The 55,373-nt window shown below is 71.6% G+C and carries 50 protein-coding genes (1 of these 50 running past the window's edge); 25 read left to right on the forward strand and 25 right to left on the reverse strand.

Annotated elements, in window-relative coordinates:
- Nucleotides 1-58: 58 nt before the first annotated feature.
- Nucleotides 59-1,417 (reverse strand): FAD-dependent monooxygenase, encoded by a 1,359-nt coding sequence (locus tag ACFVS8_RS07620; RefSeq protein ID WP_387059794.1) that lies wholly within the window; start codon nt 1,415-1,417, stop codon nt 59-61.
- A gap of 119 nt (nt 1,418-1,536) precedes the next feature.
- Here ACFVS8_RS07620 and ACFVS8_RS07625 point away from each other — a divergent pair, with 119 nt between their 5' ends.
- A complete protein-coding gene (locus ACFVS8_RS07625; RefSeq protein WP_387059797.1) occupies nt 1,537-2,100 on the forward strand; it encodes a TetR/AcrR family transcriptional regulator in 564 nt (187 codons plus the stop codon).
- Between the two features lie 39 nt (nt 2,101-2,139).
- Here the strand turns inward: ACFVS8_RS07625 and ACFVS8_RS07630 are convergent, their stop codons facing one another.
- The 3 genes from ACFVS8_RS07630 to ACFVS8_RS07640 all read right to left on the reverse strand — a co-directional run bounded on the left by ACFVS8_RS07630 (nt 2,140) and on the right by ACFVS8_RS07640 (nt 4,880).
- A complete protein-coding gene (locus ACFVS8_RS07630; RefSeq protein ID WP_387059800.1) occupies nt 2,140-3,051 on the reverse strand; it encodes a rhodanese-related sulfurtransferase in 912 nt (303 codons plus the stop codon).
- Between the two features lie 577 nt (nt 3,052-3,628).
- Nucleotides 3,629-4,132: an ArsR/SmtB family transcription factor gene (locus ACFVS8_RS07635; RefSeq protein ID WP_387059803.1), complete on the reverse strand. Its 504-nt coding sequence runs from the start codon at nt 4,130-4,132 to the stop codon at nt 3,629-3,631.
- A 109-nt stretch (nt 4,133-4,241) separates the two neighbouring features.
- Entirely contained in the window at nt 4,242-4,880 is a 639-nt protein-coding gene (locus ACFVS8_RS07640) for a LysE family translocator (protein ID WP_387059806.1), read from the reverse strand.
- A 53-nt stretch (nt 4,881-4,933) separates the two neighbouring features.
- On the opposite strand from ACFVS8_RS07640, the gene ACFVS8_RS07645 reads away from it, so the two are divergent.
- The 5 genes from ACFVS8_RS07645 (at nt 4,934) to ACFVS8_RS07665 (ending at nt 10,299) form a co-directional block, all read left to right on the forward strand.
- Nucleotides 4,934-6,025 carry an enoyl-CoA hydratase/isomerase family protein gene (locus tag ACFVS8_RS07645; RefSeq protein ID WP_387059809.1) on the forward strand — a complete coding sequence of 364 codons (1,092 nt, stop codon included), beginning with the start codon at nt 4,934-4,936 and terminating at the stop codon, nt 6,023-6,025.
- Nucleotides 6,026-6,139: 114 nt separating this feature from the next.
- Entirely contained in the window at nt 6,140-6,790 is a 651-nt protein-coding gene (locus tag ACFVS8_RS07650; RefSeq protein WP_387059812.1) for a GntR family transcriptional regulator, read from the forward strand.
- Between the two features lie 31 nt (nt 6,791-6,821).
- Complete coding sequence (locus ACFVS8_RS07655; protein WP_387059815.1) at nt 6,822-8,360, forward strand: MmgE/PrpD family protein; 1,539 nt, start codon at nt 6,822-6,824, stop codon at nt 8,358-8,360.
- Nucleotides 8,361-8,465: 105 nt separating this feature from the next.
- Entirely contained in the window at nt 8,466-9,611 is a 1,146-nt protein-coding gene (locus tag ACFVS8_RS07660) for a bifunctional 2-methylcitrate synthase/citrate synthase (protein ID WP_387059818.1), read from the forward strand.
- A gap of 124 nt (nt 9,612-9,735) precedes the next feature.
- On the forward strand, nt 9,736-10,299 hold the full coding sequence (locus ACFVS8_RS07665; RefSeq protein WP_387059820.1) for an acyl-CoA thioesterase: 564 nt from the start codon (nt 9,736-9,738) through the stop codon (nt 10,297-10,299).
- 50 nt (nt 10,300-10,349) lie between these two features.
- On the opposite strand, the gene ACFVS8_RS07670 is transcribed toward ACFVS8_RS07665, so the two are convergent.
- Nucleotides 10,350-11,444, reverse strand: a complete 1,095-nt coding sequence (locus ACFVS8_RS07670; RefSeq protein WP_387059823.1) for an AI-2E family transporter — start codon at nt 11,442-11,444, stop codon at nt 10,350-10,352.
- A 59-nt stretch (nt 11,445-11,503) separates the two neighbouring features.
- On the reverse strand, nt 11,504-12,124 hold the full coding sequence (locus ACFVS8_RS07675; RefSeq protein ID WP_387059826.1) for an SRPBCC domain-containing protein: 621 nt from the start codon (nt 12,122-12,124) through the stop codon (nt 11,504-11,506).
- A gap of 69 nt (nt 12,125-12,193) precedes the next feature.
- Between ACFVS8_RS07675 and ACFVS8_RS07680 the strand changes: the two genes are divergently transcribed.
- Nucleotides 12,194-12,556, forward strand: a complete 363-nt coding sequence (locus tag ACFVS8_RS07680; protein WP_387059829.1) for a hypothetical protein — start codon at nt 12,194-12,196, stop codon at nt 12,554-12,556.
- A 134-nt stretch (nt 12,557-12,690) separates the two neighbouring features.
- On the opposite strand, the gene ACFVS8_RS07685 is transcribed toward ACFVS8_RS07680, so the two are convergent.
- The gene (locus tag ACFVS8_RS07685; RefSeq protein WP_387059832.1) at nt 12,691-13,176 is read right to left on the reverse strand and encodes a winged helix-turn-helix transcriptional regulator; all 486 of its coding nucleotides are present in this window, start codon (nt 13,174-13,176) and stop codon (nt 12,691-12,693) included.
- Nucleotides 13,177-13,295: 119 nt separating this feature from the next.
- On the opposite strand from ACFVS8_RS07685, the gene ACFVS8_RS07690 reads away from it, so the two are divergent.
- Nucleotides 13,296-13,655 carry a DoxX family protein gene (locus ACFVS8_RS07690; protein ID WP_387059835.1) on the forward strand — a complete coding sequence of 120 codons (360 nt, stop codon included), beginning with the start codon at nt 13,296-13,298 and terminating at the stop codon, nt 13,653-13,655.
- Nucleotides 13,656-13,672: 17 nt separating this feature from the next.
- Here ACFVS8_RS07690 and ACFVS8_RS07695 read toward each other — a convergent pair whose 3' ends face one another.
- Nucleotides 13,673-15,394 (reverse strand): phytoene desaturase family protein, encoded by a 1,722-nt coding sequence (locus ACFVS8_RS07695; RefSeq protein ID WP_387059838.1) that lies wholly within the window; start codon nt 15,392-15,394, stop codon nt 13,673-13,675.
- Between the two features lie 188 nt (nt 15,395-15,582).
- Between ACFVS8_RS07695 and ACFVS8_RS07700 the strand changes: the two genes are divergently transcribed.
- Nucleotides 15,583-17,982 carry an adenylyl cyclase gene (locus ACFVS8_RS07700; RefSeq protein WP_387059840.1) on the forward strand — a complete coding sequence of 800 codons (2,400 nt, stop codon included), beginning with the start codon at nt 15,583-15,585 and terminating at the stop codon, nt 17,980-17,982.
- 126 nt (nt 17,983-18,108) lie between these two features.
- Nucleotides 18,109-19,326 carry a DUF916 domain-containing protein gene (locus ACFVS8_RS07705; protein WP_387059843.1) on the forward strand — a complete coding sequence of 406 codons (1,218 nt, stop codon included), beginning with the start codon at nt 18,109-18,111 and terminating at the stop codon, nt 19,324-19,326.
- Between the two features lie 66 nt (nt 19,327-19,392).
- Here ACFVS8_RS07705 and ACFVS8_RS07710 read toward each other — a convergent pair whose 3' ends face one another.
- Nucleotides 19,393-19,989, reverse strand: coding sequence for a TetR/AcrR family transcriptional regulator (locus ACFVS8_RS07710; protein ID WP_387059845.1), 597 nt, complete (start codon nt 19,987-19,989; stop codon nt 19,393-19,395).
- A gap of 156 nt (nt 19,990-20,145) precedes the next feature.
- Between ACFVS8_RS07710 and ACFVS8_RS07715 the strand changes: the two genes are divergently transcribed.
- On the forward strand, nt 20,146-21,726 hold the full coding sequence (locus ACFVS8_RS07715; RefSeq protein WP_387059847.1) for an APC family permease: 1,581 nt from the start codon (nt 20,146-20,148) through the stop codon (nt 21,724-21,726).
- Nucleotides 21,727-21,728: 2 nt separating this feature from the next.
- Entirely contained in the window at nt 21,729-22,604 is an 876-nt protein-coding gene (locus ACFVS8_RS07720) for a carbon-nitrogen hydrolase family protein (protein ID WP_387059850.1), read from the forward strand.
- Nucleotides 22,605-22,696: 92 nt separating this feature from the next.
- Here the strand turns inward: ACFVS8_RS07720 and ACFVS8_RS07725 are convergent, their stop codons facing one another.
- The gene (locus tag ACFVS8_RS07725) at nt 22,697-23,479 is read right to left on the reverse strand and encodes an ABC transporter permease (RefSeq protein ID WP_387059853.1); all 783 of its coding nucleotides are present in this window, start codon (nt 23,477-23,479) and stop codon (nt 22,697-22,699) included.
- Nucleotides 23,480-23,510: 31 nt separating this feature from the next.
- Entirely contained in the window at nt 23,511-24,563 is a 1,053-nt protein-coding gene (locus ACFVS8_RS07730; protein ID WP_387059856.1) for an ABC transporter ATP-binding protein, read from the reverse strand.
- Nucleotides 24,564-24,624: 61 nt separating this feature from the next.
- On the opposite strand from ACFVS8_RS07730, the gene ACFVS8_RS07735 reads away from it, so the two are divergent.
- Both ACFVS8_RS07735 and ACFVS8_RS07740 read left to right on the forward strand, forming a co-directional pair.
- A complete protein-coding gene (locus tag ACFVS8_RS07735; protein ID WP_387059859.1) occupies nt 24,625-25,650 on the forward strand; it encodes a helix-turn-helix transcriptional regulator in 1,026 nt (341 codons plus the stop codon).
- A gap of 64 nt (nt 25,651-25,714) precedes the next feature.
- Nucleotides 25,715-26,134 carry a glyoxalase gene (locus tag ACFVS8_RS07740; RefSeq protein ID WP_387059862.1) on the forward strand — a complete coding sequence of 140 codons (420 nt, stop codon included), beginning with the start codon at nt 25,715-25,717 and terminating at the stop codon, nt 26,132-26,134.
- A gap of 81 nt (nt 26,135-26,215) precedes the next feature.
- On the opposite strand, the gene ACFVS8_RS07745 is transcribed toward ACFVS8_RS07740, so the two are convergent.
- Both ACFVS8_RS07745 and ACFVS8_RS07750 read right to left on the reverse strand, forming a co-directional pair.
- The gene (locus tag ACFVS8_RS07745) at nt 26,216-26,608 is read right to left on the reverse strand and encodes an META domain-containing protein (RefSeq protein WP_387059865.1); all 393 of its coding nucleotides are present in this window, start codon (nt 26,606-26,608) and stop codon (nt 26,216-26,218) included.
- 57 nt (nt 26,609-26,665) lie between these two features.
- A complete protein-coding gene (locus tag ACFVS8_RS07750) occupies nt 26,666-27,607 on the reverse strand; it encodes a LysR family transcriptional regulator (RefSeq protein WP_387059868.1) in 942 nt (313 codons plus the stop codon).
- Between the two features lie 168 nt (nt 27,608-27,775).
- On the opposite strand from ACFVS8_RS07750, the gene ACFVS8_RS07755 reads away from it, so the two are divergent.
- The gene (locus tag ACFVS8_RS07755; RefSeq protein ID WP_387059870.1) at nt 27,776-31,426 is read left to right on the forward strand and encodes a proline dehydrogenase family protein; all 3,651 of its coding nucleotides are present in this window, start codon (nt 27,776-27,778) and stop codon (nt 31,424-31,426) included.
- Between the two features lie 70 nt (nt 31,427-31,496).
- On the opposite strand, the gene ACFVS8_RS07760 is transcribed toward ACFVS8_RS07755, so the two are convergent.
- Nucleotides 31,497-31,994, reverse strand: coding sequence for an ATP-dependent zinc protease (locus ACFVS8_RS07760; protein WP_387059873.1), 498 nt, complete (start codon nt 31,992-31,994; stop codon nt 31,497-31,499).
- Nucleotides 31,995-32,021: 27 nt separating this feature from the next.
- On the opposite strand from ACFVS8_RS07760, the gene rimK reads away from it, so the two are divergent.
- The gene (rimK, locus tag ACFVS8_RS07765) at nt 32,022-33,212 is read left to right on the forward strand and encodes a 30S ribosomal protein S6--L-glutamate ligase (RefSeq protein ID WP_387059876.1); all 1,191 of its coding nucleotides are present in this window, start codon (nt 32,022-32,024) and stop codon (nt 33,210-33,212) included.
- A gap of 30 nt (nt 33,213-33,242) precedes the next feature.
- On the opposite strand, the gene ACFVS8_RS07770 is transcribed toward rimK, so the two are convergent.
- Nucleotides 33,243-34,793, reverse strand: coding sequence for an APC family permease (locus ACFVS8_RS07770; protein WP_387059879.1), 1,551 nt, complete (start codon nt 34,791-34,793; stop codon nt 33,243-33,245).
- A gap of 79 nt (nt 34,794-34,872) precedes the next feature.
- Between ACFVS8_RS07770 and ACFVS8_RS07775 the strand changes: the two genes are divergently transcribed.
- On the forward strand, nt 34,873-36,027 hold the full coding sequence (locus ACFVS8_RS07775) for an SLC13 family permease (protein ID WP_387059882.1): 1,155 nt from the start codon (nt 34,873-34,875) through the stop codon (nt 36,025-36,027).
- Between the two features lie 91 nt (nt 36,028-36,118).
- On the opposite strand, the gene ACFVS8_RS07780 is transcribed toward ACFVS8_RS07775, so the two are convergent.
- A complete protein-coding gene (locus ACFVS8_RS07780; RefSeq protein WP_387059885.1) occupies nt 36,119-36,499 on the reverse strand; it encodes a GntR family transcriptional regulator in 381 nt (126 codons plus the stop codon).
- A gap of 3 nt (nt 36,500-36,502) precedes the next feature.
- Entirely contained in the window at nt 36,503-36,940 is a 438-nt protein-coding gene (locus ACFVS8_RS07785) for an Lrp/AsnC family transcriptional regulator (protein ID WP_055854559.1), read from the reverse strand.
- 159 nt (nt 36,941-37,099) lie between these two features.
- Between ACFVS8_RS07785 and ACFVS8_RS07790 the strand changes: the two genes are divergently transcribed.
- Nucleotides 37,100-37,912 carry an LLM class F420-dependent oxidoreductase gene (locus tag ACFVS8_RS07790; RefSeq protein WP_387059889.1) on the forward strand — a complete coding sequence of 271 codons (813 nt, stop codon included), beginning with the start codon at nt 37,100-37,102 and terminating at the stop codon, nt 37,910-37,912.
- A 10-nt stretch (nt 37,913-37,922) separates the two neighbouring features.
- On the opposite strand, the gene ACFVS8_RS07795 is transcribed toward ACFVS8_RS07790, so the two are convergent.
- The 3 genes from ACFVS8_RS07795 to ACFVS8_RS07805 form a co-directional block, all read right to left on the reverse strand.
- Nucleotides 37,923-38,711 carry a hypothetical protein gene (locus ACFVS8_RS07795; protein ID WP_387059892.1) on the reverse strand — a complete coding sequence of 263 codons (789 nt, stop codon included), beginning with the start codon at nt 38,709-38,711 and terminating at the stop codon, nt 37,923-37,925.
- Between the two features lie 127 nt (nt 38,712-38,838).
- Nucleotides 38,839-39,576, reverse strand: coding sequence for a hypothetical protein (locus ACFVS8_RS07800; RefSeq protein ID WP_387059895.1), 738 nt, complete (start codon nt 39,574-39,576; stop codon nt 38,839-38,841).
- A 149-nt stretch (nt 39,577-39,725) separates the two neighbouring features.
- Entirely contained in the window at nt 39,726-40,466 is a 741-nt protein-coding gene (locus ACFVS8_RS07805) for a DUF4097 domain-containing protein (RefSeq protein WP_387059898.1), read from the reverse strand.
- Nucleotides 40,467-40,612: 146 nt separating this feature from the next.
- Between ACFVS8_RS07805 and ACFVS8_RS07810 the strand changes: the two genes are divergently transcribed.
- The 3 genes from ACFVS8_RS07810 (at nt 40,613) to ACFVS8_RS07820 (ending at nt 44,417) form a co-directional block, all read left to right on the forward strand.
- A complete protein-coding gene (locus tag ACFVS8_RS07810) occupies nt 40,613-42,160 on the forward strand; it encodes a peptide MFS transporter (protein ID WP_387059901.1) in 1,548 nt (515 codons plus the stop codon).
- Between the two features lie 109 nt (nt 42,161-42,269).
- Nucleotides 42,270-43,037 (forward strand): polyprenol monophosphomannose synthase, encoded by a 768-nt coding sequence (locus ACFVS8_RS07815; protein WP_387059904.1) that lies wholly within the window; start codon nt 42,270-42,272, stop codon nt 43,035-43,037.
- 108 nt (nt 43,038-43,145) lie between these two features.
- Complete coding sequence (locus ACFVS8_RS07820; RefSeq protein ID WP_387059907.1) at nt 43,146-44,417, forward strand: MFS transporter; 1,272 nt, start codon at nt 43,146-43,148, stop codon at nt 44,415-44,417.
- Between the two features lie 23 nt (nt 44,418-44,440).
- Here the strand turns inward: ACFVS8_RS07820 and ACFVS8_RS07825 are convergent, their stop codons facing one another.
- From ACFVS8_RS07825 to ACFVS8_RS07840, 4 genes are all read right to left on the reverse strand, one after another.
- Nucleotides 44,441-45,319, reverse strand: a complete 879-nt coding sequence (locus ACFVS8_RS07825; protein ID WP_387059910.1) for an AraC family transcriptional regulator — start codon at nt 45,317-45,319, stop codon at nt 44,441-44,443.
- A gap of 54 nt (nt 45,320-45,373) precedes the next feature.
- On the reverse strand, nt 45,374-46,684 hold the full coding sequence (locus ACFVS8_RS07830) for an ROK family protein (RefSeq protein WP_387059913.1): 1,311 nt from the start codon (nt 46,682-46,684) through the stop codon (nt 45,374-45,376).
- A gap of 51 nt (nt 46,685-46,735) precedes the next feature.
- Nucleotides 46,736-48,334 carry a carboxylesterase/lipase family protein gene (locus ACFVS8_RS07835; RefSeq protein WP_387059916.1) on the reverse strand — a complete coding sequence of 533 codons (1,599 nt, stop codon included), beginning with the start codon at nt 48,332-48,334 and terminating at the stop codon, nt 46,736-46,738.
- 147 nt (nt 48,335-48,481) lie between these two features.
- Nucleotides 48,482-49,150 (reverse strand): TetR/AcrR family transcriptional regulator, encoded by a 669-nt coding sequence (locus ACFVS8_RS07840; protein ID WP_387059919.1) that lies wholly within the window; start codon nt 49,148-49,150, stop codon nt 48,482-48,484.
- A 106-nt stretch (nt 49,151-49,256) separates the two neighbouring features.
- Between ACFVS8_RS07840 and ACFVS8_RS07845 the strand changes: the two genes are divergently transcribed.
- The 4 genes from ACFVS8_RS07845 (at nt 49,257) to ACFVS8_RS07860 (ending at nt 54,423) form a co-directional block, all read left to right on the forward strand.
- Entirely contained in the window at nt 49,257-50,573 is a 1,317-nt protein-coding gene (locus ACFVS8_RS07845) for an MFS transporter (RefSeq protein WP_387059922.1), read from the forward strand.
- Nucleotides 50,573-51,379, forward strand: a complete 807-nt coding sequence (locus ACFVS8_RS07850; RefSeq protein WP_387059926.1) for a phosphatase PAP2 family protein — start codon at nt 50,573-50,575, stop codon at nt 51,377-51,379. Before ACFVS8_RS07845 ends, ACFVS8_RS07850 begins: the two co-directional genes overlap by 1 nt.
- 45 nt (nt 51,380-51,424) lie before the next feature.
- Nucleotides 51,425-53,704, forward strand: coding sequence for a glycoside hydrolase family 3 C-terminal domain-containing protein (locus ACFVS8_RS07855; protein WP_387059929.1), 2,280 nt, complete (start codon nt 51,425-51,427; stop codon nt 53,702-53,704).
- Nucleotides 53,705-53,970: 266 nt separating this feature from the next.
- Nucleotides 53,971-54,423, forward strand: coding sequence for a hypothetical protein (locus ACFVS8_RS07860; RefSeq protein ID WP_387059932.1), 453 nt, complete (start codon nt 53,971-53,973; stop codon nt 54,421-54,423).
- A gap of 57 nt (nt 54,424-54,480) precedes the next feature.
- On the opposite strand, the gene ACFVS8_RS07865 is transcribed toward ACFVS8_RS07860, so the two are convergent.
- Nucleotides 54,481-55,373, reverse strand: partial view of an alpha-hydroxy-acid oxidizing protein gene (locus tag ACFVS8_RS07865; protein WP_387059935.1) — the 3' portion only. The gene runs 541 nt beyond the window's last position; the window shows 893 of its 1,434 coding nt (coding positions 542-1,434); its start codon lies beyond the right edge, outside the window; it ends in the stop codon at nt 54,481-54,483.

Below are 55,373 nucleotides of genomic sequence, written 5' to 3' on the forward strand. Positions count from 1 at the left end.
GAGCGGAGGGCGGTTCACACGGAAACGCCCTCCGCTCGCGCGAATCTCCTCCCGCGCGTCACTCGGCTGCCGGCACCGCGACGACGACCTGCCGCTCGCGCTCGGCCGGCAGCGACGGCCCCTCGCCGCCGTCGACGAAGAGGCGCTTCGCCAACGGACGCATCGGGCGCGAGAGCATGAGCCGCACGTTCACCTTGGCGAACGCGGACATGAGGCGGGTGCGCGGCAGCATGACGGCGAGGCTGCCTCCGGGGATCTGGCGCGACTTCTCCGTGTGCGGCGCGAGCTCGGCCTCGAACCGGGCGAGGGCCGCCGCGACGGCTGCCGAGTCGCCGAGGCCGCCGGTGCCGGCGAGGAGGCGCGAGCCGACCGACGGCGACCCCGCGGCATGCGCGAGCCCGACGATCTCGCGACCGAGCAGGTACGCGCCGACGATCGCCATCGCCGTGCCCATGCCCGTGAGCGGTGAGCCGCAGGTCGCGGCGTCGCCGAGCAGCACGACCCGGCCGTTCGCGAGGCTCGGCAGGTCGACGCGCGCGAGGTCGTCGAAGTAGAAGTCGTCGGCGCGCTCCATGGCGTCGAGGATGCGGTCGGCGTGCCATCCGCCGCCCGCGATCGCCCGGCGGATGAGCGCCTGCTGCGCTGCGCGGTCGCCGCGGAGCGCGGGATCGGTCGCCGTCCGCACGTTGATGATGGCCTTCGACGTGGTCGGATCGCCGTCGGGGCGGATGCCGAACATCGCGCCGGGCACGAGCCGCATCGCGAACCAGCCGGGCTCGACGTCGTCGGGGGTCGACATCGTGAAGAAGGCCGCGTAGCCGCCGAGGTTCGTGACGTAGTCCGATTCGGGCCCGAACGCGAGCCGTCGCGTCGCGGAGTGCACGCCATCGGCCCCGACCACGAGGTCGTACCGTTCGCGGCGGCCGGAGGCGAAGGTCACGTCGACTCCGTCGGCATCCTGCTCGACCGCGGTGAGGTGGTCGCCGTAGCGCTGGTCGAGCAGGTCTGCGCCGTCGACTCGGGCACCGTCGGCCCGGGTGGCTTCGGTTCCGGATGCCGCGGCCTCGCGCAGCGCGTCGAGCAGCACGCCGTTCAGGTCGCCGCGCGTGATCTCGACCTCGGCGACCGCGCCCTTGCCGTCGAAGTCCTCCATCGCCATGCGGCCGTAGACGCGACCGTCGCCGTCGACGTAGCTCATGCCGCGCTCGTCGAGCCGGTGGCGCCGGATGCCGGGCATGAGGCCCATGCGCTCGGCGGCCTCGCGGCTGGCGCCGCGAAGGTCGACGGCCTGGCCGCCGGGCCGGGGCGTGGTCGCGCGTTCGACGATCGTGGTCGGGATGCCCGCCCGCACGAGCTGCAGGGCGAGCGCGTTGCCGGCGATGCCGCCGCCGGAGATCAGGATGCGGGGAGTGCTCATGTCGTCGTCCTTCTTCGCGTGTCCGTCTGGAATTGCACATATGTCTTACACGAATGTCTAACACCGCAAACCTGCTTTGTCTAGGACATATGTCTGAGACGTTCGAGTAACGTGGGCTCATGGGCAATCGAGAAGACCTCCTGGCCGGCGCTCGCAAGGTCATCGTGGAGCAGGGGGTCGCCAAGGCGACCGCGCGCGACATCGCCGGTGCTGCAGGTGTCAGCCTCGCCGCGATCGGCTACCACTTCGGGTCGAAGGAGCAGTTGATCACCGAGGCGCTGCTCGACGCGCTCGGCACGGCGATCGGCGACGGCATGGGGGAGCTCATCCTCGCAGGTCGCGACGACGCACCGATCGACGGGTTCGCGCGACTCTGGAACGGCATGCCGGCCGTCTTCGCCGAGAACCGCGAGGCCCTGCTCGCGAGCCTCGAGAACACCCTGCGCATCGTGCGCAACCCCGTCGGCCGCGAGCAGATGCAGGCCGCCGTCGAGGGGGCCTACGAGGGCATCGCCGAGGAGTTCTCCGCGGCGCACCCCGACCTCGACGCCGACCGCGCTCGGGCCCTCTCGGAGTTCAGCTTCGCGCTCGTGCAGGGCCTCGCCATCCTGTGGCTGCTGAACCCCGAGGGCACGCCGAGCGGCGACCGCCTCGCCGACGCGGTCCGCACCCTGACCGAATAGTCGAGCGCCTGCCGGCCTGGCGCGCGATCGTTCGGACGGCTACTCGACGCGCGACGGCGAGGCCGCCGCGTGCACCGCGCACTCGGCGGTGTCGCACGACGCGCACACGACGAGCTGCGTGCGGCACGAGGCATCCGTGCAGTTGACGGTGCGCTTGGTCGCCTCGCCGCAGACCCCGCACTCGCCGATGACGGCGGCGTGGTCGCTGAAGTCGATGGAGCCGCGCCCGTCGAACACGTAGAGCGAGCCCTTCCAGAGGCCGTCGTCGCCGAAGCGCTCGCCGTAGCGCACGATGCCGCCCTCGAGCTGGTAGACCTCGCCGAACCCGCGGCTGGTCATGAGGCTCGAGAGCACCTCGCAGCGGATGCCGCCGGTGCAGTACGTGACGACGGGCTTGCCCTTGAGGTCGTCGTACTCGCCCGAGTCGAGGAGCTCGACGAAGTCGCGCGTGGTCTCGACGTCGGGCACGACCGCTCCCGCGAACCGGCCGATCGCGGCCTCGAGCGCGTTGCGTCCGTCGAAGAAGACGACGTCGTCGCCGCGCTCCGCCACGAGCTCGTGCAGGGCGTCGGGCGTCAGCCTGGTGCCGCCGCCGACCACGCCCCCATCGTCGACGCGCAGCTCGCCGGGCGCGCCGAACGAGACGATCTCGTCGCGCACCTTGACGCTGAGCTTCGGGAAGTCGAGCGTCGCGCCCTCGGCGTCGAGGCCGGTGCCCTCGCTCCACTTGAAGTCGATGTGCTTGAACGCGGGGTACTCGCGGGTCTTGCGCACGTAGCGCTTGAGCGCGCCCATCTCGCCGCCGAGCGTGCCGTTGATGCCGTCCTTCGAGAGCAGGATGCGGCCGCGCAGCCCGAGCGACTCCGCAAGGTCGCGCTGCCAGAGGCGCACGGCATCGGGGTCGGCGAGGGGCGCGAAGGCGTAGTAGAGGAGGATCTTGGCGAGGGCCACCCCGAGATTCTACGAGCGGATGCCGGGAGCAGGCGGGGTGAGCGTCGGGTTCGCCTGCCGGGTACCTTCTCGAGTGCCTCGCGCCCTCGCGTCTCACGCCCCACACGCCATGCGCCATGCGCCATCCGCCACGAGCTACGAGTTACGAGCTACGGACCGGGGTCGCACGGTCGCAAGGCCCGCTTGGTGGCTGTCTGCCCGGCCGCGCTGGTTTCGCACCTGTCGCCGCCCCGACGCTGCGACATCCACGCCCAGTCCTGAACAAGACTTCCACCAGGTCGGGTCCCGGCTCGCCAGCCCTGCTCGATCGCTATGCCAGTTGCGCCTCATCGATGAGGCGGAACTGGCATACGGAAAAACGCGTCGCCCGACCGACTCGTGGCCGCTCCCGCACGTCGTGGGTGGGTCAAGAACCCGAGGCGGGGCCTGAGCGGCCTCGGGAGACACGGGCTTGGTGCCGGGTGCCTGGTGCCGGGGCCCGTAGAGGCCGGGAGGCGGGGAGGCCGGGAGGCCGGGAGGCCGGGAGGTCTGGAGCTCGGGAGACCGGGGGATCGGAGGGATCGGCGCGGCCGGCCAGTCACTCCTCCCGGAGGTCCCAGGTCCCGCGGGATGGCGAACCCCTGCGACCCTTGCCGCCAGCGCGGTGCGGACGACAGGCGGGACCGGGCTGCGACGGATTCACCGGGGATCGACGATCGACGTGGGAGACGCGGGACGGAGAGACAGGCCCCAGCGGCATCCGGCCGGGCCGTGCATTCTCGTCGGACCCCTCGGACCCGTCGGCGCCCGAGCCGAAGCCGTACCGATGGTCCCACAGCACGAAGAGCTCGCCGACGGCGTCGTCGAGTCGGTGCAGGAAGCGTTCGTCGAGTCGGTAGTGCCGCACGGTCAGGTCCGGCGTCACCGTCACCGCCCGCGCGTCTCGGAGCATGCGGAGATGGTGCGAGACCGCAGATCTCGAGATGTCGAACTCCGCCGTGACGGCGTCGGTCAGCATCCCGACCGGGTGCGAACCGCCGGCCAAGATCTCCACGATCCTGCGACGGACGGGTTCGGCGAGGATCTCGAACGGATGCAGCATGAGCGAACGCTAGCTCTGCGGAGGACTGTCGACCTCGCGTCTCGACGGTTCCACCCGGACCGGTCGAATGTCGGCCAGGGGGAGGAGCGGTGCGCGGAACGTGCGTCGGTCAGTGCGTGTTGCCGCTCAGGGCGAGCACGCCGCCGAGCCCGATCATCATCACGCCGCCCGTTGCTGAAAGGTGCTCGATGCGCTTCGGCGACCGGGCGAACCAGCCGCGGGCGGCGCTCGCCGCGAGTGCCCAGACCGAGTCGCAGAGCATCGCGAGCACGATGAAGACGATGCCGAGCTCGAACAGCTGGAGCGGGATCGACCCCGCGCCGAACGAGACGAACTGCGGCAGCACGGCGACGAAGAACGCGATCGTCTTGGGGTTCGTGACGCCGACGACGAAGCCCTCGCCGAGCTGGCGCCAGTGCGAGCGCGGCGCGGTCCTCCGATCGACGGATGCCGCGGCATCCGCTCGGTGCCTGATCGCCTGGATGCCGAGGTAGACGAGGTAGCCGGCGCCGGCGAACTTGATGATCGTGAAGAGCACGACGGACTGGGCGACGATCGCGCCCACGCCGAGCGCCACGGCCGCGACGAGCGGCACCATGCCGAGCGCGTTGCCCACGACGCTGAGCAGTCCGCCGAGCCGACCGAGCGCGAGCGAGCGCCCGATGACGAAGAGCACGCTCGGGCCGGGGATGACGATCAGCACGATCGACGCGAGCACGAACGCGCCGAGCGACTCGAGGGGGACCATCCGGCGATGGTACTCCCTGCGCTGCCACGGCCGACGGCGATACGGTGGCAGACGTGAGCGACCACATCTCTGCAACCGTCGCCGACGGCGTCGGCCACATCACGCTCGACCGGCCGAAGGCGCTCAATGCCCTGAACTATGACATGATCGTCGCCCTCGGCGAGGTCTTCGAGGCCTGGCGGCACGACAGCGAGGTGGCGGTCGTCGTGCTCGACGGCGCGGGCGACCGGGGCTTCTGCGCGGGCGGCGACATCCGCGAGCTGCACGGGTTCGCGACGAGCGGGCGCACCGCCGAGGCGCAGACCTTCTTCCGCACCGAGTACCGCCTCAACGCCGCGATCGCCCGGTATCCGAAGCCCGTCGTCGCGATCATGGACGGCATCACCATGGGCGGCGGCGTCGGCCTCGCCGGGCACGCGTCGGTGCGCGTGGTCACCGAGCGGTCGCGCGTCGCGATGCCCGAGACCCGCATCGGCTTCACGCCCGACGTCGGCGGCACCTGGCTGCTCGCCAACGCGCCGGGCGAGCTCGGCGTGCACCTCGCGCTGAACTCGCGCACCATGGACGCCGCCGACGCGATCCACGCCGGGTTCGCCGACGCCCTCGTGCCCTCCGAGAGCCTGCCCCACCTGCTGCAGGCGCTCGCCGAGCGCGCCGATCCCGGCAGCCCCGCCGAGATCGTCATGCTCTTCGACGAGACGCCGGGCCCGTCCGCGCTCGCGGCGGACCGCGACTGGATCGACGCCTGCTACTCCGCGCCGGCGACGGCCGAGATCCTCGAGCGGCTGCGCGCATTCGCAGCCGGCCCGGCGGTCGAGGGGGAGACGGATGCCGCGGCATCCGCCCGCGAGCACGCGGCCGCCGCGGCCGACGAGCTCGAGACCCTCTCGCCGACCGCCCTCGCGGTGACCCTCGGCGCCGTGCGGCGCGCCCGCACGCTGCCGCGCCTCGAGGACGCGCTCGAGCAGGAGTTCCGGCTCGTGTCGTGGTTCGTCGGGCAGCCCGACCTGCACGAGGGCATCCGGGCGCAGGTCATCGACAAGGATCGCAACCCGGCCTGGAGCCCCGCGTCATCGGCCGAGTTGCCCGAGAACCTCTTCGAGCAGGTGCTCGGTCACCCCGTCGATCGGAGCGTGTTCGACTGACCCTGCGCCGTTCATCGCCGCAGTGTATGCAGAAGGCGCGATCTTCGCAGTGGATTGCGCTGATTCCGCATCATCTGTATACATAGAGCAGTGACGACGGCGAGGGGAGCGACGATGCGGGCCAGTGCACGCGCCTATGCGACCCTCCGCGAGGAGATCCTCGACGGCTCGCTCGGCCCGGGCACCGTGCTCGCCGAGGTCGAGCAGGCCGAACGGCTCGGCGTCTCGCGCACGCCCGTGCGTGAAGCCCTCGCGCGACTGGTCTCCGACGGACTGGTCTCGGCGCAGTCGGCGCGCGTGCTCGCCGTCGCCGAACTCTCGGCCGGGTCGATCGTCGACCTCTACGAGCTGCGAGAGGCCCTCGAGGAGCAGGCGGCCCGGCTCGCCGCGAGCCGCGGCGACCACGACCGGTTCGCCGCGATCGCCGATCGGTTCCGCACCGCGGGCACGCTCGTCGACGCCGGCTCCGCGGGCCTCGGGGAGTACTACGAGGTCATCGCCGACTTCGAGCTCGCCGTCGACGAGGCGGTCGCGAACCCGCACCTCAGCGCCGCGCTGCGGAGCGTTCGCCTGCACTCGACGCGGGTCAGGCGGCTCGCGAGGCACGACCCCGACCGGCTCCGCGCCGCAGCGGCCGAGCACCGCCTCATCGTCGAGGCGATCGCGGCCCGCGACCAGTCGCTCGCCGCGCACGCCACGCACGTGCACCTGCATATGAGTCTTCGCCACGCGCTCGCCTCGATCGAGGCTCGACGCGTAGCCTGAGGCACAGGCACCACACCACGAAAGGGAACCGATGCTGACCCACCACCTGCGCATGCACCGCAGCGACGAGAACCTCGCACGAGAGGGCCAACTCGCGTGGCAGCTCGCCGGAATCGCCATCGATCCCGTCGAACTCGACGACGACGTCGTCGACATGGTCGTGAACCGTGTCATCGACAATGCGGCGGTCGCCGCGGCATCCCTCGCACGCAAGCCCGTCGTCTCGGCGCGCAGCCAGGCGCTCGCGCACCCGGTGTCGATCGGCGGCGACGGCGCGACCGTCTTCGGTGCGGACGCCGCCCGACGCACGAGTCCCGAGTGGGCCGCATGGGCCAACGGCGTCGCCGTGCGCGAGCTCGACTTCCACGACACGTTCCTCGCCGCGGAGTACTCGCACCCCGGCGACAACATCCCGCCGATCACCGCCGTCGCGCAGCACCTCGCCGCGAGCCGCGGCCTCACGGGCCGCGACCTCGTGCGCGGCATCGCGACGGGCTACGAGATCCAGATCGACCTCGCGAAGGCGATCTCGCTGCACCAGCACAAGATCGACCACGTCGCCCACCTGGGCCCGTCGGCCGCCGCCGGCATCGGCACCCTGCTCGGGCTCGACCAGGAGACGATCTTCCAGGCCATCGGCCAGGCGCTGCACACCACCACCGCGACGCGGCAGTCGCGCAAGGGCGAGATCTCGACCTGGAAGGCGCACGCCCCCGCCTTCGCGGGCAAGATGGCCGTCGAGGCGGTCGACCGCGCGATGCGCGGCGAGACGAGCCCCGTGCCGATCTACGAGGGTGAAGACGGCGTCATCGCCTGGCTGCTGGGCGGGCCGGAGGCCACCTACGAGGTGCCGCTGCCCGAGCCCGGCGAGGCCAAGCGCGCGATCCTCGACTCCTACACGAAGGAGCACTCCGCCGAGTACCAGGCGCAGGCGTGGATCGACCTGGCCCGCAAGCTGCACGAGGAGTACCCGCTGATCCTCGACGAGCCCTCGCGCATCGAGTCGATCACGCTGCACACCAGCCACCACACGCACTACGTCATCGGATCCGGCGCGAACGACCCGCAGAAGTACGACCCCGACGCCTCGCGCGAGACGCTCGACCACTCGATCCCGTACATCTTCACGGTCGCGCTGCAGGACGGCTCGTTCGACCACGAGACCTCCTACGGGGCCGAGCGCGCGCACCGCGCCGACACCGTCGAGCTCTGGAAGAAGGTCTCCACGGTCGAGGACGCCGAGTGGACCCGCCGGTACCACTCGAACGACATCGCCGAGAAGGCGTTCGGCGGCCGCGTGGTCATCCGTCTCGCCGACGGCGGCGAGATCGTCGACGAGATCGCCGTCGCCGACGCGCACCCGCTCGGCGCCCGGCCGTTCGCGCGCGAGCAGTACGTGTCGAAGTTCCGCACGCTCGCCGAGTGGGTGCTCGAGGAGGCCGAGATCGAGCGGTTCCTCGACCTCGCGCAGCGCCTGCCCGAGCTCACGCCCGACGAGCTCGGCGGCCTCACCGTCACCGCGGCGCCCGGTGCGCTCGTCGGCGCGGAGATCCCCAGCGGACTGTTCTGACCACCTCCGTCCCCGGCCGACGACGCGTCGGTCGGGGACGGCCCGACCAATACCGGTGGGCGGTCGTCACCGCCCACCGGCGAACCGAACTCGATGAGGAGCACGATGAGCGACCAGCAGCAGGCACCCGAGATCTACAAGGGACTCGCCGGAGTCCCCGTCGACTACACGGCCGTCTCGAAGGTCAACCCCGAGACCAACTCGCTGCTGTACCGGGGGTACCCCGTGCAGGAGCTCGCGGCGTCGGCGACGTTCGAAGAGGTCGCGTACCTGCTCTGGAACGGCGAGCTGCCCGACGAGCGCCAGCTCGCCGAGTTCGAGCAGCTCGAGCGTTCGCTGCGCGGCCTCGACCACGAGATCAAGCGCATCATCGACGAGCTCCCGCTCACCGCGCACCCGATGGACGTCGTGCGCACGGCGGTGAGCGTCATCGGCGCGATCGACCCCGAGACGCCCGACGACTCCCGCGAGGCGAACCTCGCCAAGTCGATCCGGCTCTTCGCGAAGCTGCCCTCGATCGTGGCCTACGACCAGCGCCGCCGCCACGACCTCGACTTCGTCGAGCCCCGCGACGACCTCGGCTACTCGGCGAACTTCCTCTGGCAGACGTTCGGCGAGCTGCCCGAGCTGCCGGTGGTGAGCGCGTTCGACGTGTCGATGATCCTCTACGCCGAGCACTCGTTCAACGCGTCGACCTTCACCGCCCGCGTCATCGCGTCGACGCTCGCCGACCTGTACTCCGCGGTCACCGGTGCGATCGGCGCGCTCAAGGGACCGCTGCACGGCGGCGCCAACGAGGCCGTCATGCACGCCTTCGAGGAGATCGGGCCCGGCGAGGGCGGCGCCGAGCGTGCGGTCGAGTGGCTCGACGCGGCGCTCGCCGAGAAGCGCAAGATCATGGGATTCGGCCACCGGGTCTACAAGCACGGCGACTCCCGCGTGCCGACCATGCGCGACTCCCTCGAGCGCATGGTCGAGTACTACGACCGGCCCGACCTGCTCGAGCTCTACGTCGCGCTCGAGACCGCGATGGGCGAGCGCAAGAACATCAAGCCGAACCTCGACTACCCGGCCGGCCCGACCTATCACCTCATGGGCTTCGACACCGAGACCTTCACGCCGCTGTTCGTGGCGAGCCGCGTCACGGGGTGGACCGCGCACATCATGGAGCAGCTCGCCTCGAACGCGCTCATCCGTCCGCTGTCGGTCTACAACGGCCCCGACGAGCGGCACGTGCCCGAAGGGCGCTGACCTCGCCTCGACCGCGCGCCCCTCTCGCATCCGCACAACCGGGGCGCGCGGCATCCGCTCGCTCGCTGTGGCGACCCGCCAATGATGGGGAATCGACCAAGGAACGGTCGTACAGTCGTCGACTATGCACATGATCTTCCGCACGCTGCTGCACGTGCTGTTCCTCTCGCGCCGCAAGCCCGACCTCGGGCCCGACGACGTCGCGCGCACGGACTTCATCACGCTGCCGACCGATCTCGACATCAACCGGCACATGAACAACGGCGTGTACTTCTCGATCATGGATGTCGCGCGCTTCGACATGCTCGTGCGCAACGGCGTGTGGCGGCTCATGCGCGAGAAGGCCTGGTACCCGGTCGTGGCGAGCGAGACGATCACGTTCCGCAAGTCGCTGGAGCTCTGGGACCGGTTCACGATCGAGTCGCGCATCACGGGCTACGACGACAAGGCGGTCTACCTCGAGCAGCGCTTCGTGCGCCCGGGCGCCGACGGTGCTCCCGAGATCTACGCGCAGGGGTTCATCCGCGCGCGGTTCCTGCGCAAGGCCGGCGGCGTCGTGCCCGTCTCCGAGCTCATCGAGGTGTTCGGCGCCCCCGCGAGCGGTGGGCTGCCGGAGTGGATCGAGCGCTGGGGTGCGGATGTCGCGCTGCCGGCCACGCGCGCAGACGCGCCGTCGGTCTGGGCCTGACGGGCCGACGGTATGGGTCTCGCGGCTGACGGGCCGGCGGACGCGGTCGCCTAGAGCTTGGCCTGCTTCGGGATCGTGACCTCGCGGATGATGAGCAGGATGCCCGCCGAGATCGGGATCGCGACGAGCGCGCCGAGCAGGCCGAGCAGCGTGCCGCCGGCCAGGGCCGAGATGAGCACGATCGTGCCGGGCACCTGCACGGCCTTGCCCATGACCTTCGGCGTCAGCACGTAGGCCTCGACCTGCATGTAGACGAGCATGAAGATCAGCACGATGATGCCGGCGGTGGGCGAGACGAGCAGCGAGATGATCGTCATCAGGATCGTGGTGAGCACGGTACCGATGAGCGGGATCAGGGTGACGAAGAAGGCCACGACGCCGATGACGAGCGCGTACGGCACGCCGACGACCGCGAGCAGGATAGTCGAGTAGACCGCGTTCATGAACGCGAGCACCACCATGCCGCTCAGGTACTTGCCGACCGAGAGCATGATGCGCTCGGCGAGGTCGCTCACGCGGGCCCGTTCCGAGGCTCGGATCAGCGTGTAGCAGGCGCGCTTGGTGGCATCGAGCGTGGCGATGAAGTAGATCGACAGCACGAACACGAAGAAGCCGGTCGAGATCGCGGAGATGACCGAGGCGCCGAACGCGAGCGCCCCACCGCCGACGGTGGCCCAGAAGTTCGGGTCGGTGAGGATGCCCTGCACGGCGTCGACGATGCCCGCGAGCAGTCCGTTGGTGGCGTCGTTGACGTTGTCGTACCAGCCCGAGGACTCGGCGTTCGCGACCATCTTGGGGATGTTGGTGATGAGGCTCGTCGCCTGCTGGATCACGGGCGGAAGCACGATCCAGACGATGGCGACGACGACGCCGATGAAGAGCAGCATCACGACGACGATGGCCGAGGCGCGCTTCAGGCCCCGGCGCTCGAACCAGCGGATGAGCGGGTCGAGTCCGAGCGCCACGAACGCGGCGATGAAGACCGACAGGATCACGCTCTGCAGGTTGACCACGGCGATGCCCAGGAGCGCCGCGAGCATCACGCCGAGCGAGACGATGAACCCCCAGCGCAGCGGGTGGTTCGCGAAGAAGGTGCCGTTGCTCTGTGCGGGTTCGCGCCGCCGCATGCGGTCTGCCGTGTTCACGGCGTCAGTCTAGGGACGGCGGACTCCGGCGGACCGCCTGCCGCGCCGGGCGCGACGGCTCAGGCCGGGGTCGTCGGGGCGGAGGCCTCGTCGACCTCTCCCACGGCCGTGAGTCCCTCCGCCGCGGGACCGTCGTCGTCTTCGAGTTCGCGCTCGGCGGGTGTCGGGTTGCGCGGCGGGATCGTGAGCTCCTGGTAGTAGCGCTTGAACGCCGGGAAGTAGGTCTCCCACTCGGGCATGGCCGCGTGCGATCGCGCGGCGACGAGCCGGTCGAGGTAGTAGTCCCAGCCGGGACCCATGCTCGCGACATCCGTCTGGGGGTAGATGCGCTGACCGAAGGTCAGTGCCGTGAGCCCGCCCCGCTCGGTGAGGTTGGCGAGCAGCCGCATGTGCTGCGCGTCGCCGCCCGTGTCGACGACGAAGTGGTGCGGGGGGTCGCAGAAGAGGATGCTGACCGGCTCCCAGCCCTCGTCTTCGGCGTAGCCCTCCTCGGCGTTCATGCGGAACTTGACGGCTCCGGTCGCCGGGCTGCCGGTGTAGGTGCCGACCCAGGCCTTCATGGCGTTGCGATTCGTCAGGCTGAACCAGACGTCGACGATCGGTGCATGGAAGAGGCGGTCGAACTCGAGGTAGAGCCCGTCTGCCCTCTGCTGGTAGTGGCCGGTCGGTTTCACGGACATCGTCGCCCCCCGTTGGTTCGGTCATTTCAGGCTAAACCCGCATTGACGGTTCCTACTAGAGTGATGCGCATGAGTTCGAAGGCGCAGCAGCACGAAGAGGCGATGAACGTCACCGATGGCAAGTCCGGACTGTGGGGCTTCCTCGTCGGCCTCATCGTCGCGGCGTTCATCGCGATCCCGCTCTCGGCGGCGTTCTCGTTCGCGACGCACCCGAACACGCAGCAGCTGTTCTCGGGCCGGCTCGACGAGGCCAGCCAGGGCGGCTACACCGCGTTCTGGTGGCTCGCGACCATCTTCCTGGCCGCGCTGCCGTTCTTGGTGGGCTACGCCGTCGCGAACCTCTCGCGCAAGTCGCTCGCGATCGTCGGCGCGATCATCGCGCTGTTCATCATCGCGGCGCTCGTGCTGGGCCAGCTCTTCCTCGTCGTCTGAGCGACGACCTCACGACCTCCGAAGGCCGATCCGCCACGCGCGGGTCGGCCTTCGTCGTGCGTTGCGGCCGCGCCGGACCGTAGTGCGACGCTCGGCGGCGTCGGCGTCGGCGTCGGCGGCGGCGGCGTCGCGCGTCAGTCGCGGGCCGCGTCGAACGCGTCGCGTGCGCGCGTGATGCTCGTGTGGTTCGCCGAGGCCCACTCGACGAGTCCGAGCACGGGCAGCGCGAGTGAACGGCCGAGATCGGTGGCCGCGTACTCGACTCGAGGTGGGATCTCGGGGTAGCTCGTGCGCGACACGAGCCCGTCGCGTTCGAGGTTGCGCAGCGTCTGCGTGAGCATGCGGTGCGAGATGCCGTCGATGCTGCGATGCAGTTCGGTGAAGCGCATGGAGTGCTCGTGCAGCATGCGGATGACGAGCAGGCTCCACTTGTCGCCGACGCGCGAGAGCACCTCGCGGATGAGCCGGGTCTCGGAGTCCTCGGCGTCGCAGGCCGGCGGGGCGTCGCAGGCGTCGAGCCCGGTTGCCTCGGGGAGGCCGGCGCGGTCGTCGAGGCGGGCCGTTGCGGCATCCGTGATCGTCATGTCGTCCTTCGGGTTCGAGCGATCGGGGCGTTCCACAGGGGGGTCACGCACCTCGAGGTGCGTGACGCACGATGAAGTGCGGGGCGATGACGAATTAGAGTCACCGATCGTGCGTCACGCACTGATCGTAACCGACTTACTTTGGAGAACCTGACATGATCATCGCCCTCTGGATCGCCACCGGCCTGCTGGCCCTCGTCTTCCTCGCCGCCGGCACCGTGAAGAGCCTGACCCCGCGCGAGAAGCTCGTCGACAAGATGGCCTACATGGAGGACCTCTCCGACGGCCAGGCCCGCGCGGTCGGCATCCTCGAGTTCCTCGGCGCCCTCGGCCTGATCCTGCCCGCCGCGACCGGCATCCTGCCCTGGCTGACGCCCGTCGCCGCGTTCGCGCTCGCGCTCACCATGGCCGTCGGCACCGCCCTGCACGTCAAGCGCCGCGAGCCCGCCGTTCCGAGCATCGTGCTCGGCGTGTTCGCGCTGCTCGTGGGGCTCGGCTGGGTGTTCTTCGGCTGAATCCCGCGCGCGGCCGCTCAGGCGCCGGATGCTTCGAGCACCGCCATCGCGGCGTTGTGCCCGCCGATGCCGCTCACCGCGCCGCCGCGCACCGCGCCCGAACCGCAGAGCAGCACGCGCGGATGCCGCGTCGCGACGCCCCAGCGCTCCGCGGGCGTCGCGAGCGAGGCGCCCGGCTCCGCCCACGGCCACGACAGCGGCCCGTGGAAGATGTTGCCGCCCGGCATCGCGAGCGCGTGCTCGAGGTCGAGCGTGGTCTTCACCTCGATGCACGGCTCGCCCGCGGCATCCGTCGCGATGACATCGGCGATCGGCTCGGCGAGCACCGAGTCGAGCGAGGCGAGCACCTCGTCGCGCAGTCGCTCGCGCAGGCGGTCGTTGCCGAGCCGCTCGACGAGCCGGTGCGGCACGTGCAGGCCGAAGACCGTGAGGGTCTGCCAGCCGGCCTCGACGAGCTCGGGCGCGAGGATCGACGGGTCGCTCAGCGTGTGGCAGTAGATCTCGCACGGCAGCGGCGACGGCACCTCGCCGCGCGCGGCCGTGCGGAAGGCGGCGTCGAGCTGCGACTCGAGCTCGTTGATGTGGAACGTGCCCGCGAACGCCGCCTCGGGCGCGACCGTGGTGTCGCGGAGCCTCGGCAGGCGTGTGAGCAGCAGGTTGACCTTGACCTGGGCGCCCTCGGGCTCGGCCAGGTGGCGCAGGCGCTCCCGCACGACCGGCGGCAGGCCCACGCGCAGGTCGGGCACGAACGGCGACTGCACGGCCGGTGCGATCGCCGAGGTCTCGAGCGCCGCCTCGAACGCGGCCTCCGCTGCCGCCGCGTCGGCGGCGGTGTCGAGCAGGCGTGCGAGCACGGCCGGGGCGACGTTCGCGAGCACGGTGCCCGCGGTCGCGGCGTGCTCGACCCCGTCGTGCAGGTAGACCACGTCGCCGCGAGGGTCGACCGAGATCACCTCGGCGTCGGTGACGAGCGTCGCGCCCGCCTCGCGGGCGGCCCGGGCGAGCTCGCCGGTCACGGCGCCCATGCCGCCGACGGGCACGTCCCAGTCGCCGGTGCCGCCGCCGATCACGTGGTACAGGAAGCACCGGTTCGCGTCGAGCGACTCGTCGTCGAGGTCGGTGAACGTGCCGATGAGGCCGTCGGTCGCGACGACGCCGCGCACGAGGTCGCTCGAGAACCGCGTGTCGACGACCTCGCCGAGCGGGCGTTCGACGAACTCGCGCCAGAGCCGGTCGTCGCCCAGGAGCGCCCGCGCCTCGTCGCGCGTCGGCAGCGGTTCGGTGAGCGTCGGGAAGAGCGACTCGGCGACGCGCACGGTGTCGTCGGAGAACGCGGTCCAGGCGTCGGCATCGGCCGCGGCATCCACTCGCGCGAAGGCCGCTGCGGATGCCTCGGGCGAGGCGTCGGCGTCGACCAGCAGGCCGCGCGAGGGGTCGCGGGGGTCGGGCGTGTACGACGAGTAGCGTCGGCGCACGAGCCGGATGTCGAGGCCGAGGTCGTCGATGATGCGTTGCGGCAGCAGGCTCACGAGGTACGAGTAGCGCGAGAGGCGCGCGTCGACGCCGTCGAACGCCTGCGCCGAGACGGCGGCGCCGCCGAGGTGGTCGTCGCGTTCGAGGAGCAGCACGCTGCGTCCGGCGCGGGCGAGGTAGGCGGCGGCGGTGAGGCCGTTGTGTCCGCCGCCGACGATGACGACGTCGTGGTCGGTGCGGGCGGCTGCGGGCTGGGGGAGGGCCATCACCCGAGCGTAGTCGGCCGTCGCACGAGGACATCCGGGAAAGAAATTACTGACAAGTCAGTAAGTCCTCCCATATGCTGACGTCGCGACCGCGCCGAGGATGGCGTCGGCCGTGCACCACCTCGCACTGATCCGGCACCACGGCGGCGCGATCTGCCGCCGGCCGACGTTCAAAGGAGAACCTTGTGATGCAACGCACCCGGGCGGATCACCCGCCCACTCGCACCGGCCGACGCCTCGGCGCAGGGGCGGCCATCGCCGCACTGGCTATCGCCGGCAGTGCGCTCGGCGCCGCGCCCGCGTATGCGGCAGAGCCCGACTTCGGGCCCAACGTGACGATCTTCGACGAGACCTGGACCGCCGACCAGATCAGCGCAGCGCTCATGGCGGCCTCGACCGAGGCCGAGTTCAGCCTGAACCGGCACCAGTTCTTCTTCAAGCCAGGCACGTACGGCTCGGCCGCAGGGCAGGACAACCCGGCCACCGCGACCGGCATCGTGAACTCCGAGCTCGGCTACTACCAGGCCGTCGCCGGGCTCGGCGCCTCGCCCGAGGACGTCCGCATCAACGGCGCGATCCACGTCGAGCCCGTGCGCCAGTGCGAGGCGAACCCGTGGGACTGCCAGCAGCCCGGTTCGCTCACTCGGTTCTGGCGTTCGATGTCGAACCTCACGTTCAACCCCATCCAGCGCCCGGTCGGCATCGACGCCGACCGGCCGTTCCCGAGCGGCATCACGAACGCGCACCAGATGCGCTTCGCCGTCTCGCAGGCGGCTCCGCTGCGACGCATCAACATCGAGGGCGACCTCACGCTGATGGGCCGCGTCGGCGAATACGCGTCGGGCGGCTACCTCGCGAACTCGAAGGTCTCCGGTGAGATCCTGAGCGGCTCGCAGCAGCAGTGGTTCACGCGCGACTCGAGCGTCGGCACCTGGAACGGCGGCGTCTGGAACATGGTGTTCTCGGGCGTCGAGGGTGCGCCGGCGACCGACTTCGGTCCCCAGCCCGGCGGCGGCAACGGCAACAAGACGAACGTCGGCGACACGCCGATCAACCGCGAGTCGCCCTTCCTCTACCTCGACGGCGACGACTACAAGGTGTTCGTGCCGAAGGCGAAGCAGGACACGAGCGGCGTCGACTGGTCGACGGATGCCTCTGCCGGGGAGTCGATCTCGATCGACGACTTCTTCATCGCGCACGAGGGCGCCACGGCCGCGCAGCTGAACGCCGCGCTCGCCGCGGGCAAGCACCTGCTCATCACGCCCGGCGTGTACTACCTCGACGCACCGCTCCAGGTCGAGGACGCCGGCACCGTGGTGCTGGGCCTCGGCTACGCCTCGCTCGTACCCACCGCGGGCAACGCGGCGATCGAGGTCGGCGACGTCTCCGGCGTCAAGATCGCCGGCCTCACGGTCGATGCCGGCGAGGTGCTCTCCGACGTGCTCGTGAAGGTCGGCCCCGACGGCGCGAGCGCGTCGGACCCCGCCGACCCGACGACGCTCAGCGACGTGTTCATCCGCGTCGGCGGACCGTGGGCCGGCAAGGCGACGACGAGCATCGAGGTCAACAGCCCCGACACGCTGCTCGACCACATCTGGGCCTGGCGCGCAGACCATGGCGAGGGCGTCGGCTGGACGTCGAACGTCGGCGACCACGGCGTCGTCGTGAACGGCGACGACGTCACGGCGCTCGGCCTCTTCGTCGAGCACTACCAGAAGAACCAGGTCATCTGGAACGGCGAACGCGGCCGCACGATCTTCTTCCAGAGCGAGATCCCGTACGACCCGCCGACCCAGGGCGCCTACAAGGACGGCAACCGCCTCGGCTACGCGGCGTACCGGGTCGGCGACCAGGTGCGGCACCACCTCGCGCAGGGTCTCGGCGTGTACTCGTTCTTCGACAACCAGTACAACCAGAGCCAGGACATCTTCGTCGAGAGCGGAGTCCAGGTGCCGCAGCGTCCGGGCGTGCGCGTCGAGTCGGCCGTCTCGGTCAAGCTCAACGGCACGGGCGGCATCAAGCACATCGTCAACGACCAGGGCGACGCGGCCCAGGGCGCCGGCGGCGGCATCTCGAAGTTCCTCGCGGTCTACGAGTCGGCCACCGACCCGAACGCGCAGAACCTGCAGGTGACCGTGCCCGAGGGCGCGCCCGGCGAGTTCGTGTGGAGCATCGACGGCACGAACGACATCGTCGATCTCGGCACGGCCGTCGAGAACGGCGACCACTTCGCGGCCGCGGGCTCGATCAACCCCGTGCGGGTCACCGACACGCGTCGGGGCTCGACCCCCTGGTCGGTCTCGGCTCAGGTGGGCGACTTCGAGTCGCCGGCCGGCTCGTTCGGGGGTAAGTTCCTCGGATGGGCGCCGAAGGTCGTCGAGGCCGGCGGCGGTGCCGTGGCAGGCGCGGCAGTGCAGTCGGGCTTCGTGAGCGGCAACGGCCTCGCCGATGCGTCGACCCTCGGCAGCGCGCCGGCCGGTCACGAGCGCGGTTCGGCCAAGCTCGGGGCCGACCTCGACCTGAGGATCCCGGTCGCCGCGACCGACGGCACCTACCGCGCCACCCTCACGATCACCGGTCTCGGCTGATCGCGCGCGGTTGATCGGTCCGGGCCGGACTTCGACCGGCCCGGACCACCCCGGCCGGGGCGAGCGCGTGTGCGGCGCTCGCCCCGGTTAGCCCCCGTTCCACCCTCGACGACGAGGAGCACCATCATGCGCACCGCGCCAGCCACCGACATCCGTTCGCCTCGCCCTCGCGGCGCCGCCCGAGCCGCCGTGCTCGCGGCCGGAGTGGCCGCGGCGCTCGCCGCGGCACTCGCCGCGCCGACCGCACCTGCCTCTGCCGAGGAGGCCGATGGCCCGGAGGTCACGTGGGGCGTGCGGACCGCCGACACCTCGTGGGGCGATGGTCGCGAGAACTACGCGTACGCCGTCGACGCCGGCGAGACCGTCGAAGACGCGCTCATCATCGCGAACCACGACGTCGTGCCGATCGAGCTCGACGTCTACGCCGCCGACGCCTTCACGACCGCCGACGGGTTGCTCGACGTCGCGACGCGCGACGTCCGGCCGCGCGAACTCGGCGCATGGGCGGTTCCCGCGGTCGACCGCGTGACCGTGCAGCCGGGCGAGGCCGTCGAGGTGCCGTTCACGATCACGGTCCCGCCGAACGCGACCCCCGGCGATCACGCCGGTGGCATCCTGACCGCGCTGGCCGACCCCGAGGTCGACAGTGGGCTGACCGTCGACCGGCGGCTGGGCATCCGGATCCACCTGCGCGTCGGCGGGGAACTCGCGCCGGCGCTCGCAATCGACGACCTGCACGTCGACTACGCCGGCACCCCGAATCCGTTCGGCACCGGTGCCGCGACCGTGACCTACACGGTGCGGAACTCGGGCAACACCCGGCTCGCGGCGACCCAGGACGTCGCGCTGACCGGGCCGTTCGGCATGCTGCCGGTGGCCGCGGCAGGCGTCGCCGAGGTCCCCGAGCTCCTCCCGGGCGAGACCTGGCCCGTCGAGGTGCAGGTCGAGGGCGTCGTCCCGGCCTTCGTGCTCACGGCCGCCGTGACCCTCGACCCGGTGTCGCCGACCGACACGTCACCCGCCCCGACGACGGTGGTCGAGTCCTCCTCGACCGCTGCCGTGCCGTGGACGCTGCTCCTGCTCGTGCTGCTGGTCGCCGCGGCGATCGTCGTCTGGGTGCGGCTCGCCCGTCGTCGTCGGGCCCAGCGCAAGGTCCGCGAGGATGCCCGCGTGCAGGAGGCCGTCGACCGGGCGCTGCGCGAGCGCGAGGCGACGGACGGTGGTGTCGCGGGCGCGTCCACTTCGTCGTCCGAGCCGCAGCGCGAGCCGGCGCCCGAGTCGGACCGCGAACCGGAGGCTGAACCCGAACCCGAACCCGAACCCGAACCCGCCGGTCGGCCGTAGCCCACGGCGCGAACCGACGAGGGCGGGCGGATGCCGCATCCGCTCGCCCTTCGTCCTGCGCCGGGGTCAGCCGAGATCTGCGTCGAGCATCGACGAGGCGACCGAACGGATCAGCGCGGTGACCTCGTCGCGCGACTTCGTGCCGGCGAGGATGTCCATGACGAGGCCGTCTTCGAGTGCGACGAGCGCCCAGGCCACGCCGCCGACGTCGAGGCGCGGACGGAACGCTCCAGTGGCGACCCCGTCGTCGAGGATCTCGCGGTAGATCGCGACCTGGCGTCGATCGAGCGCGTGGTCGGCGTCGTTGAGCAGGGGGTCGCGCAACCCGAGCGACCAGAACTCGTAGAGGATGCGGGACTCGTCGCCGGCGAGGCCCCCGGTGGAGCCGGCCTCGATGGCCGCGACGAGTCGGCCGACGGGGTCGGCCGCCCCGGCCACGGCCGAGTGGATCGTCTCGATGAAGCGGTCGCTCGCCGAGTAGACGAGTTCGCGGACGAGGTCGCCGAGTCCGTCGAAGTAGTAGAGCACCGCGGAGGGTTCCATGCCGGTCGCCGTGGCGACGGCCCGCAGCGTGGTGCCTTCGGCGCCCTCGCGCACGGCGACGTCGCGCGCCGCCTCGAGGATCGCGAGCCGGCGCTCGGCGCGGCGGTTGGGGCGGGGCATCCGCCCATTCTGCCGCAGCGGTGCGAGTTGGACGAGCGCCACTCGCCGAAATCTGAATGCCGTGCAGAAAACCCTTGACACTCCGGGATCGTTAAGTTTGAATGCCATTCAAATAATGAACGGCATTCAAACAATGACTCGCGTCGAAGGAGACCGATGATCCAGACCCCGGCAGAGACCGCCCGCACGGCGGCCGCCGATGCTCCAGACAAGGGCCTGCGCCCGAACGCGATCGGCCTCGGTCGCATCGTCGCGCTCGGCCTCGCCGCCGTCGCGCCCGCCTACAGCCTCGCCGTCACGCTCGGCTACGTGGTCGGCGCGGTCGGCGTGCACACGCCCGCGGCCTTCCTGCTCGGCTTCGTGCCGATCCTCTTCACGGCTCTCGCCTTCCGCGACCTGAACCGTGCCATGCCCGACTGCGGCGGCGTCTTCGTCTGGATCTCGCGAGCACTCGGCCCCGTCGCCGGCTGGTTCTTCGGCGGCTGGGTGCCGCAGGTCGCCACGTTCATCGCGACCGCCGCGCTCGCCCAGGTGGCCACGGTCTACCTCCTCGCCGCGGTCGGCCTCGATGCCGTCGCCGAGAACCCGGTCGCGGTGGTCTCGATCGCCGTCGGGCTGATCGCCCTCAGCGCCGCCGTGGCGGTGCGCGGCATCGAGCTCGCAGCGTGGGTGCAGTACGCGCTCATCGCCCTCCAGATCATCGCGATCGGCGGGTTCTGCGTCGGCGCGTTCGGGGCGATGGCCGCCGGCACCGCGCCCTCGACCGGTGAAGCGCCGAACCTCGGATGGTTCAACCCGTTCGCGCTCGACGATCCGGCCGGCCTCGTCGCGGGCGTCATCCTCTGCCTGTTCATCTACTGGGGCTGGGACGCCCTCATCGCCGTCAACGAGGAGACCACCGACCGATCGAAGACGCCCGGCCGCGCCGTCGTCGTCTCGACCGTCATCCTGCTCGTGCTGTACTGCGGCGCGTCCGTCGCGGCCCTCGGATACGGCGGCGTCGACCTCATCACCGCCGACGGCGCGATCGACGACGTGTTGTCGGTGCTGGGCCCGCACGCCACGGGCGAGGTGTTCGGGCGCGTCATCACCGTCGCGATCGGGCTCTCCGCGCTCGCCGCCCTGTTCACGGTCGCGGTCAGCACCCCGCGCTCGTGGCTGAGCATGGCGACCTACCGAGCGCTTCCGGCGGCGATCACCCGCGTGCACCCCCGGCACCGCACGCCGAGCACCGCCACCTGGTGGTGGGCGGGCATCAGCGCGGTCACGATCGTGCTGCTGACGCTGATCTCGGCCGAATTCATCGGGCTCGCGATCCTCGCGATCGGACTCATGGTCGCGGCGTACTACGCGGTCACCGCGATCGCGGCCGTCGTCTACTTCGCGCCCGACCTGCGTCGCAACCCGAAGCAGCTCGTCATCGCCGGCATCCTTCCCGCGCTCGGCGCGCTGCTCATGCTCGTCGCGTTCGTCGCGAGTGCGCTCGACATGGCGCGGCCCGAGTACGTGGGTGAGTCGATCCTCGGCGTCGGCACGGTGTTCTGGATCGGCGTCGGCGCCCTGGTGCTCGGCGTCGTCGTGACGCTCGCCGTCCGTCCGGCGTTCCCCGAGTTCTTCGGCCGCCGCACGATCCCGGTCGGCACCGTGTCGGACGACGGCTTCGTGATCGCCGACTCCGTCGAGACCGTGCCCGCCGCGGCATCCCTCACCGCCCAGAACGACCGAGAGGTGCGCTGATCATGCGAACCCTGTCCATCGCCGCCATCCAGACCTCGCCCGTCGCCTTCGACCTCGCCGCCACCTGGTCTCGGTTCGAGGCCCAGGTGCGCAAGGTCTTCGAGCTCCGACCGCACGTCGACCTCGTCGTCGTTCCGGAGCTGCTGCTCGCCGCGCCCGGACCGCTGCTCGCCGACGACCCCGGGTTCGACGAACGGGCCGCCACCGCGATCCCCGGCCCGCTGACCGATCGGCTCGGCGCGCTCGCGCGCGAACTCGGCGTCTGGCTCGTGCCCGGCTCGCTCGTCGAGCGCGGTGACGACGACCGCCTGTACAACACGGCCGTCGCGATCTCGCCTGAGGGCGAGGTCGTCGCGCGCTACCGCAAGCTGTTCCCGTGGCGTCCCTACGAGGAACTCACGCCGGGGCGCGACTTCACGACCTTCGAGATCCCGGGGGTCGGCCGCATCGGACTCGCGATCTGCTTCGACGGCAGCTTTCCCGAGGTCGCCCGCCAGCTCGCCTGGCTCGGCGCCGAGGTGATCATCCAGCCCACGCTGACCACCACGCGCGACCGCGAGATGGAGGTGGTCATGGCGAGGGCGAACGCGTTCGCGAACCAGGTCTTCGTCGTCAACCTCAACGGCTCGGCGCCATCGGGGGTCGGCGAGAGCGTGCTCGTCGACCCCGAGGGCACGATCCTCCAGCACGCGTCCGAGGGCGAGGAGGTCGTGTTCGCCGTGCTCGACCTCGACCGCGTCTCGCAGGTGCGGGAGTACGGCACGTTCGGACTGAACCGCCCGTGGGCGCAGCTCGCCGACCAGTGCGCGCTCGTCGAGTACCCGATGTTCGGCGGGGCGAAGATCGTCGCGCCGAGCTGGGCGACGCCCATGGAGTAGGTCCGCCGCGAGACCCGACGAAGGGCGAGCGGATGCGGCATCCGCTCGCCCCTCGGTCATGCCCGACGCCGTCGGGCGACCCGCCGGCCGGGTCAGCGCGCCCGGCGCATCGACCGCACGCCCACGAACACGCCGATCGCGCACGTGACGACGGCCGCGATCAGCCCGCCGAGCACGTTCGGGTCGGCGAAGTCGCCCGCGAGCAGCGCGCGCTCGGCGTCGACGAGGTAGCTGAGCGGGTTCACGGCGGCGGCGACCTGCATCCACGCGGGGCCGTCGTCGAGGGGAAGCAGCATGCCCGACAGGATCATGAGCGGGAACAGCAGCGTCTGGTGCACCATCCAGAACATCCAGTCGCGGTTGCGGCACGCGAGCGCGAGCGCGTAGCTGAGGGCGCCGAAGCCGATGCCGAAGATCGCGAGCACGCCGAGGCCGGCGACGAGCCCTGGCACGTCGACGCTGAAGCCGAACGGCACCGCGACGAGCACGACGATCGTGCCCTGGATGACGAGCGGCACGACCTCCTTCAACGCGCGGCCGACGAGGAGTGCACTGCGCGACAGCGGGGCGACGAGCGTGCGCTCGTGCGATCCGGTCTGCATCTCGAACAGCAGGTTCGCGCCGGTCGACGCGGTGCCGAACAGTGCGACCATCACGAGGATGCCCGGCACGAACCACTGCAGCGTGCCGGCGACGTCGCCGCCCGAGGCGCCGACGAGCAGCGGGCCGAACAGGCCGAGGAACACGAGCGGCTGCACGAGCGAGAAGATCACGCTGAACGGGTCGCGCACGAGCGGGCGGGTCTCGCGCACGTAGACGGCGGCGGTGTCGCGGATGAATCCCGTGGGGCGGGCGGTGGGTGCGGTGGTGGTCATCGGAGTGGTCCTTTCAGGAGCGGAGCGTTGATCAGGCGGCGACGGATGCGGCGGGCTCGGCCTCGCGGGCATCCGCGGCGTCGGTGTCGGTGTCGGCGTCGGGCTCGGCGTGCGCGGCCTCCTCACGGAGGCTCCGGCCGGTGAGCGCGAGGAACACGTCGTCGAGGGTCGGCTGTCGGTGGGTCGCGGCGACGACGTCGAGTCCGGCGTCGTCGAGCTCGCGGATCCAGGTCGGCAGCGCGCGGTCGCCGGCCTGCGCGGTGACGGCCACCACGTGCGGGTCGCCCGGCTCGACCGAGCCGTCGATGCGCCGGGCGGCTGCCGCGGCATCCGTCGTCGAACCGAACGTCAGCGTCACGCGGTCGCCCGCGAGCGAGGACTTGAGCGCGGCCGCCGTGTCGTCGGCGATGACCGTGCCGTGGTCCATGACCATGACCCGCTCGGCGAGCTGGTCGGCCTCGTCGAGGTAGTGCGTCGTGAGGAAGATCGTCGTGCCGGTCGAGCGGCGCAGGTCGACGATGTGCTCCCACAGGTTGGCCCGGCTGTGCGGGTCGAGGCCGGTCGACGGCTCGTCGAGGAACAGCAGCTCGGGGCGGTGGATGAGGCCGAGCGCGATGTCGAGCCGGCGCTTCTGCCCGCCCGAGAGCTGCTGCACCGTGCGGGCCGCGACCTGGCCGAGCTCGAGCGACTCGATGAGCTCGTCGGTCCGTGCGCGGGTCTCGCGCCGGCCCATGCCGTAGAACGCGCCCTGCGCGTGCAGCTCGTCGCGCACGCGCTGCGTGTGGCCGCCCGAGTTGCCCTGCCCGACGTAGCCGATGCGACGGCGCACGCCCGCGGCATCCGTTCGGATGTCGCAGCCGGCGACGATCGCCTCGCCCGCGGTCGGGGGCAGCAGCGTCGTGAGCATGCGGAGCGTCGTCGACTTCCCGGCGCCGTTCGGGCCGAGGAACGCGACGAGCTCGCCCTCGCCGACCGACAGGTCGAGGGGGCGGACGGCCTCGACGACCTGCCCCTTGGAGCGGAACGTCTTCGTGAGGCCTGTGGCGGTGATCATCTGGTTCGAGGAGTTCGGCTGGTTCGTCATACCTGCACTCTCCTCGGCGATCCGGTCAACTTCTGTCCGGTTTCGGAGGAGAATTCAGAACATGGCCGCCACCACCACGAGAACCCTCGAACTGCTGTCGCTGCTGCAGAGCCACCGGCACTGGACCGCCCGCGAGCTCGTCGACCGGCTCGACGTGAGCGAACGCACCCTGCGTCGCGACGTCGAGCGGTTGCGCGAGCTCGGGTACGGCATCGAGTCGCTGCGGGGGAGCGCGGGCGGATACCGGCTCGAAGCCGGCACCGGCCTGCCCCCGTTGCTGCTCACCGACGACGAGGGCGTGGCGATCGCCGTCGGGCTGCGCTCGCAGGCGACCGCGGGGCTGCGCGGCGCCGAGCACACGACGCTCAGCGCGCTGGCCAAGATCGAGCAGGTGCTGCCCGCCGCGCTCCGACGGCGGATCGAGGCGCTGCAGTCCCACGCCGCGGTCGGGGCGGGCATCGGCGGCGGCCGGGCGGTCGGCGCGGGCGGCGGTGCCGGTGGCGGTGCCGGTCGCCCCTCGCCCGAGGTCGACTCCGAGCTGCTCGGCCTGCTCGCGCTCGCCTGCCGCGACTCCGAGCGGCTGCGCTTCAGGTACACGGATGCCACGGGCGGGTCGTCTGCGCGCTCGGTCGAGCCGCACCGGCTCGTGCCCGTCGCCCGCCGCTGGTACCTGCTCGCGTTCGACCGCGACCGCGACGACTGGCGCACGTTCCGCCTCGACCGCATCAGCGATCCCTTCCAGACGCGCGTGAACTTCGAGCCGCGACCGATGACCGACGACGAGGCGCGCGAGCGCGTCGAACGGGCACTGCGCTGGCGCGAGCGCACGGTGTCGATGCGCATCGTGGCGGCCGTGCCGCGCGACGAGCTCGTCGCGCACCTCGGCTGGTGGGGCCGCGACGTCGTCGCGATCGACGACGGGCACTGCGCCTGGCCGCTCGAGGCGGATCAGGTCGAGAACCTCGTGATGGCGCTCATGTGGATGCCGCGGGGCATCGAGTACCGCGTCGAGGGGTCGCCCGAGGTGCAGGCCTTCATCGCCGAGCAGGCCGGGCGGTTCGCGGCGGCAGCAGTGGTCGAACCCTGAGCCGGGTCGCAGTGCTGGAGCGGTTTCGATTGCGGATGTCGGTGGGCGGGCGTTGCATGGGCGCATGGACATCGCCTTCATCGCCGGGTTCGGGCCGATCGGCACGGCCGACTCCGCTTCGCACGACTTCTGGGCGGGGGCCCTCCGCATCCCGTTCCACGAGAACTCGCCGGGGTACTTCCACACCGAAGACGTCGAGGGTGCCAAGGCGTTCGCCATCTGGCCCCTGACCCAGGCGGCCGAGGCGACCTTCGGCGCGACCGAATGGCCCGCCGACCGACCGGTGCCGCAGGCCTGGGTCGAGTTCGACGTGGCATCACCGGCCGCCGTCGCCGAGGCGGTCGAGGAGCTGCGTGCCGCGGGCCACGAGATCCTCGTCGGCGCGCACGACGAGCCGTGGGGGCAGACGACCTCGCGCCTGATGAGCCCCGAGGGGCTGCTCGTGGGAGTCAGCTACACGCCCTGGATGCACGAGCAGGCCTGACCTCCGAGCACGGGGCCGGGCGTCGTGGTGCCGGGCCGGGCGGGCCGGGGCGTGCGACGCGACAGAGGGCGAACGGCCCGCTCAGTCGGCCTTCTCGAGCGTGCCGATCTCGGAGCCGTCCTGGTCGATCACGGTCATCGTGTCGTCGGCGATGGTCGCCTGGCTCAGGCCCTCGAGCCACGTGTCGACGCCCTCGCACGCCTTCCTGGTCTGCGCGACCTCGTGGAACTCGACGTGGTCGGACTCGTCGACCGTCCACGTGCCGGTGAGCCGGTTGCAGCCGTCGGTGCCGGTCAGCCCGCCGCCGTCGGCGAGCACGAGCGACGGAGCGCTCATGTCCGACGTGTCGCCCCAGGTGCCGACCGGGTCGACCGATCCGCCTCGATCATCGCCCTCTTCGCCCAGGCATCCCGTCAGCAGCAGCAGGGTCGCCGCCGCGACCGCCGCCATCGCCATCCCCCGATGTGCGTTCATGCACGCAGGCTAGCCGGTCGGGGCGCGGGTACGCCAGCATCACCGCCGCGGGAGCCCCTAGGCCCGACCGTCGCCGTCGGGCACGACCGTCGCGGCGGCGGCGCGCGCGAGGGCGTCGCGGCAGGCGACGACCGCGGGGCGTGCGGCGGCCGCGAGCCGGGTCGAGGTGAAGATCTCGCGCTGCGGATGCCCCGGCAGGTCGACGAGTGCGACGCTCGGCGCCTCGCCGGCCCACACGAGGTCGGGCAGCAGGCCGACGGCGTTGCCCGTGCGGATGAGCCGGATGTGCGCCATGAGGTCGGCCGACTCGAACCGCACGTCGGGCTCGAACCCGGCGTCGCGGCAGAGCTGCTCCGCCCACTCGCGCGACGCCGTGCCGCGGGGCTCGAGCACCCACGGCATGCCGATCGCGGCGGCGAGCATGCGCGACGGGTCGGGGTCGCCGCGCGGCATGAGACGGGTCGGGTGCGGAGGCAGCGCGAGTCGGATCGCGTCGCCGGCGAGCCGCACCCGGTCGAGCTCGTCGCGGTGCGCGCGCGTGTGCGCGGGGTACTGCTCGGCGATGACGAGGTCGAAGTCGCGGGCGGCGACCTCGAAGAGCCCCGCCTCCGGCTCGCGCTCGGTGACCTCGACGCGGAGGTTCGGGTGCTCGGCCCGCAGCAGCGTGAGCGCCTGGGGCACCATGGCGTGCGCCGCCGACTGGAACACGGCGATGCGCACCGTGCCGCCGACGTCGGTCAGCGACCGCGCGACATCCGCTTCGGCCTCCTCGAGCCGGTCGAGCACGGCGCGGGCGTGGCCCACGAGCAGCTCGGCCTGCGCGGTGAGCTGCACGCGTCGGCCGACCTGCACGAGCAGGGGAACCCCGGCCTCGCGCTCGAGCAGGCTGAGCTGCTGCGACACCGACGAGGGGCTGTACGACAGGGCCTCGGCGACGGCCGAGAGCGTGCCGCGCTGGCTCAGTTCGACGAGCAGCCGCAGGCGTCGCACGTCGAGCATGGGCGGCCTCCGGCATCCGTTCGGGTCGGGTCTCGAATCATTCGGTTCTGCTGAACAGTATCCATCGGATTCATTCGCTTTACCGAACGGATGCCCCGACGCATGCTTAACCCGACAGGCGCAGCGAACCCCAGGGCGCCCGGAGCAAAGGACACTACCCTCGTGACCATGTCGGACCCCGCCACCATCGTGACGTCGAGCACGGAGCGCGTCGTCGCCCTGGTGCGCCGCTGGCTCGCCGAGAGCGCCGAGCACCCCGCCGAAGTCTCCGCCGAGCGACTCGCCGGCGTGCTGAAGGACCCGAACGGCCTCGCCTTCACCGTCGGCTTCGTCGACGGCGTCATGCGGCCCGAGGACCTGGGCGTCGCCGGTCGCAACCTCGCGCAGGTCGCGAAGCTGACCCCGAAGTTCCTGCCGTGGTACCTGCGTGCCGCGATCCGCGTCGGCGGCGTCTTCGCGCCGGTGCTCCCGTGGGTCGTCGTGCCCATCGCCCGCCGGGTGCTGCGCGCCATGGTGGGCCACCTCGTGCTCGACGCAACGCCCGCCAAGCTCGGGCCCGCCATCGCGCACCTCCGCGAGTCGGGCAACCGCCTGAACCTCAACCTGCTCGGCGAGGCCGTGCTCGGTGAAGACGAGGCCGACCGCCGCCTCAAGGGCACGACCGAGTTCCTCGCGCGCGACGACGTCGACTACGTGTCGATCAAGGTCTCGAGCGTCGTCAGCCAGCTCTCGATGTGGTCGTTCGACGAGGCCGTCGCGAAGGTCGTCGCCAAGCTCACCCCGCTCTACGAGCTCGCGGCGAAGAACGAGGCGCGCGGCAAGGCCAAGTTCATCAACCTCGACATGGAGGAGTACCGCGACCTCGACCTCACGATCGCGGTCTTCACGGCGCTCCTCGACCAGCCGCAGCTGAAGCAGCTCGAGGCCGGCATCGTGCTGCAGACCTACCTGCCCGACGCGCTCGGCGCCATGCAGCGCCTGAACGAGTGGGCGACCCGTCGTCGCTCCGAGGGCGGCGCACCCATCAAGGTGCGCGTCGTCAAGGGCGCCAACCTCGCGATGGAGCACGTCGACGCCGCCGTGCACGGTTGGCCGGTCGCGACCTACGGCACCAAGCAGGACTCCGACACCAACTACAAGCGCGTGCTGCGGTGGTCGATGACCCCCGAGCGCACGGATGCCGTCAAGCTCGGCATCGCCGGGCACAACCTGTTCGACGTGGCCGACGCGTGGGTCACCGCCGTCGACCGAGGCGTCACCGGCCGGATCGAGTTCGAGATGCTGCTCGGCATGGCCACCGGACAGGCCGAGGCCGTGCGCGGCGACGTCGGCAACCTGCTGCTCTACACGCCCGTCGTGAACCCCAGCGAGTTCGACGTCGCGATCGCCTACCTCGTGCGCCGCCTCGAAGAGAACGCGAGCCAGGAGAACTTCATGTCGGCGGTCTTCGACCTCGCGTCGAACGCCCGCCTGTTCGACCGCGAGGAGCAGCGCTACCTCGCGTCGCTCGCCGCGCTCGAAGCCGACCTCGACTCCACGGCGGCACCCGCCCCGAACCGCGTGCAGAACCGTCGCACCGAGTGGACCGAGGAGTCCTTCGCCGCGGCGATGGCCCCGAAGGACGCCCCCGCGCCCGGTGCCGAGCACGAGGCCGACGAGTCGCTCACGAGCGTGGTGCTCGGCATCCGCCGCGGAAGCCTCGGCGACGGCCTCGACGCGTTCGACGGCATCGACGGGGCGACGGCCCTCGACGGCGCACCTGCGCCGCAGGGTTCGGGCGTGACGCCCGGGTTCTCGAACGAGCCCGACACCGATCCGGCGCTCGCCGCGAACCGCGACTGGGGTCGCCGCATCCTCGCCCGCGTGCCCGAGTCGCGCCTCGGCATCGAGACGATCGCCGCGGCGCGCATCGACGACGCCGCGACCCTCGACCACGTCGTCGCCGTCGCCGCCGAGCGCGGCCGGGCATGGGGCCAGCTCTCGGGCGACGAGCGCGCCGCCGTGCTGCACCGCGCCGGCCTCGCCCTCGCGGCGAACCGCGACCGGCTCATCGAGGTCATGGCCGCCGAGACCGGCAAGACCATCGCCGAGGCCGACCCCGAGATCAGCGAGGCGATCGACTTCGCGCACTACTACGCCGAGCGGGCCCGCGAGCTCGACCGGGTGCAGGGCGCCGAGTTCGTGCCGTCGAAGGTCACGGTCGTGACCCCGCCGTGGAACTTCCCGGTCGCGATCGCCGCCGGCGGCGTGCTCGCCGCGCTCGCCGCTGGCTCGGCCGTCGTCATCAAGCCCGCGAAGCTCGCCCAGCGCTCGGGCGCCGTCATGGTCGAGGCCCTGTGGGAGGCCGGCATCCCGCGCGACCTGCTCGTGCTCGTCGACCTCGCGCAGCGCGAGCTCGGCAGCCGTCTCGTCAGCCACCGCTCGGTCGACCGCGTCATCCTCACCGGCGCGTACGAGACCGCGAAGCTGTTCCGCTCGTTCCGCCCCGACCTGCCGCTGCTCGCCGAGACGAGCGGCAAGAACGCCATCATCGTCACGCCGTCGGCCGACCTCGACCTCGCGGCATCCGACGTCGTGAAGAGCGCGTTCGGCCACGCCGGCCAGAAGTGCTCGGCCGCGTCGCTCGTGATCCTGGTCGGCTCGGTCGCCAAGTCCGAGCGCTTCATGCGCCAGCTCGTCGACGCGACGATGTCGCTCAAGGTCGGCTGGCCCGAGCACGCGACCAGCCAGATGGGCCCGCTCGTCGAGCCCGCGAACGGCAAGCTCGAGCACGCGCTCACCCAGCTCGGCATCGGCGAGGAGTGGCTCGTCGAGCCGAAGCGCCTCGACGACACGGGCCGGCTCTGGTCGCCCGGCGTGCGCACCGGCGTCGCGCCCGGCTCCTACTTCCACCTCACCGAGTTCTTCGGCCCCGTGCTCGGCGTCATGCACGCGAAGAACCTCGACGAGGCCATCCGCATGCAGAACGCGGTCGACTACGGCCTCACCGCCGGCCTGCACTCGCTCGACTCCGACGAGGTCGCGACCTGGCTCGACCGCGTCGAGGCCGGCAACCTCTACGTCAACCGCGGCATCACGGGCGCGATCGTGCAGCGCCAGCCGTTCGGCGGCTGGAAGCGCTCGGCCGTGGGCGCCGGCTCGAAGGCCGGAGGTCCGAACTACCTCTTCGGCCTCGGCGACTGGGTGCCCCAGCACGACGCCACGTCGGGCTCGCTGCACCTGCGCGGCCTCGAGAAGCGCGTCTCCGAGGTCATCGAGGCCTCGCAGTCGTCGATCGACTTCGAGTCGTTCGAGGTGCTCCGCCGCTCCGCCCTGTCCGACCAGATCGCGTGGACCGAGGAGTACGCGACCGTGAAGGACGTCTCCGGCGTCGGCGTCGAGCGCAACCTCTTCCGCTACCGCTCGCTCCCCGTCGCCATCCGCATCGGCGAGGCCGCGACCCTCGGCGAGGGACTCCGCGTGATCGCCGCGGGCGTGCTCGCCGGCTCGGCGCTGACCGTCTCGACCGCGCACGACCTGCCGAAGGGCGTGGCGCAGCTGCTCGGGGCGAAGAACGTCGACATCCGTCGCGAGGGCGACGCCGCGTGGCTCACCCGGGTCTCGAAGAAGGGCGTCGGCGCGTCGCGCGTGCGCATGGTCGGCGGCAACCCCGTCGCACTCGCGGTCGCGCTCGAGGGCACGCCCGATGTCGCGGTCTGGTCGCACCGGGCCACGCCGTCGGGTCGCGTCGAGCTGCTGCCGTTCCTGCACGAGCAGGCGATCTCGATCACGAACCACCGGTTCGGCAACCCGACGACGATCACCGACGGCGTGATCTGACCCTCCGCTGGACCGCCTGCGCGCGGCATCCGATCATCGGATGTCGCGCGCGGTCGTTCCTGCGTCGTCGCTACGCGGTCGGCGGGTGCGGGTCGCGCCCGCGGTTCTGACGGCGGACGCCGCGCGGCGCCCGCCCGCCGAGGAACGACTCGCCCGATGCGACGAGGAACCCGTTGCGGAGCGCCTCGCGCCCGATGAGCATGCGGAAGCCCATCTCGTCGCGGTTGCTCAGGGTGACCTCGGCCTGCATCTCGCGGGCGAGGAGCACGATGTCGAGCAGCACCACGATGCGCTCCTCGGAGTGGCCCGACGAGCTGCGCACGGCGCGTCGGTCGTGCACTCGCGACTCGACCACGACGGCGTCGTCATCGGAGTTCTGCCAGGGCCGCACGCCGTAGCGCACCCACGGCTCGCCGTCGCGTTCGAACTCCTCGACGTCGAACGCGTGCAGCGACGACGACCGTGCACCGGTGTCGAGCTTCACCTTGATCCACTCGACGCCGATCTCGGGAAGGCTCGCCCACTCGCGCCATCCGGCGATGGTGCTTGAATGGTCTGGCTCTCTCATCTCGATCCATCATGGCAGGGGCTGACTTTGAAACTGGCGATTCTCTCGCGTGCCCCGCAGGCGTACTCGACCCAGCGACTCCGGGCTGCAGCGTTGCAGCGAGGCCACCAGGTCAAGGTGCTGAACACCCTGCGGTTCGCGATCGACCTCGCCGGCGTCGAACCCGACCTGCAGTACCGCGGTCGCCCGCTGAGCGACTACGACGCGATCCTGCCGCGCATCGGCAACTCGATCACGTACTTCGGCACGGCCGTGGTGCGCCAGTTCGAGCAGATGGACGTCTACACGCCGAACACCGCCAACGGCATCACGAACGCGCGCGACAAGCTCCGCGCGCACCAGATCCTCTCGCGGCACAACATCGCCCTGCCGCCGACCTCGTTCGTGCGCAACCGCGCCGACGTGCGCCAGGCGATCGAGCTGATCGGCGGCGCGCCCGTGGTCATCAAGCTGCTCGAGGGCACGCAGGGCATCGGCGTGATCCTCGCCCCGACCGTCAAGGTCGCCGAGGCGATCATCGAGACGCTGCACTCGACGAAGCAGAACGTGCTGATCCAGAAGTTCATCGCCGAGAGCCGCGGACGCGACATCCGCGCCCTCGTCGTCGGCGATCGCGTCGTCGCGGCCATGCGCCGCGTCGCGAACGGCGACGAGTTCCGCTCGAACGTGCACCGCGGCGGCAGCGTCGAGGCGGTCGAGCTCACGCCCGAGTACGAGCAGGCCGCCGTGCGCTCGGCGCAGATCATGGGCCTCAAGGTCGCCGGCGTCGACATGCTCGAGGGCAACGACGGCCCGCTCGTGATGGAGGTCAACTCGTCGCCGGGCCTGCAGGGCATCGAGACGGCGACGAACCTCGACGTCGCGGGCGCGATCATCGACTACATGGCCAACCAGGTCGCGTTCCCCGAGATCGACGTGCGCCAGCGCCTCACGGTCTCGACGGGCTACGGCGTTGCCGAGCTGCTCGTGCACGGCAACGCCGACCTCGTGGGCAAGACGCTCGGCGAGTCCGGCCTCTGGGAGCGCGACATCACGGTGCTCACGCTGCACCGCGGCACCACGGTCATCCCGAACCCGCGCAAGGGCGTGCTGCTCGAGGCGGGCGACCGCCTGCTCTGCTTCGGCCGCCTCGAGGAGATGCGCTCGATGATCCCCGAGCGGCGCAAGCGGCGCGCGAAGGTGCGCCGCCTGCCCAAGGAGCCCATTCCCGAGAGCTGAGCGGATGCCGCGGGGCGGGCGCCACGCGGCTCAGATGCCGCCGTCGACCGATCGCGGGTAGTCCGACGGATCCTCTGGCACGAGCACCTCGGTGTCGCGGTTCAGGCTCTCTCCTCTGAAGAACGGCTTCGACCGCGGGAACGCGAACCAGATCAGCATGAGCACGACGCCGAAGGCGAGCGCGCCGATGCCGAGCACGAAGGTTCCGCCGATGCCGAGCAGCACCGTGTAGCCGTAGTCGACGTCGTACATGTCGATGGCCGACTGCACGAACGCGTACGTCAGCAGGAGGGCGCCGAGCAGGGGCAGCAGGCCCTTGTAGAAGAACGCGCGGGCCGACGTGAAGAGATCGCGGCGGAAGTACCAGACGCACGCGAACCCGGTGATGGCGTAGTAGAACGCGATCGCGAGACCGAGCGAGAGCACCGAGTCCTGCAGCAGGGAGTCGCTGATGAGCGACATGCCCACGTAGTAGACGATCGCGACGATGCCCATGACGAGCGTCGAGAACGACGGGGTCTTGTACGTCGGGTGCACCGTGGCGAATCGGCGGGGCAGCGCCTTGTACGCGGCCATGGCGAGGGTGCCTCGGGCCGTCGGGAGGATCGTGGTCTGCGTCGACGACACCGCCGAGATGAGCACGGCGACCACCAGCACCCAGCCGAACGGGCCGAGCAGGCCGTCCTTGATCGCGAGGAAGAAGTCGTCGGCGTTGGCCTCGTTGCCGAGGCCGGAGCCCGTGGTGCCGAGTCCGGCGTACATCATCGCGGCGACCGTCACGCCGACGTAGGTGATGAGCAGGATGATCGTCGTCAGCAGCGCGGCGCGGCCGGGGATGCGCTTCGGGTCCTTCGTCTCCTCGTTGAGCGCGAGGCACGTGTCCCAGCCCCAGTAGATGAACAGCGCGAGCAGGGTCGCCTCGACGAAGCTGCTCCAGTCGGTGAGCGCGAACGGGTTGAACCACGACCAGTCGAATGCCGTCGCCCCGGGTGCGTCGCCCGAGGCGACCTGCCAGAGCGCGGCGATCACGAAGATCGCGAGGGCCGCGTACTGGATGCCGAGCAGCACGTTCTGGATGCGCTCGCCGATCTCGACGCCGCGCCAGCTCACCCAGGTCATCGCCGCGATGAAGACGACGCCGGTGGCGGTGACGACGACCGGGTTCTCGGAGAGCGAGCCGTCGCCGATGAGCGACCAGAAGTAGATGCCGGCGATCTGGGCGAGGTTGGCGAGCACCACCATGCCGGCGACCGCGACGCCCCATCCGCCCATCCAGCCCACCCAGGGGCCGAACGCCTTGGTGCCCCACGTGAACGTGGTGCCGCAGTCGGGCACGGCGTTGTTCAGCTCCCGGTATGCGAACGCGATGAAGAGCATCGGCACGAAGGCGATCACGAAGACGATCGGCGCCTGCGCCCCGACCGCGAGCACGACGAAGCCGAGCGTCGCGACGAGCGAGTAGACCGGTGCGGTGGAGGCCAGTCCGATGACGGTCGAGCCCCAGAGCCCGAGCGTGCCGACCGCGAGGCCCTTGCCCTCGGGCCGGGACATGTCGATGGGAGTCGTCTCTGTACCCGCCATGTTCGAACGGTAGGCCTCATCGTGCGATGAGGCAAGCACATCGCACGGCGCGACGGTTCGGGCGGGGTAACGTCGTCCGGTGCGCACAGCGATCATCGGGGCCGTGCTGCTGCTGCTCGGCGGGGCGGCGGCGGTGTTCGGCGTACTCCCCGAGGGTGCGGTGGTCGAGCTCGCCGGGCGCGTGGCGCCCATCCTGGCGTTCGTCGTCGCGGTCACGATCGTGGCCGAGCTCGCCGATGCGGCTGGCCTGTTCCGCGTGATCGCCGAGCGGCTCGCCGGCCTCGCGCGCGGCCGGGCGATCGCCCTGTGGCTGCTCGTGCTGCTGCTCGCGACCGCTTCGACGGTGTTCCTGTCGCTCGACACGACGGCGGTGCTGCTGACGCCGGTGGTCGTGGCGCTGGCCTCGCACGCGCGCATCTCGCCGATCCCGTTCGCGCTCACGACGGTGTGGATCGCCAACACGGGCTCCCTGCTCCTGCCCGTGTCGAACCTCACGAACCTGCTCGCGGCCGAGCACCTCGGCCTGCATCCGCTGCAGTTCGCGGCGCTCACGGCGGCGCCTGCGCTCGCGGCCGTCGCGGTGACGGCGGCGGTGCTCTTCGCGACGAGGCCGCGTCAGCTGCTCGCTCGCTTCGAGCCCGAGACCTCGACGCCGCCCGGCGACCCGGTGCTGTTCCGGGTGGCCGCGATCACGCTCGCGCTGCTCGTGCCCGCGCTCGTGTCGGGCGTCGAGGTCTGGATCCCCGCGGCGATCGCCGCGGCTGTGCTCGCCGTCGCGTTCGCGCTTCGCCGGCCCGCGGCGCTCACGGGATCGCTCGTGCCGTGGCAGCTCGTGGTGTTCGCGTCGGGCCTGTTCCTCGCGGTCGACGCGCTGCACGCGCTGCGCGCGACCGACGTGCTCGCCACCCTCGCGGGTACGGGCGACGGCCCGCTCGACCTGCTGCGGCTCGCGGGCGTCGGCGCGGCGTCGGCGAACCTCGTGAACAACCTGCCCGCGTACCTCGCGCTCGAGCCGTTCGCGGGCGACGATCCGGTGCGCCTGGTCGCGCTGCTCATCGGCGTGAACGCGGGCGCCATCATCACGCCGTGGGGATCGCTCGCGACCCTGCTCTGGCATCAGCGCCTGGTGTCGATGGGCGTCGAGATCTCGTGGCCGAGGTTCATGCTGCTCGGCCTCCTCGCTGCGCCGCTCGTGCTCGTCACGGCGACGCTCGCGCTCGCCGCCACCGCCTGACCTGCGGCCGTGATGTCGCGCACATCGTCGTCACCGGCGCGCGACGCCGTCGATTTGCGCGACATCACCGCTCCGGCGACGTGGCGGAGGGTCAGGGGGCGTCGAGGGCGGCGGTGACGATCGCACGCGCGGCCGACGGCGAGGCGCCCAGCCGGCGCGCGAGGGCCGCGTAGTCGGCCGCCGCGGCCTGCAGGGCCTGCTCGGCGGGGTCGCCTGCGGTCGACACGAACGTGCCGGCACGCCCGCGCCCCTCGATGACGGCGTCGGCCTCGAGCGCTTTGTACGCCTTCGCGACGGTGTTCACCGCGAGGTCGAGGTCATCGGCGAGGGCGCGCACCGTGGGCAGGCGCGTACCCGGTGCGAGCGTGCCGTCGGCGACGCGCTCGACCACCTGCCGCCGCAACTGCTCGAACGGCGGTGCGGATGCCGCGGGGTCGATGCTGAACGCGAGCGGGCCGGCCGCGGCATCCATCCGTCAGTCCCTGCTGCGGTTGACGAGACGCGAGAGCACGATCGCGCTGCGCGTGTGGTCGACGTTCGGGGCGATGCGCACGCGTTCGAGCGCGTCTTCGAGCGAGGCGATGTCGCGCGCCCGCATGTGCACGATCGCGTCTGCGCTGCCCGTGACGGTGCCCGCGTAGACGACCTCGGGCACGCCCTGCAGGATGCGCTGGAGCTCGTCGGGCGCGACGGTGCCGCGGCAGAACAGCTCGACGTAGGCCTCGGTCGACATGCCGTCGACGGCGGGGTCGACCTGGATCGTGAACGAGCGGATGACGCCGTCGGCGACGAGGCGGTCGACGCGCCGCTTGACCGCCGACGCGGAGAGCCCGACCGACGATCCGATGTCGCCGTAGCCCGCCCGCGCGTTCTGGCGGAGCAGGTCGAGGATCGCGCGGTCGAGGTTGTCCATCCTCGGAGTGTACGACGATCGGTTGCGCCTCGACAGGTGCCGACGCGTGAATCGTGCGCCGGAATCACGAGTTCGGCCGTGTCGGGCGGACTGGCAGGTGGCCGGCGCGGATCTCGAGCGACCGGCGATCGGGGTCTCGAACGGACGTAGGCTCGAACCATGAGCCCTACCTCGTCCGTGCGCCTCGGCATCCAGGTGCAGCCCCAGCACGCCCAGTACGCCGCGATCCGCGACACCGTGCTGCGGCTCGAGGAGCTCGGCGCCGACATCGTCTTCAACTGGGACCACTTCTTCCCGCTCTACGGCGACCGCGATGGCCTGCACTTCGAGGCCTGGACCATGCTCGGCGCGTGGGCCGAGCAGACCGAGCGCATCGAGTTCGGCACCCTCGTGAACTGCACCTCGTACCGCAACGCCGACCTCCAGGCCGACATGGCCCGCACGCTCGACCACATCAGCGCGAAGGGCGGCACGGGCCGTTTCATCTTCGGCACCGGATCGGGCTGGTTCGAGCGCGACTACGACGAGTACGGCTACGAGTTCGGCACCGTCGGCGGGCGCCTCAACGCCCTCGCCGGTGCGCTGCCCCGCATCGAGGCACGCTGGGCGAAGCTCAACCCGGCGCCCACCCGGAAGATCCCCGTGATGATCGGCGGCAAGGGCGAGCAGAAGACGCTCAAGATCGTGGCGCAGCACGCCGACATCTGGCACTCGTTCGTCGCGCCGGCCGGGCTCGGGCACAAGCTCGACGTGCTGAAGTCGTGGGGCGACCAGGTCGGCCGCGACGTCTCCGAGATCACGGTCTCGAACGAGCTCGGCCGCGGCACCGCCGACCTCGAGCACGCCGACGCGCTCTACGACGCGGGCGTTCGCCTCTTCACGCTGGGCATCACGGGGCCCGACTACGACCTCACGGCCGTGCGCGAGTACCTGGCCTGGCGCGACGCGAAGAACGCGCGCGCCGCGGCCTGATCGCCCGGCATCACCAGAGGGTCGGGATCGAGAGGTCGCCGTTCAAGCTCAGGCCGACGCCGCCGACCCGGAGACCGTCGACGGGGAACAGGCCGTCGTCGGTGCATCCCATCTCGGCGGTCGACGACTCGGACACGGTCATGATCAGCAGGCACACATCCACCTCGTCGCGCGCCGCGAAGTAGAAGCGTTCGCCGCTGGCGTCCGCAGCCCCGCCGCCGGTGCGGTTGGCGAGGGCGCGGAACTCGAGCGGGCCTCGACCGAGGTCGTAGTCGACCGGGAGCGGCGGCACGTCGGCGTCGGTCGCCGGGCGTTCGAACAGCTCGCCGACAGGCGCGTCCGAGGCGAGCGGCTGCGTCGCGAGGTACTCGGCCATCGTGCGGGGACCCTCGAACGTCGGCGTCGGCGTCGGGGTGGGCGTCGAGCCCGAGGCGTCCGCGGTCGCGAGCGAGCCGGTGCCGAGCTGCCAGCCGGCGAGCAGGCCGACCACGAGCGCGGCGGCCCCCACGACGAGTGGGCGGGCGAGCCACGTGCGCCGGGTCGCAGCGGGTTCCGCGCCGTCCGGCACGTCGTCGGCGAGCTCCGGGGTCGCGACGGGCATCGCGTCGCCCTCCGCGGCGGCCCTGGCTCCCGGCGTTCCGTCCGCCCCTTCCGCCTCCGCTTCGGCGGCGGAAGCGTCGGCACGGGCCGCGATGAGCGCGTCGAGTTCGCGCGCGGCATCCGCTCGCTCCGCGTCCGAGGCCCCCGAGCCGAAGGCGAGGCGCTGCAGGCGGGCGAGGTCGTCGTCGGGTTCGGGCACGGCATCCTCCGTCGGCGGCGCGGTCCGGGTGCGCCGAGGTCCGGTTCAGGATGCCGCAGGCCGGCGCTCAGGGCAACCGCGACGCAGCACCTGCGGCGCGCCCAGGCGCGCACGCAGGCCGAACCGATCAGTGCGGGTCGGTGGTGACGAGCACGGTGCCGTCGGACATCCAGGCCACCTCGAACCGGGCGGCCTCCCGATAGGCGACGACGTGGATGCCGGACTCGGGGAACCGTCCGTCCTCGGTGCAGCGGCTCTGGCCGCCCGAGGTCGCCGGGAAGGCCAGGATCAGGCACACCTCGCCCTCGCGTCGAGCCGCGAAGACGTCGGTGCCGTCGGGCAGGGTGAGCAGGAGTCGCTGCTGGAAGAAGCCGTCGTTCGCCCATGAGCGCGGCAGCGCATCGCCCGAGATCGACTCCCTCGTGAACACCTCCGAGGCCTGGGCATCGCCCACGCGCGGCAGCGCCTCGAGGTACTCCGCATACGTGAGGTCGGTCGCAGCGGGCACCGCGCCAGGCGACGACGCCCCGCCGTCGTCGCGCGCGCCGATCAGCCAGCCGACGAGCACGCCGCAGGCGAGTGCGACGGCGGCGGCCACGATCGTCCATCGCAGGCGCGACCTGGTGCGGCGATCGCGCTCCGCGCTGCCGTCGTGGAACCGGCCGCCGTCGGCGCTTCTGGGCTGCGTCGTCGTGGTCGGCGGACCCGGGTCGCCGGAGGGGCGCTCCGCTCGATCGATTCTCGCGTCGGCACCCGCCAGGGCCCGCGCGGCCGCAGCCCGCTCGGCATCCGTCGCCCCAGAGCCGTACGCGATGCGCTGCAAGCGGGCGAGGTCGGGCGGCTGCTCGTCTTCGCTGCCCGTCATGACGCCCTCCACCGCCGCGATCGCCGGAGGGCGGCGTTCGGCGCGATGTCGGGTCGAGATTCAGCATCTCGCACCCCCCGGATCGCGGCAACCGCCCATCCGGGGGAGGCCGACGGGCCGACATGCCTGCGGGCGCGGAGTCGGCGGGGTCAGCGCCCCGACACGGTGATCGACCCGTTCGAGGTCGCGAGATCGAGCGAGAACTCGCCGTCGGAGTCCTCGTCGATGTCGATGTCGACCGAGCCGTCCGAGGTGTCGGTCGTGACGCGGTAGCCGGCGCCGTCGGTCGGCACGGCCAGGTCGATCGCCCCGTTCGAGGTGCGCGCGTCGACGTCTTGAGGGGTCGCGAGGCGCAGGTCGATCGCGCCGTTCGACGTCGACACCCGGATGCCGGTTCCGGCGAGGCCGCTGCCCTCGACGCGTCCGTTGCTCGTCTCGGCCTCGATCGCGCCGGTGACGTCGTCGAGTTCGATCCGGCCGTTGGCGGTGGAGACGTCGACCTCGTGCACCGCCGTGAGCTCGATCGCGCCGTTCGTGGTCGCACCGCGCACGTCGACGCCCGCCGGCACGTCGATCGTGTAGTCGACGGTGCAGTTGCGACCGCATCCGCTCAGCACGAGCACGCCGTCGTCGAGCTCGAAGGTCTCACCGACGGTGCGCTCGCCGCGGTACGACACCGTGCGGGCGACCTCGATCGTCGTGGCGTCGGCATCTCCGCGCACGACGACGCTGCCGTCGGGTTCGTCGATCTCGATCGTGCGCACCGTGCCTTCGACGGTCGCATCGTCGCGGAAGCGCTCGGGCGGCTGCAGGAGCCCGCATCCGACGAGCACCATCGCCGCGGTTGCGGCGACCAAGCCGACGCCGATCGTGCGTGCTGTGCGATCCATGGTTCTCCCCCCACGGGCTGACGCCCTGTGCAGACGAAAACGAGGGGCCCTTCGGGGCCGCACGGGGGCTTGCCCCCGGGTCGGGAGTCGGGGAGCCCCGCGGGAAGTCCTGCGGTCGCGGCGACCGGAGGTCTAGGCTGGCCCGCATGGGCAAGGTCACCGAACCTGCCCCGGGGGAGTACGGACCGCCTGAGCCGGGAGTGTTCGACGGCGGCGAGCGCGACACCCGGGGCGACCACGGCTTCTTCGGGCAGCCGCGACCGCTGATGCACATCTTCGGCGTCGAGATGTGGGAGCGGTTCAGCTTCTACGGCATGCAGGGCATCCTGCTGCTGTACCTGTACTACTCCGCGGCCCAGGGCGGCCTCGGCATGGACCAGGCCGTCGCGACCGGCATCGTCGGCGCATACGGCGGTGCCGTGTACCTCTCGACCGTGCTCGGGGCGTGGATCGCCGACCGGCTGCTCGGCTCGGAGCGGGTGCTCTTCTTCAGCGCCATCGTCATCATGGCCGGGCACATCGCGCTCGCGCTCATCCCCGGGTTCTGGGGCGTCGGCGTCGGCCTGGTGCTCGTGGCGTTCGGGTCGGGCGGGCTCAAGGCCAACGCGACGACCGTCGTCGGCACGCTGTACTCGGCGAACGACTCCCGCCGCGACGCCGGCTTCTCGATCTTCTACCTCGGCATCAACCTCGGCGCATTCTTCGGACCGATCCTGACCGGCCTGCTGCAGAACACGTTCACCGCCGAGAACGGCTACCCGCCGGCCCTCGGGTTCCACCTGGGATTCGGGCTCGCGGCCGTCGGCATGGCCTTCGGGCTCATCCAGTACTCGTTCGGGCGCAAGGGGCTGCCGCCAGAGGCATCCGTGATCCCGAATCCGCTGCCGCGCTCGCGGTTCGGGCTCGCGATCGGCATCGCCGCGGCATCCGTCGTCCTCATCGTGGTGCTCGTGCTGGTCGGCTTCATCACGGCCGCGAACCTCGTGACCTGGGTCATCGCCGGCACGATCGTCGCGGCGATCGCGATGTTCGTCGTGATCCTCTCGAGCAAGGGCGTCGAGCAGGTCGAGCGCCGCCGTGTGTACGGGTTCATCCCGCTGTTCATCGCGAGCGTCGCGTTCTGGTCGCTCTACCAGCAGCAGTTCACGGTGCTCACGATCTACTCCGACGAGCAGTTGAACCGCACCATCTTCGGCTGGGAGATGCCGGTCTCGTGGGTGCAGTCGATCAACCCGATCTTCATCATCATCCTGTCGGGCGTGTTCGCCGCGATCTGGACGAAGCTCGGCGACCGGCAGCCGTCGACGCCCGTGAAGTTCGCGCTCGGCACCGCGATCATGGGCGTGGCGTTCCTGCTGTTCCTGCCGTTCGCCGACGGCGGCGCGAACTCGACGCCGCTGCTCTGGATGGTGCTGATCCTGTTCGTGTTCACGATCGCCGAGCTGCTGCTCTCGCCCGTCGGCCTGTCGGTTGCGACGAAGCTCGCGCCGAGGGTGTTCCACGCGCAGATGGTCGCCCTGTTCTTCCTCTCGGTCGCACTCGGCACCGCGATCGCCGGGCAGCTCGGCGCCTTCTACACGCTCGTCAACGAGGCGACCTACTTCGGCGTGCTCGGCCTGATCGCCATCGTGCTCGGCGGCGCGCTCTGGCTCGGCCGTAAGCCCGTGCTCTCGCTCATGTCGGGCGTGCGCTGAGCGCCCGCCCGCGACATCCGGCCGCAGTTCCCACAGCCCGGACGCCGTTCGGAAAACCCGGAGGCGCGAGCCGGTTACGATGGGCGGGCGCGATCGAGGGGAGTCAAGGATGTCGCACGCCCTCGTCGTGATCCCGACGTACAACGAACGGGAGAACCTCGCCGCGCTCGTGGCCCGCGTTCGCGTCGCGGTGCCCGAGGCATCCGTGCTCGTCGTCGACGACGGATCGCCCGACGGCACCGGGTACATCGCCGACGGGCTCGCCGCCGACGACGGTGCCGTGCACGTGCTGCACCGCACCGCGAAGCAGGGGCTCGGCGCGGCCTACCTCGACGCCTTCGAGTGGGCGCTCGAGCGCGGTCACGACCCGATCGTGCAGATGGACGCCGACGGCTCGCACCAGCCCGAGCAACTGCCGACGCTGCTCGCCGCACTCGAGGCTCCCGATGCCGCGGGCCGGCCCGTCGACGTCGTGATCGGGTCGCGGTGGATCCCCGGCGGCGCGATCGAGAACTGGCCGCGCCGCCGCGAGCTGCTCTCGCGCTGGGGCAGCGCGTACGCCCGCACCATGCTGCGGCTCTCGACGCGCGACGCGACCGCCGGGTACCGGGTGTTCCGTGCGCAGGCGCTGCGCGCCATCAGGCTCGACGACGTGCACACGCGCGGCTACGGGTTCCAGGTCGACATGCTCTGGCACGCGCGACAGGCCGGGCTCGTCGTCGTCGAGGTACCGATCACCTTCGTCGAGCGCGTGCGCGGCCGCTCGAAGATGAGCCCGTTCATCGTGCTCGAGGCCATGGTCAAGGTGACCGGGTGGGGCATCGCCGACCGGTTCCGGCGCACGCGCGAGGTCGACGTCGAGGCGCGCTCCGCCTGACCGCCGCTGCGCGCGCTCATCGGACGAACGGTCGGGTGCCGCCGACGATCGGTCGGGTGCGCGGTGCCGACGTCCGCGATGGTGGAGGGACCACCTCGAAGGAGCGCCATGTCGACCGACACCGACACCATCAGCACCGCGACGATCACCGGTTCCGCCGGTCGGGCCGACCTCGACCGCGGCGCTCCAGCAGGGCCGGGGTCGCCCAGGGTCGGGCCCGGCGCATCGGGCCGGACGAAGCCGGCGTGGCCCGCGGTCGTCTCGCTCGGCCTCGGCATCTTCACGCTCGTCGCCAGCGAGTTCCTGCCCGCGAGCATGCTCTCGCCGATCGCGGCCGACCTCGGCATCTCCGAGGGCACCGCGGGCCAGCTCGTGACCGCCACGAGCATCATCGGCATCATCGGCGGGCCGCTCGTGGTGTCGGGGCTGCCGCGGCTCGATCGCCGGTGGGTGATGGCCGGGCTCACGACGCTCGCGGTGGTCTCGAACGTGCTCGTCGCACTGTCGCCGGTCTTCGGGCTCATGCTCGCCTCGCGTCTGCTGCTCGGCCTCGCCATCTCGGGCTTCTGGGCGATGTCGCTCGCCGTGACGGCGCAGCTCGTCCCCGCAGATCGGCTCGGACGGGCGATGACCGTCGTGAACACCGGCGTCTCGCTCGCGACGATCGCGGCCGTTCCGGCCGGCGCGCTGCTCGGCGAGCTGTTCGGATGGCGCGCCGTCTTCCTCGGCGCCGCTGCGGCGGGCGTGATCGCGCTCGCCGCGCAGCTCACGACGCTGCCGTCGGTGCCGCCGACGGGCGCACCGGGGTTCCGCACGCTCGCCTCGACGGCCGCCCGCCCGGTGGTCGCCCTCGGCATCCTGTCGATCGTGCTCATCGCGGGCGGCCACTTCACCGGCTTCACCTACCTGCGGCCCGCATTCCAGAGCATCGGCGGATTCGACGCCGCCGTGCTCGCGGCCCTCCTCGCCGCGTTCGGCGTCGCCTCGTTCGCAGGCAACCTGCTGGCCGGGCCGCTGGCGGACCGTCGCCTCATCGTGCTCGTCATCGGTGCTCCGGCCGCCATCGGCGCCGCGACCCTGCTCTTCGCGCTCGGGGGCGGCAGCCTGGCTGTCGCGGTCGTGGCGATGCTCGTGTGGGGACTCGGGTTCGGCGCCGTGCCGACCATGGTGCAGACCTGGATCGCCGGGGTCGCTCCCGACCGGCTCGAAAGTGCCGGCGGCCTCGTCGTCGCCGCGTTCCAGGTCGCGATCACCGTCGGCGCCGCGGTCGGCGGAGCGATCGTGGACTCGGTTGGCGTGCAGGCGGCGTTCATCGGCGGCGGAGTCGCCGCAGTGCTCGGCGGACTCGTGCTCGCCTCGGCCCGTCGGCGCCGGGGCTGAGCCGGACGGCCGTGGCCGAAGGGTCAGGCGACGGGCTGCAGCGCGGTCCGTCGCCAGAGGCTCGGGGCGACGCCGCGGTGGCGTCGGAAGGCCCGGCTGAACCCCGCCTCGCTGTCGTATCCCAGCCGGAACGCGATGCCGCTCACGGGCAGGCCGTCTCTCAGCATCCGCTCGGCCAGGGCCATGCGGATGCGCGCGACGTATCGGGCCGGCGTCTCGCCGACCGCGAGCCGGAACTGCTCTGCGAACTGCGACCGCGAGGCATGCGCGACGCGGGCGAGCGACTCCAGGGTCCACGGGGCGCCGGGGTCGTCGTGGATCGCCGCGAGCGCCAGCCCGACGCTCTGGTCGTCGGCGGCGGCGAGCCACGGCCGCGCGGTGCCGCACCCGTGTTCGAGCCAGAACCTGACAGCGGCCGACACGACCACGTCGGTGAGGCCGGCGATGACGGCTCCGGCGCCCGGCCGGGCGTCCGACGCCTCCCGGTGCATGGTGTCGAGCAGGGCGGCGAACGCGGGCTCCTGGCGGCGGAAGCCGTATGACGAGAGCATCGCGGGCATCGCGCGCGTGAGGGTCGGACGCGCGCCCAGGAGCGCCAGGGAGGTGCTCAGCAGGATCGTGTCGTGGGCGGCCCGCACCTGCACCCTCCCGCCCCGGGGGAGGAGCGCGAAGTCGCCGCATCCGATCACGGAGGTGCTGCCGTCGTGCTCGAGTTCGACCGTGCCCGAGATGACGAAGTGGAACCTCGTCGACTCGTGGGACTCGTCTCGGCGCTCGCCGGCTCGCAGGCGACGATGCGAGAAGTCGAGCATCGACCACCTGAGGTGCTCGATGAGGTCGTCGATCGTGCGGGCGTCGTCGATCGACGCGGGGCCGACCCGGGGGTGCGCGATCGTGCACATGAGAGGTGCAATCGCGACCCGTCGGAGGATATTCCTCGCGATCTCGGCTGCCGGTCAGCCGACGAGCAGCAGCGGATCGGCGATGAGCCGCTCGCGCGCCTGCCGACGGGCGCCGACGAACGCGGCATCCGGCCCTCCGACCGCCCGCGAGAAGGCCGGGATCGCGCTGATCGCGCCCCCGCCGACCGTGGGGCGGTTGGCCTGCAGCGCACTCTGGATGTCGCCGATGTGGCCGCCCCAGTACCCGCCGATCACCACGACCGCGGGGTCGAGCGTCGGAACGACGACCTGCAGTGTGCGGCCGATCCAGTGAGCGGCGTCGAGCCACGACCAGCGGGCGCGGTCCTCGGCCTCGGCGATGCGCAGCGTGAGCTCCTCGAGCGCTGCGGCCCGACCGTCGGACGCGGCGTACGAGAAGAGGCCCGCGCGCTCGAGCACCACGTCGGGTGCGGCGATCGTCGCGAGGCAGCCCTGCTGGCCGCACCGGCAGCGGAGGCCGCCCGGAACGATCGGCAGGTGGCCGAAGGTCGCCCCGAGGCCGTGCGCGCCGGTGAGGGGGCGATGCCCGGCGAAGGCCGCCGCCGAGACCCCGGTGTCGCCGTCGAGGTAGAGCACGTCGCCGATGCCCGGCAGCGCCTCGAGCTCGACGCTCGCGGCTGCGGCCGCGGCCGGCACGAGCTGCATCGGCAGCGGGAGGGCCGCTTCGACGGCCTCGAGACCCGGCACCCGGGAACGCAGTGCGCCGAGGACGTCGACGGGCTCGGCGCCGAATCGCGGGTCGGTGATCACGACGGCGGGCGATCCGACGATCGCGCCGTCGACGAGCACGGTCACGTCGGCGATACGGTGCCCCGCACGTTCGGCCCGCGCGACGGCCCTGCCGATCACGGTGGCGAGCGCGTTCAGCGGTCCGGCCGCAGCTGCCGACGCCGCACCGCCCGGCGCGGTCGGCACTCTCAGCGCCTGCGTCTTGGCCGGCGCCTGCGACGCGGGCGGGGGCGGGGGCAGCGGTTCGGTGAAGCGCGCGGCCTCGTCGCCCGCGAGGCTCGCGACCGTGGCCACGGCTTCGTCGAGCGTGAGCCTGGCCGTGACGAGCACCCGGTCGCCGCCCGAGAGCGAGAGCGGCGTCGAGCGCCCGTCGCCGTGGGCGTCGTCGGACGGGCGGATGACGCCGGCGTCGAGCAGGCGGGCGGTGAGGCCCGCGATGGTGCCGCGCCCGAGGCCGGTGGCGTTCGCGAGCTCGCTGCGGGTGGCGGAGCCGTGGGTGACGAGGTGCTCGACGACGAGGGCTGACTGCTCGCGGTGCACGTCGAGGGGGCCGGTGATGGTCGGGACGGTCGGGACGGTCGGATCGCCGGGGGTCATGACGCAAGCATGAACCCGACGGACCCGACGGTCACGTACCCCAACCGGGTGTCATCGCAACGGGAGCACCGAATCGTAGGCGCCGGCCACCTCGGACGAGGGCGTGTCCCACACCTTCGCGACCGGGGACCGACCCCGGGCTCCGCTCCAGCCGGGATCACCGGTCGCGATGAACGCCACGGCGGCGGCGTGCACCTCGTCGGCGAGCGACTGGGGCGGAGTGGGTCCGGCGAGCGGCTCCATGGCCGGGCCGTCGAGGCAGTCGAAGAAGAACGGCACGTCGAGGCAGTGCTCGGCGAACCCGAATCGGCCGGAGGGCCACGAGAAGCGGTACAGCCAGGTCGGGGCCTCTTCACGGCCGCGCCCGCGGGCGTCGACGACGTCGAGGACTGCGGCGCGGAACATGCGGTCGGTGAGGAACCGGCCGGCGATGCGGGCCGTGCCCTTGGCCGCGACATCCGCGTTGGCCGCGAGGTAGCGCTTGAGGCGATCCTTCGGCATGCCGAGCTTCTTCAGCATGAAGGACCTCGGGATCCAGCGGAGCTTCTGCTCGACATCGGAGAAGGCCATCGTGAACTCGTCGTCGGTCGCCCCGAGCACGAGGGGCTTGTCGGCGCCCACGCCCGCGGCGAGCGAGTCGAGGGTGGGGCGTGCGATGAGGTCGCCGTCGATCGACGGGCCGAGCGGCAGGCCGTGCTCCAGCATGTCGGCCAGGCCCGCGGCGCCGAGGTCGGTCGCCTGCTTCTGGAGTTCGAGGATGCGCCCCTCGTCGACGCTCGAGAGTCCGGAGCGGGTCGGCTCGACGCCCGCCGATGCGGCGAGGGCGCGCCCGAACGACTCGCTGCGCTCCGGCGTCACGTCTGCGAGCGCGCCCGAGACCGCGTAGACGCCGTGGAACAGGTGCTGCGCCGCCTGCATGCCGAGCAGGGTGAGCACGGCGCCGCCGCCCGCCGACTGACCGGCGATGGTCACGCGCGAGGGGTCTCCGCCGAACGCCGAGATGTTCTGCTGCACCCACTCGAGCGCGAGCAGCCAGTCGCGCACGCCTCGGTTGGACGGGGCATCCGAGATCCAGCCGAAGCCGTCGAAGCCGAGCCGGTACGAGAGCGTCACCGTCACGACGCCGTCGCGGTTGAAGTTGCGGCCGTCGTACCAGGGGCTCGCGGGCGAGCCGGCGAAGTAGCCGCCGCCGTGGATCCACACGAGCACGGGCAGGCCGGCCCGGCCGACCGCGGGCGTCTCGGGTGACGGCGTGAACACGTTCACGTTCAGGGTCGACTCGCCCGGCACGCTCGGTTCGGGGATGAGCGTCACGCCCGGGTCGCCGCGCTGCGCGGTCGGGGCGAACTCGAGGGCGTCGAGCACCCCCGCCCACGGCGCCTTCGGCACGGGCGCGGCGAAGCGCAGTTCGCCGACCGGCGCCTCGGCGAACGGGATGCCGAGGAACGCCGCCGAGCGCTCGGCCCCCCGGCCTGCCGTGGCGACGTCGATCGAGCGGACGGTCGGGCGCCAGCGACCTCGGACGCGACCGGCGAGCGTGTCGACCTCGACGAGGTCGGTCCGGTCGTGGTCGGCGGCCCGGCCGGCCGCAACGGGCTCGTGGAGGGCGCTGCTCGCGGTCGGCTCGGGCGCTGCGGGTGAGGCGGACATCGGGACTCCTCTTCGTCGAGACGTCATGGCACCGTCATCCGAAACCCGAATGCGGCTCGGAATTCAGTATGCACCACCACGACCGTGCTCGCACCGCCGGGCCGGAGCGGGTCGCGCGGTCGGCGATCCCAGCGCTCGCGACGCGGTTCAGGCGTGCTCGGTCGGTGTCCGCATCAGGTCGACGAACGCCTCGATGTGTGCGGCCATGTCGACGTCGGGGTCGAGCAGCCACTGCGTCTGCAGGCCGTCGGCCAGCGCGATGAGGCTGGTCGCCGTCAGGTCGGGGTCGAGGTCGCCCGCCAGCAGGCCCGCCTCCTGCTGGCGACGGATCGCCTCGGCGCCGTACTGGCGGAACGTCTTCGAGCGGTCGACGAAGAACGCGTGCGCGGGGTGCTCGGGATCGGTGGCGTCGGCCGAGAGCCGGGCGTACAGCTGCACGAGGCCGGGAACGTCGGCGTTGTGGCGCATGACGGCGATGAAGCCCTCGATGAACCTGGCCTGGTCGAGGCCCGCGAGGCGGCTCGCGAGGTCGGTCGCCGTGCCCTCGGCGGCCCCGGCGGCCCCGGCGGCCCCGGGCTCGGCGACGCCGGTCCAGGCCGCCTGGTCGCTCTCGTCGCGCTTGCGGAGGATCTCCTGGAACAGCTCGTCCTTCGAGCTGAAGTAGTGCAGCAGCCCCGCCTGGCTGAGCCCGACCGCGTCGGCGAGCTCCTTCACGCTCGTTCGGCGGTAGCCGTTGCGGGCGATCACGTCGAGCGCGGTCGTCAGGATCTCCTCGCGCTTGGCGATGCCCTTCGCGTACGAACCTCTTCGTGCCATAGGGGAATGCTACGGAATCCTGCTTGCAATCAAAAACCGAGCGAAGTATGGTTTTGCAATCCACCTCGATGACGAGGCCCCGAAAGGACCCCGACCCATGACAACGATGTCTTCCCCAGCATCACCCGTCGAACCATCGCTCGAACCCGATTCGGCTGTCGACGACGCGCTCGCCTTCGTCGAGGAGGCCGCGGGCAACGAGGATCCGCCCGCCCCGATCAAGGGCGTCCGCCGCCTGCTCGGCTGGATCATCCCGGCCAACCTCGGCATCTTCCTCATCTGGGGCGCCGTTCCCGGCATCCTGCTCCCCGCCCAGATCACCGCGCTGTTCGGCGAGGCCGACAAGGTCGCGAACCTCACGCTCGTCGCGACCATCGGCGCGTTCTGCTCGATGCTCGCGCAGCCCATCGCCGGGCAGATCTCCGACCGCACGCGCTCGCGCTTCGGCCGCCGTGCCCCGTGGATCTTCATCGGCGCCCTCGCCGGCGGCCTCTCGCTCGTCGGGCTCGCGTTCGCGAACTCGCTGGTCGGCGTCGTGATCGCGTGGAGCCTGGTGCAGATCACCTACAACGTCGCGCAGGGCCCGCTCAGCGCGATCATGCCCGACCGGGTGCCGCTCAAGCGCCGCGGCACCTTCGCCGCGCTGTCGGGCATCGGCCTCATGGTCGGCGCCCTCGGCGGCCAGATCGTCGGGTCGATGTTCTTCAACAGCATCACGGCCGGCTACGTGACCTTCGCGGCGTTCTCGCTCGTCGTGCTCACCCTCTTCATCGTCTTCAACCCCGACTACTCGTCCAAGGAGATCGAGCCGGAGCCGTTCCGCTTCGGCGACTTCCTGCGCACGTTCTGGGTGAACCCGATCAAGCACCCCGACTTCTTCTGGGCCTTCACCGGGCGGCTGCTGCTCTACACGGGCTACTTCGCCGTCACCGGCTTCCAGCTCTTCCTGCTCACCGACTACTTCGGCGTCGAGCAGCCCGAGACCGTCATCCCCATGCTCGGCATGATCAGCCTCGTCGGCATCCTCCTCGCCACGGTCGTCTCGGGCCCGCTCTCCGACAAGGTCGGCCGACGCAAGCCCTTCGTGTTCGCCTCGTCGATCGTCACCGGCCTCGCGCTCGTCGTGCCGTGGGTCTGGCCCGACCTCACCGCCTGGATGGTCTTCACGTTCATCTCCGGACTCGGCTTCGGCATGTTCCAGGCCGTCGACACCGCGCTCATGAGCGAGGTGCTGCCCTCGGCGAAGTCGTTCGCGAAGGACCTCGGCGTCGTCAACATCGCGGCGACCCTGCCGCAGACGCTCGCCCCGGGCGTCGCCGGTGCGATCGTGCTCTCGTTCGGATACACGGCCCTGTTCCCCGTCGGCATCGTGCTGTCGGTGCTCGGTGCGTTCGCCGTGTGGCCCATCAAGGCGGTGAAGTGATGACGGATGCCTCGCTCTCGGCGGTTCCCGTCGGCACCGTCGCCCCGACCGGGGCCGCTGCCCCTTCCACGGGCTCGGCGTCCAGGCGATCGCGCGCGATGCTCGTGACCGGGCTCGTCGGCCTGGCCCTGTTCGTCGTGTTCGGCTTCGCGGTCGTGCAAGACGTCGACGCGCCCTTCACGCAGCCGCTCGACGATGCCTGGCGGGCGCTCGTCGGCGCCTCGTCGGTCGACGCGGTCAGCTGGGCCGTGCCGATGTTCTTCCAGTACCTCGGCGAGTTGCCCGGCTTCACGCTCGTGCTGCTGCTGGTTCCGATCTGGCTCTTCGTCATCCGGCGTTGGCGCTCGGCCCTGTTCTGGATCACCGCCCAGCTCGTCGGCAACTTCGGCGTCTCGCAGGTGACCAAGAACCTCGTCGACCGGCCGCGGCCGGCCGACGACCTGGTGAACGGCCTGTACGGACCGCTCTTCTCGGTCGACCACGGCTCGTTCCCGTCGGGCCACGCGGTGAGCGCCGGCATCCTGCTGATCGCCGTCGCCGCGGTGCTGCCGCCGGCCAAGCGTCGCATCTGGTGGTTCATCGCCCCGTTCATCGCGCTCGGCATGATCTGGCAGCGCACCCTCATCAACGCCCACTGGTTCTCCGACGCCGTGTTCGGCATCATCGGCGGCGTCAGCATGACCCTCGTCATCTGGTGGCTGTTCACGAACCTGATCGCGAAGGACTACGGCAAGCCGCTGTTCCGACGTGCCCGACCCGCGACCGTGCCGGCGAAGCCTGCGGCATTCGAATCCACGATCGCCTAGACCCAACCAGACGCCGGCGCCATCGCCGGCACGTGAAGGAGCACCATGACCGACACCCTGAACAGTGCAATTGAGACATCCGCAGCGGATGTCGTCGCCGACCTGACCCTCGAGGAGAAGGCCTCGCTCACCAGCGGCGCCGACTTCTGGAGCACGAAGGCGGTCGACCGCGTCGGCCTGCCCTCGATCGTGCTGACCGACGGACCGCACGGCGTGCGCCTCCAGCGCGCCGACAGCGACCACCTCGGCATCGGCGACAGCGTGCCGGCGACGTGCTTCCCGCCCGCGGTCGCGCTCGGCTCGTCGTTCGACGCCGACCTGCTCGAACGCGTCGGCACCGCGCTCGGCGAGGAGGCGCAGGCCGAGGGCGTCGGCGTACTGCTCGGCCCCGGCATCAACATCAAGCGCTCGCCGCTCTGCGGCCGCAACTTCGAGTACCTGAGCGAGGACCCGCTGGTGTCGGGCGTGCTCGGCTCCGCGCTCGTGCGGGGCCTGCAGTCGCAGGGCGTCGGCGCGTCGCTGAAGCACTTCGCGGCCAACAACCAGGAGGCCGACCGCATGCGCGTCTCGGCCGACATCGACGAGCGCCCACTGCGCGAGATCTACCTGCGCGGGTTCCAGCGCGTCGTCGAGGACGCCCAGCCGTGGACCGTCATGTGCTCGTACAACCGGCTCAACGGCGTGTACACGTCGGAGGACCCGTGGCTGCTCACCCAAATGCTGCGCGACGAGTGGGGCTTCGAGGGGCTCGTCGTGTCGGACTGGGGCGCCGTGAACCACCGCGTCACCGGCCTGGTCGCCGGCCTCGACCTCGAGATGCCGTCGAGCGCCGGTCGCACCGACGCCCAGCTCGTCGCGGCCGTGCGCGACGGCTCGCTCGCCGAGGCCGACCTCGACCTCGCGGCCCGCCGCAACGTCGAGCTCGTGCAGAAGGCCGTGCGCGGCGCCCGCCCCGACGCGTCGTACGACGTCGACGCGCACCACGCGCTCGCCCGTGAGGTCGCCGCCGCGTCGATCGTGCTGCTGAAGAACGAGGGCGGCGTGCTGCCGCTCGCGGCCGACGCCTCGGTCGCGGTCATCGGCGAGCTCGCCCGCACGCCGCGCTACCAGGGCGCCGGCTCGTCGCAGATCAACCCGACGAAGCTCGACAACGCGCTCGACGAGATCCGCGCGATCGCCGGCGGTGCCGGTGCTGACGGCGGCGTCGCCTTCGCGGCGGGGTACGGCGTCGACGGGTCGACCTCGGTCGAGCTCACCGCCGAGGCGGTCGCCGCGGCATCCGCTGCCTCGACCGTGCTGCTCTTCCTCGGCGTGCCCGCCGCGCAGGAGTCCGAGGGCTTCGATCGCGACGACATCGAGCTGCCCGCCGCGCAGCTCGAGCTGCTCGACGCCGTGCTCGCGGCCAACGCGAACGTCGTCGTCGTGCTGTCGAACGGTGGCGTCGTGCGTCTCTCGGGCTTCGCCGACCGCGTGCCCGCGATCGTCGAGGGCTGGCTGCTCGGCCAGGCCGGCGGCGGTGCGGTCGCCGACGTGCTGTACGGGGTCGTCAACCCGTCGGGCCGCCTGACCGAGACGATCCCGGTGCGCCTCGCCGACAGCCCCGCGTACCTCGACTTCCCGGGCGAGCACTCGCACGTGCGCTACGGCGAGGGGCTCTTCGTCGGGTACCGCTGGTACGACGCGCGCGAGCTCGAGGTCGGCTACCCGTTCGGCCACGGCCTCTCGTACACGAGCTTCGAGTACGCGGATGCCACGGCGACCGCATCCGCCGACGGCATCGTCGTGCGCGTCGCCGTGACGAACACCGGCGACCGCGACGGCGCCGAGGTCGTGCAGGTCTACACCTCGTTGCCCGGCTCGACCGTGGTGCGCGCGCCCCGCGAGCTCAAGGGCTTCGCGAAGGTCGCACTCGCCGCGGGCGAGACCCGCGAGGTCGAGGTGCTCGTGCGCCGCGCGGACCTCGCGTACTGGGACACGCGCGTCGACGCGTGGGTCGTCGAGGGCGGTGCCTACGAGGTGTCGGTCGGGGCGTCGAGCCGCGACATCCGCTCGGCCGTGTCGGTCGACGTCGAGGGCGATGCAGTGCGCGTGCCGCTCTCGATGGACTCGTCGATCGGCGAGCTCATCGCCCACCCCGTCGCCGGGCCGATCGTCATGCAGGCGTTCTCGGGTGGTGATGGCGGCGTCGGCGGCGCCTTGATGGCCGACCCTGCGATGTTCAAGATGATGGCGTCGTTCCCGATCGGCCGGCTCGCGTCGTTCCCGGGCATGCCCGTCTCGATGGAGCAGGTCGAGCAGCTCATCGCCGCCTCGAACGGCCAGTAGAAGCGACGACGGCGGATGCCGCGGGCCGACGTCGGCTCGCGGCATCCGGCGACTGCCCCGTCGTTTGCCGCCCGGCCCCCTGCCTTCCCGCTGGCGAGATGACATCACTTGTCGGGTGGTCCGCGGTTCGCCCGACAACTCGTGTCATCTCGATGGGCGGCCACGGGCGGAAAGGGTGCACAGGCGCAAGTGCGCGCGGGCGCAACCCCTGTCGCGAGCGCCGGTCGCGGTGTCAGACTGACGGGAGCAGACGGAGGGGGAACCGCATGCCAGTGACGAAATCGGCGGAGGCCGCCCGCAAGCGAGCCCGGGCCGAGGCCAGACGTGCCGTGCGCGAGGCGAAGCGCGCAGCCAAGCACGCGCGCAAGGTCGGCGAGAGCCTCACGCGGGCGGGTGCCGAGCGGTTCGCCGCGTTGACGGCTGATGCGCATGCCGACGTGCGGCTCGCCCGCGAGCTGCGCAAGACCAGACCGCACGAATCGGTCAGGCTCGCGCACCGGGCCACGCGACGCCTGGTCGGCGCCTCGACTCGCGCGGAGGCGTCGGGCGACGCCGCCGATCGCAAGCAGGCGGATGCCGCGGCGAAGCTGAATCAGCTCGCGATCGCCCTCGAGGCGAAGCAGCGCCGCGCCGCCGCCAAGAAGATCGACCATTGGGCCGACTCGGCGGCGAAGGCGTGGCAGAAGAACGCCGACGCGGTGGCGGCCCGCGAGGGCTGACGCGGCGCGTCGAGCGGGCGGGGCCCGGTCGCACGATGGGCCGGGCCCCACTGCCGCCTACTGCTTGACGCCCGGCTTCGTCGCGGCCGTCTTCGTCGCAGGCGCCTTCGTCGCAGGGCGCTTCGCGGCCGTCGGCTTCGATCCGGCGGCCGCCGCCGGAGCCGCGGTCGTCGGCTTCGTCGCCGCAGCCGTGCGCGGGCTGCGCGTCGTCTTCGGCTTGGCGGTCGCGACGGCCTGCGCCGCGGCATCCGCCAACGGCTTGGCGATGGGCACCATGCGCGTGAGCTGCGTGACGTGCTGGGGCCCGAGCTCGTCGAGCGTCGCGACCTCGAGCAGCTTCATGGTGCGCTCGACCTCGCCCTTCAGGATCGAGATGGTCTTGTCGACGCCACGACGACCGCCGGCCATGAGCCCGTAGAGGTAGGCGCGTCCGATGAGCGTGAAGCGCGCGCCGAGGGCGACGGATGCCACGATGTCGGCGCCGTTCATGATGCCGGTGTCGACGTGCACCTCCATGTCGGCGCCGATCTCGCGCACGACGTGCGGCAGCAGGTGGAACGGGATGGGCGCGCGGTCGAGCTGGCGCCCGCCGTGGTTGGAGAGCACGACGCCGTCGACGCCGCGGTCGGCGAGCAGTCGCGCGTCTTCGACGGTCTGCACGCCCTTGACGACGATCTTGCCGGGCCACATCGAGCGGATGATGTCGAGGTCGTCGAACGAGATCGTCGGGTCCATGGCCGAGTCGAGCAGTTCGCCGACGGTGCCGCCGGTCGTCGAGAGCGACGCGAACTCGAGCGGCGGGGTCGTGAGGAAGTGGATCCACCAGGCGGGCCGGGGGATCGCGTTGATGATCGTGCCCGGCGTCAGCTGCGGCGGGATCGAGAAGCCGTTGCGCTTGTCGCGCAGGCGCGCGCCCGCGACGGGGGTGTCGACCGTGAAGAAGATCGTGT

The organism is Agromyces sp. NPDC058110 (assembly GCF_042884735.1).
GTDB lineage: Bacteria > Actinomycetota > Actinomycetes > Actinomycetales > Microbacteriaceae > Agromyces.

Bases quoted from the DNA above. Each gene is read 5' to 3' on its own strand.
- ACFVS8_RS07745 (WP_387059865.1), bottom strand. From the start codon at position 26,608: ATGAACGCACATCGGGGGATGGCGATGGCGGCGGTCGCGGCGGCGACC.
- ACFVS8_RS07680 (WP_387059829.1), top strand. From the start codon at position 12,194: ATGAGTTCGAAGGCGCAGCAGCACGAAGAGGCGATGAACGTCACCGAT.
- ACFVS8_RS07635 (WP_387059803.1), bottom strand. From the start codon at position 4,132: ATGCTGCATCCGTTCGAGATCCTCGCCGAACCCGTCCGTCGCAGGATC.
- ACFVS8_RS07810 (WP_387059901.1), top strand. From the start codon at position 40,613: ATGGGCAAGGTCACCGAACCTGCCCCGGGGGAGTACGGACCGCCTGAG.
- ACFVS8_RS07840 (WP_387059919.1), bottom strand. From the start codon at position 49,150: ATGGCACGAAGAGGTTCGTACGCGAAGGGCATCGCCAAGCGCGAGGAG.
- ACFVS8_RS07825 (WP_387059910.1), bottom strand. From the start codon at position 45,319: ATGTGCACGATCGCGCACCCCCGGGTCGGCCCCGCGTCGATCGACGAC.
- ACFVS8_RS07650 (WP_387059812.1), top strand. From the start codon at position 6,140: ATGCGGGCCAGTGCACGCGCCTATGCGACCCTCCGCGAGGAGATCCTC.
- ACFVS8_RS07750 (WP_387059868.1), bottom strand. From the start codon at position 27,607: ATGCTCGACGTGCGACGCCTGCGGCTGCTCGTCGAACTGAGCCAGCGC.
- ACFVS8_RS07760 (WP_387059873.1), bottom strand. From the start codon at position 31,994: ATGAGAGAGCCAGACCATTCAAGCACCATCGCCGGATGGCGCGAGTGG.
- ACFVS8_RS07815 (WP_387059904.1), top strand. From the start codon at position 42,270: ATGTCGCACGCCCTCGTCGTGATCCCGACGTACAACGAACGGGAGAAC.
- ACFVS8_RS07700 (WP_387059840.1), top strand. From the start codon at position 15,583: ATGCAACGCACCCGGGCGGATCACCCGCCCACTCGCACCGGCCGACGC.
- ACFVS8_RS07835 (WP_387059916.1), bottom strand. From the start codon at position 48,334: ATGTCCGCCTCACCCGCAGCGCCCGAGCCGACCGCGAGCAGCGCCCTC.
- ACFVS8_RS07850 (WP_387059926.1), top strand. From the start codon at position 50,573: ATGACGGATGCCTCGCTCTCGGCGGTTCCCGTCGGCACCGTCGCCCCG.
- ACFVS8_RS07620 (WP_387059794.1), bottom strand. From the start codon at position 1,417: ATGAGCACTCCCCGCATCCTGATCTCCGGCGGCGGCATCGCCGGCAAC.
- ACFVS8_RS07860 (WP_387059932.1), top strand. From the start codon at position 53,971: ATGCCAGTGACGAAATCGGCGGAGGCCGCCCGCAAGCGAGCCCGGGCC.
- ACFVS8_RS07640 (WP_387059806.1), bottom strand. From the start codon at position 4,880: ATGGTCCCCCTCGAGTCGCTCGGCGCGTTCGTGCTCGCGTCGATCGTG.
- ACFVS8_RS07710 (WP_387059845.1), bottom strand. From the start codon at position 19,989: ATGCCCCGCCCCAACCGCCGCGCCGAGCGCCGGCTCGCGATCCTCGAG.
- ACFVS8_RS07625 (WP_387059797.1), top strand. From the start codon at position 1,537: ATGGGCAATCGAGAAGACCTCCTGGCCGGCGCTCGCAAGGTCATCGTG.
- ACFVS8_RS07800 (WP_387059895.1), bottom strand. From the start codon at position 39,576: ATGACGGGCAGCGAAGACGAGCAGCCGCCCGACCTCGCCCGCTTGCAG.
- ACFVS8_RS07790 (WP_387059889.1), top strand. From the start codon at position 37,100: ATGAGCCCTACCTCGTCCGTGCGCCTCGGCATCCAGGTGCAGCCCCAG.
- ACFVS8_RS07705 (WP_387059843.1), top strand. From the start codon at position 18,109: ATGCGCACCGCGCCAGCCACCGACATCCGTTCGCCTCGCCCTCGCGGC.
- ACFVS8_RS07725 (WP_387059853.1), bottom strand. From the start codon at position 23,479: ATGACCACCACCGCACCCACCGCCCGCCCCACGGGATTCATCCGCGAC.
- ACFVS8_RS07785 (WP_055854559.1), bottom strand. From the start codon at position 36,940: ATGGACAACCTCGACCGCGCGATCCTCGACCTGCTCCGCCAGAACGCG.
- ACFVS8_RS07855 (WP_387059929.1), top strand. From the start codon at position 51,425: ATGACCGACACCCTGAACAGTGCAATTGAGACATCCGCAGCGGATGTC.
- ACFVS8_RS07660 (WP_387059818.1), top strand. From the start codon at position 8,466: ATGAGCGACCAGCAGCAGGCACCCGAGATCTACAAGGGACTCGCCGGA.
- ACFVS8_RS07675 (WP_387059826.1), bottom strand. From the start codon at position 12,124: ATGTCCGTGAAACCGACCGGCCACTACCAGCAGAGGGCAGACGGGCTC.
- ACFVS8_RS07845 (WP_387059922.1), top strand. From the start codon at position 49,257: ATGTCTTCCCCAGCATCACCCGTCGAACCATCGCTCGAACCCGATTCG.
- ACFVS8_RS07720 (WP_387059850.1), top strand. From the start codon at position 21,729: ATGCGAACCCTGTCCATCGCCGCCATCCAGACCTCGCCCGTCGCCTTC.
- ACFVS8_RS07770 (WP_387059879.1), bottom strand. From the start codon at position 34,793: ATGGCGGGTACAGAGACGACTCCCATCGACATGTCCCGGCCCGAGGGC.
- ACFVS8_RS07690 (WP_387059835.1), top strand. From the start codon at position 13,296: ATGATCATCGCCCTCTGGATCGCCACCGGCCTGCTGGCCCTCGTCTTC.
- ACFVS8_RS07735 (WP_387059859.1), top strand. From the start codon at position 24,625: ATGGCCGCCACCACCACGAGAACCCTCGAACTGCTGTCGCTGCTGCAG.
- ACFVS8_RS07740 (WP_387059862.1), top strand. From the start codon at position 25,715: ATGGACATCGCCTTCATCGCCGGGTTCGGGCCGATCGGCACGGCCGAC.
- ACFVS8_RS07715 (WP_387059847.1), top strand. From the start codon at position 20,146: ATGATCCAGACCCCGGCAGAGACCGCCCGCACGGCGGCCGCCGATGCT.
- ACFVS8_RS07780 (WP_387059885.1), bottom strand. From the start codon at position 36,499: ATGGATGCCGCGGCCGGCCCGCTCGCGTTCAGCATCGACCCCGCGGCA.
- ACFVS8_RS07655 (WP_387059815.1), top strand. From the start codon at position 6,822: ATGCTGACCCACCACCTGCGCATGCACCGCAGCGACGAGAACCTCGCA.
- ACFVS8_RS07730 (WP_387059856.1), bottom strand. From the start codon at position 24,563: ATGACGAACCAGCCGAACTCCTCGAACCAGATGATCACCGCCACAGGC.
- ACFVS8_RS07695 (WP_387059838.1), bottom strand. From the start codon at position 15,394: ATGGCCCTCCCCCAGCCCGCAGCCGCCCGCACCGACCACGACGTCGTC.
- ACFVS8_RS07805 (WP_387059898.1), bottom strand. From the start codon at position 40,466: ATGGATCGCACAGCACGCACGATCGGCGTCGGCTTGGTCGCCGCAACC.
- ACFVS8_RS07820 (WP_387059907.1), top strand. From the start codon at position 43,146: ATGTCGACCGACACCGACACCATCAGCACCGCGACGATCACCGGTTCC.
- ACFVS8_RS07830 (WP_387059913.1), bottom strand. From the start codon at position 46,684: ATGACCCCCGGCGATCCGACCGTCCCGACCGTCCCGACCATCACCGGC.
- ACFVS8_RS07755 (WP_387059870.1), top strand. From the start codon at position 27,776: ATGTCGGACCCCGCCACCATCGTGACGTCGAGCACGGAGCGCGTCGTC.
- ACFVS8_RS07665 (WP_387059820.1), top strand. From the start codon at position 9,736: ATGCACATGATCTTCCGCACGCTGCTGCACGTGCTGTTCCTCTCGCGC.